This window comes from Candidatus Chloroploca asiatica, assembly GCF_002532075.1.
GTDB classification, from domain to species: domain Bacteria; phylum Chloroflexota; class Chloroflexia; order Chloroflexales; family Chloroflexaceae; genus Chloroploca; species Chloroploca asiatica.
This window is the reverse complement of record NZ_LYXE01000086.1, coordinates 1-57,671: the sequence shown is the minus strand read 5'-3', so window position 1 is coordinate 57,671 and position 57,671 is coordinate 1. Positions and strand designations below refer to the sequence as shown.

Annotated in this window: 43 protein-coding genes and 1 pseudogene (1 of these 44 running past the window's edge); 13 read left to right on the top strand and 31 right to left on the bottom strand. The window is 60.2% G+C overall.

The window, feature by feature from the left end; translation table 11 throughout:
• On the bottom strand, positions 1 to 479 hold the 5' portion of the coding sequence (locus A9Q02_RS10455) for a hypothetical protein (protein ID WP_097652859.1). It extends 322 nt beyond the left edge of the window; the window shows 479 of its 801 coding nt (coding positions 1-479); its start codon is at positions 477 to 479; its stop codon lies off the left edge, out of view.
• Between A9Q02_RS10455 and A9Q02_RS23705 the strand changes: the two genes are divergently transcribed.
• Complete coding sequence (locus tag A9Q02_RS23705; RefSeq protein WP_141508840.1) at positions 464 to 946, top strand: hypothetical protein; 483 nt, start codon at positions 464 to 466, stop codon at positions 944 to 946. The two genes, A9Q02_RS10455 and A9Q02_RS23705, sit on opposite strands and share 16 nt — an antisense overlap.
• 892 nt (positions 947 to 1,838) lie before the next feature.
• Here the strand turns inward: A9Q02_RS23705 and A9Q02_RS10445 are convergent.
• The gene (locus tag A9Q02_RS10445; protein ID WP_097652855.1) at positions 1,839 to 2,945 is read right to left on the bottom strand and encodes an RNA-guided endonuclease InsQ/TnpB family protein; all 1,107 of its coding nucleotides are present in this window, start codon (positions 2,943 to 2,945) and stop codon (positions 1,839 to 1,841) included.
• A gap of 332 nt (positions 2,946 to 3,277) precedes the next feature.
• Between A9Q02_RS10445 and A9Q02_RS10440 the strand changes: the two genes are divergently transcribed.
• The gene (locus A9Q02_RS10440) at positions 3,278 to 4,060 is read left to right on the top strand and encodes a hypothetical protein (protein ID WP_097652853.1); all 783 of its coding nucleotides are present in this window, start codon (positions 3,278 to 3,280) and stop codon (positions 4,058 to 4,060) included.
• A gap of 370 nt (positions 4,061 to 4,430) precedes the next feature.
• On the opposite strand, the gene A9Q02_RS10435 is transcribed toward A9Q02_RS10440, so the two are convergent.
• The 7 genes from A9Q02_RS10435 to A9Q02_RS10410 form a co-directional block, all read right to left on the bottom strand.
• The gene (locus A9Q02_RS10435) at positions 4,431 to 4,760 is read right to left on the bottom strand and encodes a DUF4326 domain-containing protein (protein WP_097652851.1); all 330 of its coding nucleotides are present in this window, start codon (positions 4,758 to 4,760) and stop codon (positions 4,431 to 4,433) included.
• 576 nt (positions 4,761 to 5,336) lie between these two features.
• On the bottom strand, positions 5,337 to 6,266 hold the full coding sequence (locus A9Q02_RS10430) for an ATP-binding protein (RefSeq protein ID WP_097652849.1): 930 nt from the start codon (positions 6,264 to 6,266) through the stop codon (positions 5,337 to 5,339).
• 243 nt (positions 6,267 to 6,509) lie between these two features.
• Complete coding sequence (locus A9Q02_RS10425; protein WP_097652847.1) at positions 6,510 to 7,943, bottom strand: ATP-binding protein; 1,434 nt, start codon at positions 7,941 to 7,943, stop codon at positions 6,510 to 6,512.
• A 468-nt stretch (positions 7,944 to 8,411) separates the two neighbouring features.
• Entirely contained in the window at positions 8,412 to 11,213 is a 2,802-nt protein-coding gene (locus A9Q02_RS10420; RefSeq protein WP_141508838.1) for a hypothetical protein, read from the bottom strand.
• A 207-nt stretch (positions 11,214 to 11,420) separates the two neighbouring features.
• Complete coding sequence (locus tag A9Q02_RS10415) at positions 11,421 to 11,837, bottom strand: hypothetical protein (protein WP_097652843.1); 417 nt, start codon at positions 11,835 to 11,837, stop codon at positions 11,421 to 11,423.
• Positions 11,838 to 11,862: 25 nt separating this feature from the next.
• Positions 11,863 to 12,123: a hypothetical protein gene (locus tag A9Q02_RS23700; RefSeq protein ID WP_141508836.1), complete on the bottom strand. Its 261-nt coding sequence runs from the start codon at positions 12,121 to 12,123 to the stop codon at positions 11,863 to 11,865.
• A 110-nt stretch (positions 12,124 to 12,233) separates the two neighbouring features.
• On the bottom strand, positions 12,234 to 13,370 hold the full coding sequence (locus A9Q02_RS10410; RefSeq protein ID WP_097652841.1) for a hypothetical protein: 1,137 nt from the start codon (positions 13,368 to 13,370) through the stop codon (positions 12,234 to 12,236).
• Positions 13,371 to 13,760: 390 nt separating this feature from the next.
• Between A9Q02_RS10410 and A9Q02_RS10405 the strand changes: the two genes are divergently transcribed.
• Positions 13,761 to 14,156 carry a hypothetical protein gene (locus tag A9Q02_RS10405; protein ID WP_141508834.1) on the top strand — a complete coding sequence of 132 codons (396 nt, stop codon included), beginning with the start codon at positions 13,761 to 13,763 and terminating at the stop codon, positions 14,154 to 14,156.
• Positions 14,157 to 14,336: 180 nt separating this feature from the next.
• On the opposite strand, the gene istB is transcribed toward A9Q02_RS10405, so the two are convergent.
• The 17 genes from istB to A9Q02_RS10320 all read right to left on the bottom strand — a co-directional run bounded on the left by istB (position 14,337) and on the right by A9Q02_RS10320 (position 36,691).
• Positions 14,337 to 15,113, bottom strand: coding sequence for an IS21-like element helper ATPase IstB (gene istB, locus A9Q02_RS10400; protein WP_097652835.1), 777 nt, complete (start codon positions 15,111 to 15,113; stop codon positions 14,337 to 14,339).
• Positions 15,104 to 16,633: an IS21 family transposase gene (gene istA / locus A9Q02_RS10395; protein WP_172450860.1), complete on the bottom strand. Its 1,530-nt coding sequence runs from the start codon at positions 16,631 to 16,633 to the stop codon at positions 15,104 to 15,106. The genes istB and istA overlap by 10 nt, the downstream gene beginning before the upstream one ends.
• A 245-nt stretch (positions 16,634 to 16,878) precedes the next feature.
• The gene (locus tag A9Q02_RS10390) at positions 16,879 to 17,082 is read right to left on the bottom strand and encodes a hypothetical protein (RefSeq protein ID WP_097652821.1); all 204 of its coding nucleotides are present in this window, start codon (positions 17,080 to 17,082) and stop codon (positions 16,879 to 16,881) included.
• A 671-nt stretch (positions 17,083 to 17,753) separates the two neighbouring features.
• The gene (locus A9Q02_RS10385) at positions 17,754 to 18,341 is read right to left on the bottom strand and encodes an ABC transporter substrate-binding protein (RefSeq protein ID WP_141508832.1); all 588 of its coding nucleotides are present in this window, start codon (positions 18,339 to 18,341) and stop codon (positions 17,754 to 17,756) included.
• A 40-nt stretch (positions 18,342 to 18,381) separates the two neighbouring features.
• Positions 18,382 to 20,163: an ABC transporter ATP-binding protein gene (locus tag A9Q02_RS10380; RefSeq protein ID WP_097652817.1), complete on the bottom strand. Its 1,782-nt coding sequence runs from the start codon at positions 20,161 to 20,163 to the stop codon at positions 18,382 to 18,384.
• Entirely contained in the window at positions 20,160 to 21,974 is a 1,815-nt protein-coding gene (locus A9Q02_RS10375; protein ID WP_216361497.1) for an ABC transporter ATP-binding protein, read from the bottom strand. The genes A9Q02_RS10380 and A9Q02_RS10375 overlap by 4 nt, the downstream gene beginning before the upstream one ends.
• A gap of 166 nt (positions 21,975 to 22,140) precedes the next feature.
• Positions 22,141 to 22,959, bottom strand: a complete 819-nt coding sequence (locus A9Q02_RS10370; protein WP_097652809.1) for an energy-coupling factor transporter transmembrane component T family protein — start codon at positions 22,957 to 22,959, stop codon at positions 22,141 to 22,143.
• A gap of 96 nt (positions 22,960 to 23,055) precedes the next feature.
• A complete protein-coding gene (locus tag A9Q02_RS10365) occupies positions 23,056 to 24,846 on the bottom strand; it encodes an ABC transporter ATP-binding protein (protein ID WP_172450858.1) in 1,791 nt (596 codons plus the stop codon).
• Positions 24,843 to 25,448, bottom strand: a complete 606-nt coding sequence (locus tag A9Q02_RS10360) for an ECF transporter S component (RefSeq protein WP_097652795.1) — start codon at positions 25,446 to 25,448, stop codon at positions 24,843 to 24,845. Before A9Q02_RS10360 ends, A9Q02_RS10365 begins: the two co-directional genes overlap by 4 nt.
• Before the next feature lie 21 nt (positions 25,449 to 25,469).
• On the bottom strand, positions 25,470 to 26,072 hold the full coding sequence (locus A9Q02_RS10355) for an ECF transporter S component (RefSeq protein WP_097652786.1): 603 nt from the start codon (positions 26,070 to 26,072) through the stop codon (positions 25,470 to 25,472).
• A gap of 14 nt (positions 26,073 to 26,086) precedes the next feature.
• Positions 26,087 to 29,914, bottom strand: a complete 3,828-nt coding sequence (locus tag A9Q02_RS10350; protein ID WP_097652780.1) for an ABC transporter ATP-binding protein — start codon at positions 29,912 to 29,914, stop codon at positions 26,087 to 26,089.
• A gap of 14 nt (positions 29,915 to 29,928) precedes the next feature.
• Positions 29,929 to 30,180, bottom strand: a complete 252-nt coding sequence (locus A9Q02_RS10345; RefSeq protein ID WP_216361496.1) for a hypothetical protein — start codon at positions 30,178 to 30,180, stop codon at positions 29,929 to 29,931.
• 112 nt (positions 30,181 to 30,292) lie between these two features.
• A complete protein-coding gene (locus tag A9Q02_RS10340) occupies positions 30,293 to 33,151 on the bottom strand; it encodes a winged helix-turn-helix domain-containing protein (RefSeq protein ID WP_097652731.1) in 2,859 nt (952 codons plus the stop codon).
• A 246-nt stretch (positions 33,152 to 33,397) separates the two neighbouring features.
• Positions 33,398 to 33,814: a hypothetical protein gene (locus A9Q02_RS10335; protein ID WP_097652714.1), complete on the bottom strand. Its 417-nt coding sequence runs from the start codon at positions 33,812 to 33,814 to the stop codon at positions 33,398 to 33,400.
• A gap of 146 nt (positions 33,815 to 33,960) precedes the next feature.
• Positions 33,961 to 34,791 (bottom strand): metal ABC transporter permease, encoded by an 831-nt coding sequence (locus A9Q02_RS10330; protein WP_097652711.1) that lies wholly within the window; start codon positions 34,789 to 34,791, stop codon positions 33,961 to 33,963.
• A 2-nt stretch (positions 34,792 to 34,793) separates the two neighbouring features.
• Complete coding sequence (locus A9Q02_RS10325; RefSeq protein WP_216361495.1) at positions 34,794 to 35,585, bottom strand: metal ABC transporter ATP-binding protein; 792 nt, start codon at positions 35,583 to 35,585, stop codon at positions 34,794 to 34,796.
• 239 nt (positions 35,586 to 35,824) lie between these two features.
• Positions 35,825 to 36,691: a metal ABC transporter solute-binding protein, Zn/Mn family gene (locus tag A9Q02_RS10320; protein WP_216361494.1), complete on the bottom strand. Its 867-nt coding sequence runs from the start codon at positions 36,689 to 36,691 to the stop codon at positions 35,825 to 35,827.
• A 141-nt stretch (positions 36,692 to 36,832) separates the two neighbouring features.
• Between A9Q02_RS10320 and A9Q02_RS10315 the strand changes: the two genes are divergently transcribed.
• The gene (locus A9Q02_RS10315) at positions 36,833 to 37,060 is read left to right on the top strand and encodes a hypothetical protein (protein ID WP_097652683.1); all 228 of its coding nucleotides are present in this window, start codon (positions 36,833 to 36,835) and stop codon (positions 37,058 to 37,060) included.
• 42 nt (positions 37,061 to 37,102) lie between these two features.
• Here A9Q02_RS10315 and A9Q02_RS10310 read toward each other — a convergent pair.
• The 3 genes and pseudogenes from A9Q02_RS10310 to A9Q02_RS10300 all read right to left on the bottom strand — a co-directional run.
• Positions 37,103 to 37,291, bottom strand: a pseudogene (locus A9Q02_RS10310) (transposase); the annotation flags it as partial.
• Positions 37,292 to 37,527: 236 nt separating this feature from the next.
• On the bottom strand, positions 37,528 to 37,923 hold the full coding sequence (locus A9Q02_RS10305) for a hypothetical protein (RefSeq protein ID WP_097652605.1): 396 nt from the start codon (positions 37,921 to 37,923) through the stop codon (positions 37,528 to 37,530).
• Between the two features lie 89 nt (positions 37,924 to 38,012).
• On the bottom strand, positions 38,013 to 38,894 hold the full coding sequence (locus tag A9Q02_RS10300) for a tyrosine-type recombinase/integrase (protein WP_097652603.1): 882 nt from the start codon (positions 38,892 to 38,894) through the stop codon (positions 38,013 to 38,015).
• A 143-nt stretch (positions 38,895 to 39,037) separates the two neighbouring features.
• On the opposite strand from A9Q02_RS10300, the gene A9Q02_RS10295 reads away from it, so the two are divergent.
• The gene (locus tag A9Q02_RS10295; protein WP_097652601.1) at positions 39,038 to 42,037 is read left to right on the top strand and encodes a Tn3 family transposase; all 3,000 of its coding nucleotides are present in this window, start codon (positions 39,038 to 39,040) and stop codon (positions 42,035 to 42,037) included.
• Here the strand turns inward: A9Q02_RS10295 and A9Q02_RS10290 are convergent.
• Positions 42,009 to 42,659, bottom strand: a complete 651-nt coding sequence (locus A9Q02_RS10290; RefSeq protein ID WP_216361492.1) for an IS5 family transposase — start codon at positions 42,657 to 42,659, stop codon at positions 42,009 to 42,011. The genes A9Q02_RS10295 and A9Q02_RS10290 overlap by 29 nt on opposite strands.
• A 503-nt stretch (positions 42,660 to 43,162) precedes the next feature.
• On the opposite strand from A9Q02_RS10290, the gene A9Q02_RS10285 reads away from it, so the two are divergent.
• On the top strand, positions 43,163 to 46,108 hold the full coding sequence (locus A9Q02_RS10285) for a TolB family protein (RefSeq protein WP_172450856.1): 2,946 nt from the start codon (positions 43,163 to 43,165) through the stop codon (positions 46,106 to 46,108).
• A gap of 1,588 nt (positions 46,109 to 47,696) precedes the next feature.
• Here A9Q02_RS10285 and A9Q02_RS10275 read toward each other — a convergent pair.
• A complete protein-coding gene (locus A9Q02_RS10275; protein WP_097652595.1) occupies positions 47,697 to 48,416 on the bottom strand; it encodes a hypothetical protein in 720 nt (239 codons plus the stop codon).
• A 537-nt stretch (positions 48,417 to 48,953) separates the two neighbouring features.
• Between A9Q02_RS10275 and A9Q02_RS10270 the strand changes: the two genes are divergently transcribed.
• The 7 genes from A9Q02_RS10270 to A9Q02_RS10240 all read left to right on the top strand — a co-directional run.
• Positions 48,954 to 49,181 carry a hypothetical protein gene (locus tag A9Q02_RS10270; RefSeq protein ID WP_097652593.1) on the top strand — a complete coding sequence of 76 codons (228 nt, stop codon included), beginning with the start codon at positions 48,954 to 48,956 and terminating at the stop codon, positions 49,179 to 49,181.
• A 197-nt stretch (positions 49,182 to 49,378) separates the two neighbouring features.
• Positions 49,379 to 50,032 carry a hypothetical protein gene (locus A9Q02_RS23690; RefSeq protein WP_141508827.1) on the top strand — a complete coding sequence of 218 codons (654 nt, stop codon included), beginning with the start codon at positions 49,379 to 49,381 and terminating at the stop codon, positions 50,030 to 50,032.
• 186 nt (positions 50,033 to 50,218) lie between these two features.
• On the top strand, positions 50,219 to 51,292 hold the full coding sequence (locus A9Q02_RS10260) for a tyrosine-type recombinase/integrase (RefSeq protein WP_172450854.1): 1,074 nt from the start codon (positions 50,219 to 50,221) through the stop codon (positions 51,290 to 51,292).
• A 995-nt stretch (positions 51,293 to 52,287) separates the two neighbouring features.
• Positions 52,288 to 53,259, top strand: coding sequence for an AAA family ATPase (locus A9Q02_RS10255; protein ID WP_342760472.1), 972 nt, complete (start codon positions 52,288 to 52,290; stop codon positions 53,257 to 53,259).
• Positions 53,252 to 55,141, top strand: coding sequence for a hypothetical protein (locus A9Q02_RS10250; protein ID WP_097652586.1), 1,890 nt, complete (start codon positions 53,252 to 53,254; stop codon positions 55,139 to 55,141). Before A9Q02_RS10255 ends, A9Q02_RS10250 begins: the two co-directional genes overlap by 8 nt.
• Positions 55,138 to 56,859 (top strand): hypothetical protein, encoded by a 1,722-nt coding sequence (locus A9Q02_RS10245; RefSeq protein WP_097652584.1) that lies wholly within the window; start codon positions 55,138 to 55,140, stop codon positions 56,857 to 56,859. The genes A9Q02_RS10250 and A9Q02_RS10245 overlap by 4 nt, the downstream gene beginning before the upstream one ends.
• Positions 56,856 to 57,671 (top strand): tetratricopeptide repeat protein (locus A9Q02_RS10240; protein WP_141508825.1); only part of this gene is annotated, 816 nt, incomplete at its 3' end. The genes A9Q02_RS10245 and A9Q02_RS10240, both read left to right, overlap by 4 nt.

Below are 57,671 nucleotides of genomic sequence, written 5' to 3'. Positions count from 1 at the left end.
TCAGCACGATGCACAAAGGCATCGTATGCCCAGCGGTCGGTGGGGTTGTCTGCCTCGGCGTCGTCGTCCCACCAGGGTCGCTGCGGACGCGCGGCCTGGGCCAGCCTGGCAAAGAAGCGGCGGGTGCCCGCCTGGTGTTGGATCGGTGGCGCCTGACGCAGCCCTTCCGCCGCGGTCTGCTGTGGGCTAAGCACGGCCGTCACGCCAAAGCCGCGCAAGGTCTGGTCAGCGGCCTGCACGGTGCGCTCACGGATGTGCGCGGCGGGGTGACAGTCGAGGTGTTGACGTTGGAGCACGGCATGGTAGCGGTGCGCCGGCTCACGGCCGGTAAAGAGCACGGTGACCAAACGACAGCGGGCGGTGAGCGCTCCGGGCGGCGGGGCGGTGAGGGGAACGGTGTGCCAGTGGATGCCAACACAGAAGCCAATCTCCTGGACGGCCACGGTCGCGAGGTGGTTCATGGTTGCACGAATCTTCATGGGGTCTCCGTAACAGCACAACGCTGACGCCCAGTGCGCCAGCAGGTGCCTGCGGCCCCCACCGCCGCGCTTCCCGAGCCGCCGGCGCGAGCGCAGCCAGGCGGGGCGGCCTCCCCCAGGCCTGGGGGCACAGCCGCCGCCCCGCCGCAGGTGTGCCGCTTCCGGCGAGCGAGGCGCAAGGTGGTATGCTGCGGAGCCCTGCTGCACGCACCTTCCACTCCTTCCGGGCGGGGCGTGGGGGCCTGGTCACCCGCCGCCTCGTGACCAGGCCCCCCACGCAACGATGGGGGCGGGCGGGGCCGCCTGCGGCCCGCCAGGCCCGGCCCGCCCCCCGCCATGCGCCCGGCCCGGCGGGGGTGGGTCCCGCATGGCGGGCGGGTGGCGGCAGCCCCCGTGACCATGCTGCCGCAGGCGCACAATGGATGGCGCGCGCAACGGCAGCGGTGGGGGATCGTGGCCTGGCCTGAGCGGTGCGTGGCCCTCCCTCGTGGGTGGGGTCGTGCGGCGTCGGGGCCTCGGCATCAGGTTGCGGGGTTCCTCGCCTAGCCCGGGCTTGAGCCTGCCAGGGCGCGGGCACCTCCGTTGGGGCAGGCCACGCGGCAGCGTCGTCCGCCGGATGGCGGCGACCACCCTGCGCAGGGGCGCAGGTGGGGCGGGCGGGCTCGATGCCTGCCCGCCGCACGGCAGGCCGCAACCATGTGCGGCCTGCGTATCAGCCTGCTAGCCCGGCAGCGGGTGAGGACGAAGGAGGCGCAGATCTTCCTTCAGCTACGCCATATGAGACAATACGCGCATGCGTTGTGATCAGCATGACCCAAGCAAGCTGCCATGAGGATCGAAATGATCTCCATAGGTGGTAACCGTGTTCCTTGCCCTGATCGGCTCCTGGATCACGAAACGCAATGAGTGAGCATTAGTGCGCAGAAAAGAGCGTTGAGAACTGATCAACCGCATGCTGAACGAATGTTATGGCCCCTTGTAGGTTGCATCGAAGGCAGGCGCGATGTTCCTCCAAGCACTGCGCGCGAAGCTTGACACAAACGATCTCTTCGCCCCAGATCAGACCCCTGATGCAGCAACCCTCGCCGCATGGCGCGTGTGGGTCATCCATGTTTTTGTTCCCCTCAATCAGATCAGCGAAGACCTGATTATCCACAAAGCGCAGCTCATTAAAGCGCAGCTCATTCGTGAAAAAGAGAGGCCGGCCTGTCTCCTGAGATGTATCGTCCATGCATCAGCCTACAAAGCCATGGTGGCAACCTGGGAACAAGGTGATCGAACAGAGTACCTTCCGATCCGTGACGGCTCCCAGGGATCAAGCACCTGGGCTTCAGAGTGTGCCGCCCCACACGCATACGACTACAAACGAAGTTGCTGGAGACCCCGATGCAGAATGTTGAGCGCCGCATTATGATCCCGATCCAATACCAGCCCGCAGTGCGGACAGGCGTGGGTGCGGTCGCTCAACGTCTTCTTCACGCGTTCGCCGCAGGACGAGCATCGTTGAGAGGTGTACGCGGGGTCTACCAACACCACCGTGCGTCCAGCTTCTTCCGCTTTGACGCACGTCATGCTGACAAACTGGCTCCACGCCACATCTCGAATGCTTTTGCGCATCCCACGGCTGCGCCCCATCTCCAGTGGGGCCAAATCCTCAAGGGCAATCACTTGATAGGTGTTTACCATCACGCGACTGAGCTTGTGAGCAAAATCGGTGCGCCGGTTTGCAATTCGCTCGTGAATGTGAGCGACTGCTCGCTTTCGTTTGCGGTACGCAACCCAGTCTTGTTGGTTCTTCGCATCACTCAATCGTTGCTGAACACGCGCCAGATCTGCCTCGTCCTTGCGGTAGAACCGAGGATTAGGAACCGTTCCGCCGCTGGATGTGGTGAGAAACGACGCCAGTCCCACGTCAATGCCGACGATCTTGTCTACCGGATGCAGTTTGTTCGCTTCCGTTTCGCACGAGAAGCAGGCGTACCACTTGCCGGTTGGCGACCGCTGGAGTGTGACCGTCTTGGGTGCGCCTTCCACCGGGCGATGCAACACGACATGCACCGCGCCGACTTTCGAGAGGATCAGCCGCTCGCCGTCCAGTCGCACACCGTTCCCGTACTGCGGATAGGTGATCGAGTCGTACCGACCGAAGCTTTTAAACCTGGGATAGCCCGGATTTTCGCCCGCTTTTACCCGACGAAAGAAGGCTTGGAATGCGAGATCCACCCTGATGTTTACGTTTTGAAGGACTTGACTATGCACCAACGTGAGCGACGGACGAGTCATCTTCCAGACCGGCAGCATCATTTGCGTGTCGTACAACCGAAGCGACTCGCCTCGTTCCTCGTACGCCCGCTTGCGTTCGGCAAGCGTCTCGTTATACACCCAACGACACTCCTCAAGCTGCTGCTCAAGGATGCGTCGTTGGCCGTTCGTGAGGTAGATGCGGTATTTGAAACTCTTTCGCATAGGTTAAGCATAGCACGTCCTTGTTTAAAACGCAAATTTGTGCTAGTCTGGGCTAAAGCCGCTCAAGCGGGTGAAGCCCTTCTCTCCCAGGGCTAAAGCTCCTGGGTTTTACGGGCTATTTCCATAAAATCCCAAGGGAGTTAGATGACTACGCGACCAAGTCGTACCAGGAACTCAAAGCACAGCAAGCCATGCTTATCGGATCTTCTTCCTAGGGAGCCTGGGTAGGTGGGCCGATCAGCCACGGTGCTTTAGACGTAGCTCAGCGCAGCCGCTCCTCAAGCACGGACAAACGATGGGCGCAGAATCGCCACAGAAAGGGAAGGTCGTCGATGTCGGATACGCTCCTCATTGCGTTGATCAGCCTGGCTAGTTCCGTGACGACAGCGATCATTACGGCCATTATTGGGCCACTGGTGGTCAAGTTTATCGAGCGTTCGTCGGCCCACTCCGCAACCTCCGCAACCGTTCCGGTTACGCGCCCATGGTGGCAATTCGCGTTGCTGGGAGCCGTCATCGGAGCCTTGGTGGCTGTGGTGCCATTGGTTCTGTATACCTACTTCAACCGTGATGCGGCAACCCAACCCATACGGACACAGACGGTTGCTTACTACACCTTCGAGCAACCAGTTGATCTGAAGCTCTGGGCATCGGGCGATGGAGCTTCGTCTAATCAACAGATTGAACTGCGTGACCCAGGATTTACTGGGCGCAGAGCGCTCAGTTTTTCAGCCCCAATTTCATCGACCGAAGAGTTTGATCTGCATGCCATTCATGTCCTGGACAATGTACCGCAACCGCCACGCTTTCAGGCCAATGCCATTGTGGCCCGGGTCTACTGGCCAGCATACACAGGGGTGCGCATAACGTATGCCGTACTCTGCGTGCGTCCTGATGGTGGTGAATATATCTGCGAAGGGCTTCCCCAAACACCGGGTCGTTGGCAGACCATTGCCTTCAATTTGCGTGAAAATGCCACCACCGATCTGTTAGGTCTGGCGGTGCTTGCTCGGTTTGAAAAAACGTCCAGTGAGGCCCCACTCACCATGCAATTCCTGATCGATGATCTTGAAATCTGGTCAGAACGTTCCCTCGTATCACGTCCGCAAGAATGAGGCGATGATGGCGCAGTCACGTTGAAACCAAAGAGGGCGGGCTACCTTCCACCTGTGCTAGCTGCTGTCGAGGCGATCACGTTGTTCCCAGAGACCTTGATGCGCCAAGGTTATCGCCAGGAAGTTTGGCTGAAACGTTTGCGCTTCACCAAGCGTAACTGCCGTCGATCACCGTCCGCCTGATGGCCCGCCCACGCGGGCCATGCCCTCCCGCCCCCAGGAGCGTGGGTTTGGGCGCGGCGGGGGCGGGCCAGGGTGGGGGCGGGCCGGGGTGGGGGCAGGCCAGGGTGGGCAAGGACGGGTTCAAAAGGACGGGTTCAAAAGGGATCTGGTTGCGGGCTGCAACAAGGGGGCGTCATATGACGCTCCCTCACTTCGAACCAGGCATCCCGTCGCGCAGCACCTCCGCAATGACATCGCCGTGGCATGGCAGCGGGGCGCACCAGCAAACGAGCCGCAGCGGGTGCTGGTGCGCCCGCGCACGGAGCCGTTGGAGTTCGTCGTATACGCGATTTCCCGGCCCGGCGGCCACGTGCGTCTGCAACCAGGTGCGGTAGCGCGCAATGACTTCTGCCCGCGTGCCGTCGCGTCCGATGACAAAGGGGTTGCCAAGCGGCGAGGGTCGCCCGATGTAATGATCGCCTGGCTGCGCCGTGATCGCCCGTTGATGGACAACCGTGATCCGTCGATGCTGTCCCATCTCAGTGTTCCTCCTGATCGCCAACCGCCCCTCTGGCGGCAGATCCAGCGTGCGGCCTCATCACCACCGCAAGGTGGTACCCGTTGGAGCACGTGCGCCTTGCGTGACGACACGTGTAACTGATGCGAGCGGGTGATCGCCCTTCCGCCCGTTGTTCCCTGTGCCCACCGCGGGATCTGATCGCGGCCCATGTGCCCTGCTCGCGCAGCGCACGGCCCTGCGCATCCGCCTGGCGTGCCTCGACGCGGCGGCGTTGCAGTACCCTGCGGTCTCCCTGGAAGCGCAGCGGGGGCTGAGCCTGAATAGGGCCTCTGCCCGCGATGTGTTGGCCCCACTGCTGCCCTGGGGATGGCCCTCAGAAGTTGGCTGAAGAGGGTGTGGATATGTCCTAGGAGCGCGAGCGGCTTGCCCACGCTCCCAGGATAGCGCACGACTCCTTCGCCCGATCAGGCCTTTTCAGCCAGCCTCTCCGGTCTCGAGGCTGACCTGGCCGGTCATGCCCAGGCTGACCGTGCGAGCGGATGAGCCACTTGCGCGGTCGTGGACACCATCAAGCCGCCTGCGGTGCGCGACCGATCAGGCAGCCCCAGTCCGTCGTGGCCTGTACTGGATGGCCTCGGCCACGTGTGCTGGTCTGATCGCCTCGGCCCCTGCGAGGTCGGCAATGGTACGGGCGAGCCGGAGCACGTTGTGGTAGGCGGCGGCAGAGAGGGCGAGTTGGCGCATCGCAGCTTTCAGCAAGCTCTGGCCTGCGCCGTCGAGGGTGCAGTGGGTACGGATATCGGCCGGACTCAACTGGGCGTTGACCCGCCAGCCATCGCTGCCCCCGGCGCGCTGGGCCTGGATGCGCCAGGCTGCGGTCACCCGCGCCCGCACCGCAGCCGAGGCCTCTGCCAGCCGCGAGGTGCTGAGGCGCTCATAGCTTATGCGAGGCACCTCAACGTGGATGGCCCAGTGCTCTCGGAGGTGCGCGGGGAGCTTGGCCTGCCAGCGGGCGATCAGGGCCGGTGAGCAGTGGCACACCTGCGCGGCATCGCCGTGCCAACCGCAGGGGCACGGGCGCGTGGTGGCGACCAGCATCGTGTTGGCAGGCACGTTCGTCGTGCCGGTCGCGGTTGCCAGGGTGACCACACCGGTGTCGAGCACCGACACCAACCGGGGCACATGCTTCGCGAAGGCGTGGATGTCATCGAGGATGAGAACGCCGCCGTCGGCCTGGCTGACCAGGCCCGGACGCACCACGCGACCGGCCCTGCTGCCGAAGAGGGTTCTGGCCGAGCAGGTCACGCTCGGGGCATACACGGGGCGGGACGATGCCTCGGGGCCTGGTGGGACAATGCCCCCGATCGTGCGGGCCAGCAAGCTCTTGCCAGCTCCAGGGGCACCGGTGAGCACGATCGCGTGCCCACCGGCGGCGGCGACTTCCAGTGCTCGCTTGACATGCTCCTGGCCGCAGACGTGCTGGAGATCAACCGGCGGGATCGAGGCGGACACACCATCATTCATAGGGGGCTCCTTTCAGGTCAGGCTTTCATGATCGCACGCCCCCCACACCGCGCCACGGGCGCGGTACGCTGCCGCTGCGGCTGAGGACGGTGTTCAGGAAGGCACGTTGGGCGCGGGGTAACCGAGGAACTGCCAATGCAGGCCTCGTTGGCGTCGTTGACGACGGGACGCGTGCGTATGATGCGAACCCATGCGGTGGAACCGCATGGTTCGGGCCTCCCATCGTTGCCCCATGCGCTCCTGCTACCTGGTCTCCGCACCGAGATCGGCATAAAGGGTTGGCAGATCCACCATGATCCCGCCCTGCGCACGTAGCAGGGCGTGGGCCTCAGGCGTTGCCCCAGCTCGGGCAAAGAGCGCCGGTATGACCCGCCACCCGGCACCTCCTTCCGGCAGTGCGGCAACGGTGTGGGGGATGGTGTGCTCCATGAGATGACGCACGAGTTGGCGATTGATCGCATCGGTGCTCCATTTGCATTCACCGATCAGGATCGTCCGTTCACGCCAACTCACCGCCACCACATCCGCCTGCACGCTGCGACTCCAGTGGCTCCCGATCACCTCAGGTGTCAACGGCAGTGCCCCACGCAGGCCTTGCGTGAACACCCAGGTGCGAGCCAGTTCTTCCCAGGCCGTCTGCCCCACAAAGGCCCGGAGCCCGGCTTGGATCTGGGTGAGCACCTGATCGGGTTGATAGGTAATCTCGGCCTGATGCGGCCGGAGGAAGCGAAAATAAAACCGGTGGAATGGATCGATCAGGTGATACCGCCCCTGCTTGGAGCGTGCCTGCAAGGCTGGCGGGACGGTCGCGGGGATGCGCCGCTCAACCAGCCGCAACTCTTGCAGCACACCCAGATACTTGGTGAGGTTGGTTGGAGCAATGATCGTGGCATTGGCGATCTCCTTCAAGGCATGAGCACCCTCGCCAAGCGCGTTCAAGACGGTCAGATAGGTACGGATATCACGCACCTCGTCGGCCAGTAACAGTTCAATTTCAGCCAGGGCCATGCTGATCGGTGCGAGAATCGCCTGACGGATGTTCGCACTCAGCCCGACCTGAGGGCGAAACCAAGCGAGATACTGAGGGACGCCACCGAGGATCGCATAAGCAGCCACCTGAGCCTCAGGACTCCAGTCAGGAAAGAAGTCGCGCAGGGCACCGAATGGCAAGGGTTGGAGATAATACTGAGCGGTGAGACGCCCAAAGAGGGGTGTTTGGCGACTGAGCAGCGTTTCCATGGTGCGGATGTGGGAGCCGCAGAGCACGAGGATCAGGTTGCGCTGCTGGAAATGCAGATCCCAGGCATACTGGAGTGCGGAGAGCATGGCACCATCAGCTTCGACGGCCCAAGGCAATTCATCGAGGATGAGGATGCGGCGATCATCACGGACAAGGGTCGCCACATCGTCCCACAGATCAGACCAACTGGCGAAGGCCGGGCCGGTGGCGGAGGGCGGTCGTCCGCGGAGGATCGCAGCCAGGCGGCGCCGCTGCAGTTCTGCCGACTCCTTCTGGGCCATCCAATAGCTCCAGGGGAGGCCGCTGCGGCTTGCCCATTCGCGTAACAACGCGGTCTTGCCAACGCGGCGGCGGCCGTAGAGCAGCAACAATTCACTCTGCTTGCGCTCAAGCAACGTCTGGAGCATGGCTAGTTCAGCGGTGCGATCAACAAACACTGGTCACCTCCCCGAAAAAGAGACATCGCTTCAGTATTATACTCGTGCAATGTCTCTTTTGCGAAGGGGCGCGTACCAGGGCCAGCCACCCGCGTACGGCGCGGCCTCGTGTCATACTGCGCACCCGTGGCGGCGGCGGTATGACCGCCTTCGTGAGGAGTGCTGCCTGATGCGACCTCTCGCGCTGCGTGCTTCCAGCGGGGCCTCAGGGCATCCGTTGCGGGCCTTGCCTATGCGGGCCGAGGCGGGTCCGGCCAGATCTGCGCATGCGGCGCGCGCCGTGCTGCGGCGGTCGCTGCGTTGGAGTCGTGATGGTACAAGGTTTTGCACTGATCCAGGGGTGGGGACGGGTCAAGCGCAACAAAGCAGACACGTCGTGGTCACGGCGTCCGGGGAAGCACGGGATGGGACGACCGCTATCTTCTCTGATTGCACGTACCTAGCACGCACGCAGATGATCACAGGCTCTCAGCTAGCTTCTTTGAGCCGCAAGCTTGGCAACATGAAAGGGAGATAGATCAGGCCAAGTGGATTTTTCAACTTTAGCAAAGCCAGACGCGCCCTGCGGAGGGCTTCTCCGGCTTCGACCCCAGCGAAGAAGTGATCGAAGAAATGTTCAGCGAAAGGGCGTGCCAGTGACTCAAAGCACGTTATCTCGGTACCAATGACCCCTGACGCAGCCGCATTTTCAATGAAGCCACTGATCAAATCAAGCGCCCGTTGCGGCTGAAGCGCAGCCGTATGACAGCCATTGATGAAAACGAGTGGATGTGACTGTGACCAGTTGATCTTATGGCCTCTTATATTAGATCTTGTAAAACCCCTTTCTGACTCTGAACCTACTCTGATGTAACAAACATTCCCGTCCTCTCCACCATGACAGAAAAAATACACTAATTCAGGAGGTGGTGTACCTCGAAGATATTTGATTAAATTGTCACGACTATCTCCAGTTTGAATGCGCAGGGGAGGAATTGGACGATCTTTGAACTGTTGATGATGTTGTTTATATTCAAGATCCGTCGCAACGCCTATGATAAGATTCAGTTGATGACGCCAGGTGATCACAACTGGCAGATTGGTTGCCTCTGGGATCGATATCGGTATGCCCAGGGGATGGCGAAAACCCCAGAAGCCACTTGGGCAAATCATGTTGTTTTCTCTATCCCTACTCGGGCAAGTGCCAGTGAAACAGCGTGTTTCCCACAGAGGCGTATTATCTTTAAGCGCGTCGCAAAAAGCGGGGCATAGGGTGTAGGCGTCAGGATCTAAAGCGTCATCTAGACGGTAATCATACATCAGCGCGATCGGAAGAATATGATTGGGTTCTTTTTTAATTACCAACTCCAACCTTCCGGAGGCACGCATAAGTTCTGCAAGCTGATCGGCGGCTTGATTCCCCCCTGCGAACGCATTGATAATAGCATCATAAATCCGGTAACCCGCTTTGGCTAGGATGACAAGATCTTTTTTGAGTTGTTCATGTGTAATAACCCTCTCCTGTGTATACCGATATGAGTGTTTTTTCTCATCCCATTCTTCTGTAGTTCCCCATGCTACTTTTCGTAATGCATCACGAGCGATGTCAATGAACGCTTGAAGCTTATGTGCATCCGGATGCGCACTGCTTGTGACCTTTGTCGAGCCAAAGAAGCGCAACTCATGCGTAGCATTACTGTTCGGATTAAACATAACACTGAGTTTTTGTTCCTCAACATCATTGAGTGTGTCGGAATGCAAGTCCATCCGTGTGTATTCAACAAATGAGCGCAGCATTGCTGCCTCTTGTTTACTTGGGTTATGGCTTACCTGCACCTGAATCAAACGTGATTGAAGCAGGATCTGTTTGTAATAGATGCTGCAGCGAAGTTGTGCCTCTCCATCGAGTGATGGGGTACGGACGGGGAAGAAAAGCCGCTGGGTACCTTTGCCTTTAATTGAGACCCGCCCCCCCGGTTGATGAGTTACGCGCCCTGATCCGTCTGGCTGTAGTGTTAGTTGACCAAAATCAGCTTCGCCAAGATCTATGTCAATGCCATTGGGAAAGGTATATAGCACCACATCGATCTCCGCATCGAGGGGCAATTCACCCTTTGGATCGAAGGGAACATTGTCTTCTTCGATTGCACCAGGGAGGGTGGGGTTTGGACTAAGCTCAAACCAGAACAGATAGGACTGTCCAGCTTTCAGGGGTATGGTGGGGTCAAGCTCACGCTCGTAAGCCTCATCTTCGCTGAAACCAGTATGCGCATAGCTTGGTTGACGCTTTGGCGTGGCAGCAAAGTCTACCGCTTCAGCTCTAGGTGTGTCCTCGTCCTGAGGTTCTGGAGTCTCATAATCCTCAGGCTCAGGTGTAAAGTCTGATCGAAGCGTTTCAGATCTTTGACGACCAACTAATCCTATGCCTCCCACTTTGCTTCGACCAAAAGCGTCTTTCTTCACGCTTTTTCTGGGATTGGGAGTGAGCGCGCCCGTCCATGGGGAGTCCTCCCAGAGCGGGCCGCTATTGCTCTTGTCTGTTAGCCCAAGTGTTAACAGATCCATAGCAACGTTATCTTGATGAAAACGGAAATCAGAACTTGTCTCGGTCTTTAATTTGCCACCCGTGCGATTGATTATTTCAGTTAGCAAGGATGATAGCGATTTTGGGCTAGTGGGAACTAACGGAACGTCTGGAAGATCGGGAAAGAGCAGAGGTGATGCTTGAGAGAACGGCCATGCGCTCTCATGAAAGAGAGGAGCGAGATTGTTAACCAGTGACCATTGACTAACCACAGCGGTGCTTACGACGGCAACGAGGGAATACCACACAGGATCCTCTGCGAAGCAGTGCTGCTGATAGATGTTGACAACACGTAAGATGCGTTCCCTATGAACGAGATCACGTTGGCGGAATATCTGGCTCAAGGCCTCACCACATTGTCGGGATAACGCGCTGACGATCTGTTGACCCGGTTCTGTGGTTTGCTTATGAACTATTTGCCAGGCGTCAAGGCCCTCGATGGTAGGACGCGCAGCCGCAGCTGCAGCCATAAAACCCTCAGGGGTCTTCCATGATCCTGCTGGATCGCGTGCAGCCAGTTGCTCCGCTGAGCGGAAAATGGTCGTAGCAGGATACTGCCGCTGATCAGTTTCGATGATTGGGATGACGATTGCTTGAAAGTTGACCGCGTCATCGCGAGGGTAATCTTCCAGGTAAAGCCATGTATCGCGTACCAGCACACTTATGGCAGCATACAACTGGAACAGGCTCACCACCTGAAGGTTCAAGGCTTCCCCAGGTTCGTGCCTCTGGGTTGCAAGTCGTCCTGTCGGATCAAACGTGACGAATGCCCGACCAACTACGTCTGCAAGTAGTCGCTCTTGCTTTTGCCTTGACATCGCCCCCTCCTTGCTATGCGGTACGGTCTTTGCTTATGTGGATATGATCAGGTTGGATCGCCAGTTCCACGATCTTCCATCCCTGCTCAGCACGCTTCAATTAATTGGTGTCGGTCCGCCGCCTGTCCCAGATGCCCCCCCTTCCATTGGACGATCGCGACGATCGGGGTCATCTGGATAGCCCTCCTTGCCATCTGGGAGGGTGCGCCGTCCATCAAGGAACCAGTCAACGGTAAAATTCTTTGAAGTGCCGACGAGAAAGATGAGCACAATGAAGTAGCCAAAGAATCCGATCGCTAACCCGATCCCGAAGGCTCCAAAGAGATCACTACGGGCTGGAAACAGAGCGAGGATGCTACCACCACCCAGGATGCCGATAAGCGTGACTAAATCACTGAGTTGCACATCGCCTTTCCGATAGCGATTGATGAAATAGATGTACCACCCGATAACGACCCCAAAAGCTCCAGCACCGACTAACTGAATCGTTGTAGCAGTCTCTGTGGTCTCCATACGTTTTCTCCTCAACAAAAAACCTTCACGGGGTCTCAGAAGTACGCCGACGCAACTCCTGGCGCCATCCGAGATGCAAGAGAACCGCACCACCCGCTGCAATGCCGGCAAAGATGACGGGAACCCAACCGTAGAGAACAACAAAGCTGCCTCCCAGGATCAGGCTCGCACCTGCGAGGAGGGGAACACTGAGGCTTGCCTTACGAAGATGGCCCTCGAAGCTACCGAGTAACCATCCCCAGACTAAGCCAATGCCGCAACTACCTAATGTTATGAGCATGCTCATGATGAACGCTCCGCATCATTCATCCCCACCGCGTATCGCATATGCTTGTACGGCTGGATATGGGCAGGTCACCGCCTTATCCCACGCAACGCTGTCTTGCTTGCTCATCGTCACTCACCTGGTAGCGGTGGAGGATAGTACGTTGCTTCAAACTCCTTTTCAAACGCTAGGCGCTTTGCATGCAGTTGGGCATCAATCATCTGCATATGTTCTTGCGCTTCTTGGTCGCTCATTGCGTGGAGCCTGGTGAATTGCAATGCCTGCTGTCGCACTTTCTGTGCTTCAGCATCAAACGAGAGTCGCCAGATAATCAACCGCGCTGCCACGGCGAGGCGTGCGCCACACACGCCACTATCGTAATGTTCCAGGATGGCGCGCGAACGCATGGAGATACCCATCAGATCATGCAATTGAGCATGATCGGGTCCCCAGGTTTGGTAGCGCTCCTGCTTGATATTTTGAATGCCCGCAACCGCCTTCCCGGCTTCCCATTGCTGCATGCCCAGAAAAGCATTCAACAAACGGTCAAGTGCCGCGAAGAATTCAGACTCACGTGCATCATCCATCAAGATTTCTTCGGCTTGAGCGATGTCAGACACGGCTTGGAATTGATAATCCCAAAAGGTGGCATTGCGCTCCTTGTAGGCAGTATACGCCCAGTTCTCAGTCTGGTGCAATCCACGCTCAAATTCGGCATGATGGATGAGTTCGTGCATGGCCTGCCCGAAAAACGAATTATAACGATCCGTACGCGAGTCCTGCATTTTGATGATATCAAAGGGCAACCGGATGATGTTTTTCCAAGTTCCTGGCAGCGGCCTGGTGCGCAGGGGGGCGATCCAGGTTTGAGTCTCTTTGCACAACCTCATCAATTCACCAACCAGAGCATGGGTATCGACCGGCATCCAATCCAGGCTCACGATCGGTGCGTTCTTATCGTAGAGGTAGAGGGTGTTGGGATTGAGCCACGTCCTAATTTTCTCCATATCGCCAAGCGTTACGACTGACTTGACGCCTTTCTCTGCCTGGAAAGCCTGGAGTTGTCGGTCGATCAGTCGTTCCAAGGCCCGAAAGCGTTTGACTTGCGCCGAGTCCTCCGTAAAGAATCGGCTAAGATCAACGGTGGCATTTGCAACGGCGGTTTCCGGGAGAGGCAGAAATTCTAGGGAGATGATATCGGGCGTGAGCAACTCTGGACGAAGGATGAACTGGTCGAGCGGATCATTGCCTGCGGGGGTGGCTGGCATGGGGCGGCCTCCTTGTCGCACAAGACCGACGGTGTAGAAGGGGATCTGAGCGCTTGAGACGGCTCACACCGGTGTCGTTGGGCGGATGCACGTTTACGCTGGTTTGATAGAAGGCCTCCCAGTGAGGCCTCGCAGTCAGATAACCGTCTCGTATCTCGTATGGTTTGGTTGCGCACCACCATCTGCTCGTGGGACGCCTCGTTGGAACGAGAAGTCCAGTTGATTTTTGGGATGTGTAACATAGAAAGTATACCTGATTTCAGTCGTTTTGTGCAAGCATCATTCGGTGCCGTATGGTTTGTACTGCCTGACCGGAGCGGGCACGGGTAACAACGCAAAGGCCCCAGGGCGTAGCGGCGCGGAGTTGCGGAGCTTTGCTTGTGTCTCGTGGTGTCAACCATCCCGTCGACAAGGCTCAAGATCGTTGCGCAGCAAGGCCCCAAAGCGTTGATCGCTGCATCGATCGTCTGGCAAAGCACATCGGTGTATGCAGTGCAAGCCATGCTGGCCCAGCGACCCGAAGCGACGCGCCTGATCCTGTACCTGCACGATGGGGTGCCGACGGACGAACCGGCGGCCATGGTGAGCGCGACGGTCGCGACGGTGCGGCGGCAGGGCACGCTCGTGGTGGGTGTCTATGTCGGCCCCCAGGAACATCTGGAGCGGCTGGAGGGCATCTTTGGCGCCGCGGACACGCTGCCGGTGGCGCGGCTGCGCGAGGTACCGCAGGCGTTGGGGCGGGTGCTCCAGCGGGCGGCGGCCACGCGCCGCCTTGGGCGGCGCTGAGCACGCACTGTGTGGGCAGGGTGTCAAGTTGTGGCCGGGAGTGTACCAGGTTTTGTGGCAGGAATGTACCAAGCGTTTGCGGCAATTGGGTACCAGCAGGCAGGCATCCTGTCCCACCCGCTGGGTGACTGGCGGCTCCGTAGCTCCCACGACCATGCCGCCTGTCACGCTTAACTGAGTCTACGCCACTGGATCGGCCTGACGCACCTCCTGTTCAAACCGCACCCGCCCCTGGGCGCGGTAGCTCTGCCCCGTAATAATCACCGTCTCGGCCCGATGCGCCAGCCGGTCTAACCCCGCTGACGCCAGCAGCGGACTGCCGAACAGATCCGGCCACTCCGATGGTGCCCGATTGCTCGTCAACAGGATGCTCCCCTGTTCGTAGCGCTCGGCAATCACGTCGTAGAGATCTTCCGCCATCACGGATGTCAGGGGTTTGAGCCCGAAGTCGTCCAGGATCAGCAGGTCAGGCCGCACCGCGCTCGCCAATCGCCGTTCCCAACTTCCATCCGCCCGTCCACCGTTGAGGTGCTGGAGCAGTTTGTGTGTGTTGGCAAACAGCACGTCATAGCCCTGTCGGCATGCCTCGTGCGCCAGCGCCTGCGCGAGGTGGCTTTTGCCTACCCCGCTCGGCCCGTAGATCAGCACGTTCCGCCGCTCGCGGAGGTACGTCCCGCTTGCCACCTGCAATATCTGCTGCCGGTTGATGCTCCCGTTGAACTGCCAGTCGAACCCCTCCAGGGTCTTGCTGCTCCCGATGGCCGCGCGCCGCAGCCGCAGCGCCAGTTGCTTCTGCGCCCGCCGCTCTACCTCGTCTTCCAGCAACTGTTCGAGAAACGCAAGGTACGACCACGTCCCGTCAATCGCCTGCCGCTCACGGACGGCCAGCGTGTCGAGCACGCCAGACAGGCGCAGTTGCTTGAGCTTGCCGGTCAACTGGCTGGCACTTACGTCCATTGCACACCTCCAAACAGATGGCCGAGCAATTCGTGCGCATTGCGGGCGAACGTGTTCGCCGGTGCCGCATGCGCTGGTTCCGGGAGCGGCGCGTGCTCGCTCCCGTCATCCAGGATGCCCTTAATGGTCTGGTAGCGCGGGTCGTCAAAGGCCAGCGCACGCACACACGCCGCTTCCAGTCGCTCGTCGCCAGCGGCTTCCCGCAGGCGGAGCAGGCGTCCCACCGTGGGGAGACGTTCCAGAGCCGGGTCGCTCAGCAGCGTCTCCACCACCTCGGCCGTGGCCGGGCCAATGTCCTGGGCTGCCGCCCGGCAGCCGTCACGCGTCTGCAGCAGCCCGGGAATCTTTTCGGGTGGCAAATGGTCAAGGTGCGTATGCCGTTCGCCGGGAGCCGTGGCCCGGGGATGGGTTGCAACCAGCGCGTAGTCGGTCGTGTAGATCTGCAGCCGCTGGCTGCCGCCCCGCACGCGCACCGTCTGACCGATGAGCCGGAATGGCACGGAATAGAAGCTTTTCTCAAACACGACGTAGCAGTCGCGGGCGACGGTGGCCTCCTTCCAGATCGCCAGGTCGTAGGCAGGTAACGGCAGGGGGCGCAGCGCGGCCCGCTCGATGGTCTCGAACTGGATGCGCGGCTGCGCGAAGGTCGTCCCGTGCGTCCGTTCACCGGCTGTCGTCATGCACCACTCGCGCACGGCCACGTTGGCATCCGGCAGGCGGGACGAGGCACGCCCGGCCAGGAAATTTCGCTTGACGTAGTGTACTCCGCTCTCGACCTTGCCTTTATGTTCGGGCGTGGCGACGCGGCACGGGTCGATGAGAAAGCCGTAGTGTTCGGCACACTCGCGGTAGGTCTGCTGCACGAGTGGGTCGTCACGCAGGGCAACGACGATGGCGGCCTTCAGGTTATCGCAGACCACGCGCTCGGGCACGCCACCGAAGGAGGCGAAGGCGTTGACATGCAGCCGGATCCAGGTCGCGATGGTCTGGTCAAAGACGAACTCCACATACTGGTGCCGACTGAACGCCAGGGTCATCACAAAGGCCCAGGCGGTGCGGAGCAGGCCGGTCACGGGGTCGATGAGTTTGCCCGCCGCGCCAAAGTCGACCTGCGCTTCCTCGCCTGGGGCGCGCTCGACCCGGACGGTGGCCTCGGGCGTACGGGGTTCAAGCTGGCGGACGAAGCGATAGACCGCATCGTAGCTGCCGGTGAAGCCCCGTTCGGTGAGGCGCTGATGGATAGCCGCCACTTCGACCTTGCGTGCGCGCAGGTCGACGACGAGGTCGCGATGCGGCTCGACCGAAGAGACGGTCTGTGGGGGTGGTGGACTAGTCAGCGTGCGCTGGACCAGATCCTGCAACTCGTCCAGCGCCGGCAGCGGGGTGTCGCTGAGCAAGTCCTGCTGACGTGCCCAGATGCGGTAGCGCAATACCGTCTTGCGATGGAGTCCCAGCGTGCGGGCGACTGCCCGGTCACTGGAGATACTCCGTAAGTGGCGAAGAAGTTCACGTACGTCCATGAGGTCTGTGCTCCGTCCGGCCATAGCTATCTCCCTGTAAGGATGAACCTTTGGGAGAGCATACGGCAATATCGGGAGCTACGGAAGCGATGGTACCCGTCTGCTGCAAGGATGCTGGTACCCCATTGCCACAAGTGGGTGGTACCCGTTCGCTGCAACCGATTGGTACAGTATAGGGCCTAAACTGACAGGCAGGGGCACGACCCTGCCGTGATCGTTCCCTGGTGTCCACGCACCCCCGCTGCTCACCGCGCTGCTTGGCGCGGTGGACGGCGGGGGTGTTCGGTTGTCAGGGGGGTATGTACGGGCAGGGTCGGCCCGCCACGCGGCGTGATCACCGTAGCCGACGCGGGGTTTGCGGTCACATTGACCGCAAAGCGCTGCGTATGAACGGGGTTCGCTGTCACATTGACCGCAAAGCGCTGCGTATGAACGGGGTTCGCTGTCACATTGACCGCATAGGGACAAGGATGACGGTGTCTCGGTCAAGCTGACTGCGCCGCCTGCGTTGGGGTGAGTGCGCCAGCGGGCGGCGGCCACCCCAACGCAGGCGGCGCTGAGCGAGCAGCGACCGTTGCCATGATCCCTTCATCGTGTCCCCGCATCCCCGCTTTGCACGAATCGTTGGCATTACGACCCCTTCGCGTACGATGTTCCCGGCATCATAAGGTGCCCCGTGGCAGCGTGAAGAGGTCGCCTGGTGCTGGCTCATCCCGCGTTTCGTCGAGCGCCTCGTTTACCGTCGCGATCTGTGCTAGGGGCCAATCAAAGCGACAGGCCGTCATTAAGTCCCTGTAATGGTTGGATGCAGCCTAGCGAGAGAAGGCGGGATGCGCTGCGGGGCAGCGGGTGTACGCAATCATGCCGTCACCATACAGCTCAGCTGTGATGAGCGCCAACGCCTGTGCTTGCCAGGGCACAGTAGCGGTGGCCCACTTCGGGGCTGCCAATTCACAGTTCTGCCGCCACAACTAAGTGCAACAGTCGCAACAATCATCAAAAAGACAAGCGCAAAACGACCCGAATCGGTACTAAGTAAATGAGAGCAGTGGATCCGTCCTGCGACGCAGCACCGCACCCAGCGTCATACTGTACCTCAGCCTTGCCCTCATCTCGTCGACTAGAGACCCAAAATGTAGCCCCAGGTACTATTCCTATCTAGGAGCTTTGTCTTAGAAAGGGCCATGAAAAAGGCCTCGAGATCCTCCTGGCAGTCTTTAACCTGGACAAAATCCCAGCGGGTGTTCTTGAGTGATTCGGCAATTGCCGGGGCCTCAAAGCCCAACTGTTCAATCGCTGCCCCTAATTGTCCGGCTTGATCCGGGTTGGCTTTGATCCATTCAACCGCCAGCCTGTATTCCTGCATAAAGCGCTCGATCGCTTCGGGGTTATCCTGGATCGCTGGCAGGGCAACGGTGCCAGCAATTGGGATGCGCTGCCCCAATCCCGAAGCCGCACTCCATTCGACTTGCATATCGATGGAGCGGTACAGCGAGGATTCGGTGGCCTTGGATTTGAGCAAAATTTGGGTCGAGAGTGGCTCGGTCAGGACAGCAATGGATTTTTCCCCCGACAGAAGCAACTGAGCCGCCTGTTGGGGCGAGTTGGCATAATACAGGGTCAGGTCTGTCGTGGGGTCAAGACCCTGTTTTTGGCACACGTAGTTGAATAACAGGTCAGGCATATTGCCTTTGAATGGCACGACCACAATCACGCCTCACGTCTGGGTGTCTACGATCATCCTCTCCCTAGCCTGGGATTGCGGCCAGTGACTCCTCCTGGGCAAACTTCCACGCGCGTACCTGCTGTTGCTCGTCCCACATGTGGCAATAGAGCCCGCCGACGCGCATCAGGTCGTCATGCTTGCCTTGCTCAACGATCCGCCCGCCTTCTAGGACGACGATGTTGTCGGCGTGGACGACGGTGTTGAGCCGGTGAGCGATCACGATCACGGTCTTGTCCCGCACCAGCGCGCCGATCGCCTCCTGGATGTACAACTCGTTCTCTGGATCGAGCGAGGCGGTGGCCTCGTCGAGCAGGATGATGGGCGCATCTTTGAGGATGGCACGGGCGATCGAGATGCGCTGCTTCTCGCCGCCCGAGAGGGTCGAGCCGCCCTCGCCAACCAGCGTTTCGTAGCCTTCGGGTAGCCTGCTGACGAAGTCGTGGCAGCGGGCGGCTTTCGCGGCGGCGATGACTTCATCCTGGGTCGCCTCGGTTCTGCCGACGCGGATGTTGTTTAGCACCGTGTCGTTGAACAGGTAGACATCCTGGAAGACCATTGAGATGGCGGCCAGTACCGTCGCCGGGTCGTATGCGCGCAGATCGTGACCACCCAGCGTAATCCGGCCCGCTGTCACGTCCCAGAAGCGGGCGATCAGGCGGGTCATCGTGGTCTTGCCCGAGCCAGATGGCCCGACGAGGGCAACCAGCGAACGGGCCGGGATGTTGACGCTGATATCGTTGAGCACGTCGTTGTCGAGGTAGTGGAAAGAGACGTTCTCGAAGGCGAGGTCGTAGCTGGTCGGCCGGAGCGTAGGCTGCGTGCCGCTAAGCGCCGGCGTCTTGTACACATCCTCGATGCGATCCACGCTGATTTTGAAATAGTTCAGCTCTGCCAGGAAGGTCAAGGCCTGCATCAGCGGTTCGTAGACGCGCACGCCTAGGATTAGGAACATGATGTAGACCGGCAGCGCAATGGTGTCGGCAAAAAGCAACGTCAGGCCCAACAAGATGATCAGGGTCTGCCCACTCTGCAACACGAAGCCGCTGAGCAGCACGGTTGGCCCGCTGCCGGCCTCGAGCTTGATGCTGAGCGCCTTGAGGCGGCGGAAGACAAGTTCGAGCCGCTCGAACTTGGCACCGGCCAGGTTGAAGGCTTTGATCAGGTGCATGCCCTGCACATACTCCAGCATGCGCGAGGCCGCCTCGACTTTAGCCTTCTGGTGTTGCTTGCCAAAGAAGCGGATGAAGGCGCGCGAGACGAAGGTGAAGGGGATGGCAAGTGGGATGACGAGCGCCGCCGCCAGGGCCAGTTGCCAACTCTGGGTCGCCAGCGCCAGCAGCAGGATGAGTGGCATCGCCAGCGCACCAATGGCCTGCGGCACCAGGTGGGTGAAGAGGTGTTCGATGTTGGCGTAGTCGTTGATCAAGTAGGCACCGATCGTCCCGGGGTCGCGGGCGTTGAAAAACCCCATCGGTAGCTTGCGCAGGTGGTCGCCCATCGCCAGGCGCCCATCGGTGCACAGCCCGTAGGCATCGTCGAACATTGCCAGATAGGAGCACCTGCTGACAAGATGCAAGAGCGTCAGCGAGACCAGCAGCGAGACACTCAACCAGACCAGGGCGGTGATATTGATCGGCGTTCCAGGGTTGGTAAGCGGATCAAAGAGCACCCAGGTGACCGCTAGCACGATGCCGTAGGGTGCGCCGCGCAGCATGTACTCCAGCACAGCCCACGCCACCATAGGCCACACCCGTCTGGGATCGCCCATGGTGGCGGCGCGAATGATAGCCATGATGTTCATCATTGTGAAGCTGCTCCTTGCGGCGCCAACGTCCATTGCCGCGCCCGTGCATAGGTATCCCACATTCTGCGATAGAGGCCCTGCGCCGCGACCAGCTCGGGGTGGGTGCCGCGTTCGACGATCTGGCCCTCATTCACCACCAGGATCTGGTCGGCCTGGGTGATTGTCGAGAGGCGATGGGCGATGATGAGCACGGTCTTGTTCTGGATCAGGCGGGCCAGCGCCGCCAGGATCTGGCCCTCATTTTCGGGATCGGCGTAGGCGGTGGCCTCATCAAGGACGACAATCGGCGCGCCCTTGAGGATGGCGCGGGCGATGCCGATGCGCTGTTGCTCGCCGCCCGAGAGGTAGGTGCCGCCCTCACCCACCAGGGTTTTGTAGCCATTGGGCAGGCGCTCGATGAACGCATGGCACTGGGCAGCTGTTGCGGCGGCGATGACCTCGTCCATTGTGGCGGTGCTGTTGCCCATGCGGATGTTCGCTTCGATCGTGTCGAAGAAGAGCAAGCCGTCCTGAAAAACAAAGGAGACGTGCTCCATTAGGGTTTCGAGCTTCAGCTCGCGGATGTCCACGCCGCCGATGCGAATGGCCCCGGACTGCACATCCCAGAAACGGGCGGTGAGCAGGCCAATGGTTGTTTTGCCGGCCCCCGATGGCCCCACTAGAGCGGTGACCGTACCGGGGCTGGCGCGAAACGAGACCCCCTGAAGAATGGAGCTTTGATCGTAGGCAAAGGCAACGTTCTCAAAGGTGATCGTGGCATCGCTGGGCTGGCGGCCGGAGTCGTGCTCGGGAACCTCGGCCTCGTCAAGGATGGCGTCAATCCGCTCGACGCCCATGCTGATCTGGCCCAGCAGCCCCGCCATAAACGTAAGCTTGAGCAGTGGGAAGAAGAAGCCCCCACCGATCAGGGTGAAGAAGAGCACCGTCGGGATGAGTGCGTTAGGATCATCTGCGCGATAGAGCAGCCATACTGCGACTGGCACGATGAACATGAGTGAAGAGGAGGCCGCCGTGAGCAGGGCGGGGTAGATCGTGCTGTAGCTCCGGCTCATCTGCTGCGCCCAGTCGCGATAGGCAATGACCGTCTCCTTGAAGCGGCGAAACGATTCTTTGTCTGTGCCAAAGACCTTGACCACGGGCATGCCGCGCACATACTCGACCACAGCGCTGTTCATCTTCTCGAGTGCGCTGTGGTACTCGTGGTAGAGCCGCTTGCTCTCGGCGCTCAGCATTACCTTGAACATCAGCGCGATGGCGATCGGGAACGGGATCAGCGCGGCCAGGGCCAGTCGCCAGTCGACTACGAACAGGTAGCCGATCACGAGTAGCGGGAAGACCACCGCGCTGGTGATGTCGGGGATGTGGTGGGCGACAAAGAGTTCGATCTGCTCCACGTCTTCGGACAGGACTTTCTTGATCTTGCCGCTGGCGGTATTGGTGAAGTAGCCCATCGAGAGCTGTGGCAGCTTCTCGGCCAACGTGATGCGGATTTCATACAGGATGTTGAAGGCGGCGATGTGCGAAAGCATTGAGGAGGTGTAGAGCAGCAGGCCAAAGACGCCCACTGCACCCAGGCTGATCCAGCCAAGACGCCAGAGCAGATCGCGATCAACCCCGCTCAGGTCAGTGGCGTGCGCGGCCAATTCACGGATAATCTGGTAGACAATGATCGTTGGCGCGAACTGGACCAGGGTGGCGACAACCGCCAGGGCCATCGAGGCGAACAGCCACCACTTTTTGGTGCCAGCGAGCTCGATCAGCCGGAGTAGCCCGGTCTTCCGCTTCGGAGCGGGCATCGAATCTTGTTGCATGCGACTACTCTTCCTTAATCATCACGCGGTTGGGCGTCCCTCCGACGAGGGCGCTGGTCAAGCCCAGACCAATGGGAAAGCCTGCTAGACGGATGTACGGCAAGATATGCATAGGGTTATTCCTCAAATATCTTCTGGCTTTGTGCTCATCAACGGCTCAGGGTTGTTAGAGTTGCTGCAGCCAGATGAGCGGCCCAAGGAGTCGCGCTTGCCAGAGGCCAGCGATGATCAGCAGGCTTGCCAACCAAAAGCCCCCGACAAAGAGGTAGTCACGTGAATGGAAGCAAAAGTGACGATACGAGGTGCGCGTTTCGTAAGCCCCAAAGGCGCGCCCGTCCATCGCCAGGGCGGTGCGCTCGGCCTGGCGGATGGCCGTCGCCAGCAGCGGCACGGCATAGCGCCGGGCCTGGGTGGAAGCCCCACGTACGCCGCCGCCGCCGGCGACGCCGCGCACACGGTGGGCAGCCTGGATCACCCGCAGTTCGCTCTGGAGCATAGGCACAAAGCGAAAGGCGGCCATCGCGCCATAGCCGATCTTGTACGGTAGACGCCACTGCTGCACCAGTGCGCGGATGAAGTCACTGGCGTCGGTGGTGAAGCTGAAGATCAGCGAGAGCAACACCAGCGCATAGACGCGTAGCCCTGTCGCCAAGCCGTAGATCGCCCCAGCCTGGTAGACGCGTAGCGGCCCGAGTTCGAAGAGCAACGGCGAATTGCGCACCAACTCTTCGCGGACCACAAAGGGGTAGATCAACAGAAAACCGACCATCAGCAGCATCAGCGGCAACGCAACGCGCAGAAAACGACCAAGCGGTATGCGCCCCAAGCCAAGGATGGTCACGACGATCAGGCCGATGAAGGCCAGCGGCGTCCACGGTTCTGTCGTGAGGGCAACAAAGACCAGTACCGGCAGAGTGGCGAGCACTTTGCTCAGCGGATTCAGGCGCTGCAAGGGCGCATCACGCTTGATATAGAAGGTCTGCATCGTGATATCCTCTGTCCAATGGGTCTTTGTTCTGGCTTGGTGCGGTCGGCTGACCGCGCATAGCCTGCCAGTCGATGGGCGCGTTGGGTTTGTTGGTCATCGGTACGTCACGCCTAACGGCCTGGCACCACATTGATGTATGGCGTCTTCCATGGTCAAGACACCGTGCCAGCCGAGGCGTACGGCAAGCTGGGCGAGCGGTGGCAGCTTCAGGCGGGCCTGCGAGAGCAGATCGGGCTGGGCGAAGGCGTCGTGGGTCGCGCCATGGAAGAGCAACCGCCCATGGTTCATCACCGCCACCGTGGTGGCGTGCTCGGCCACCAGCGCCATGTCGTGCGTAATGATGATGATCGTGTGCCCCTCGCGGTGCAGCGCCTGGAGCAGGGCCATCATTGCGTCGGCGTTGCGCTGATCCTGGCCAAAGGTCGGCTCATCAAGGATCAAGATATGCTGGCCGACCGCGAGCATCGTTGCAACACTCAGGCGCCGCTTTTCACCGTGGCTGAGCGTGAAGGGATTGGCTTTGGCGTAACGGGCCAATCCGAAGCGCTCGAGCATCGTGGTAGCGCGGATTGCCACCTCGTGTACGGGAATCGCTTGCACGCTCAGGCCGTAGGCCACCTCGTCAAAGACGCTGTCGGTGATGAACTGGTGCTCGGGGTTCTGAAACACATAGCCGATTTGCCGCGCCAGTTCGCGTGCGGCGACCTGGCTCACGTCATGTTCGTTGATCAAGACGGTATGACGGGGTGGCGTCAAAATGCCCATCAGGTGCTGGGCCAGTGTCGTCTTGCCCGCCCCGTTGGCCCCGACGATGGCCAGAAAGTCGCCGTGCGGTACCTGGAGCGATACGTCGTTGAGCACCGGGGTCGGACCATAGCTAAAGGTAAGGTTGCGAACCTCAACCGCCAGCGGGCGCAGCGCCAGCGGACGCGGATCGGGCCTCCAGCGTCGGGGTTCGCGAACGCTGCCCCCCGCCCTCTGCCCCTCGACTCCCGATCCCTGACCCCCGACCCCTGACCCCTGCTCCCCGCCCCCTAGCACATGCTCGGCCTCGTCAAGCGTGACCGGAAAGGGTTGCAGTGTCACCCCCCGTGTCGCCAGTTGCTGCGCGAGCAGGCAGACCTGCGGCATCCAGATCCCGTGCGTCGCCAGTGCGTCGGCATGATGGAAAAAGACGCTCCGCGGCGGGCCATCGGCCAGGATGACGCCCTGCTCGCCGAGCACGACCACCCGATCAACCAGATGCATCAGTGCGTCGAGCTTGTGTTCAATCAAGATGATCGTATGATTGTGCTGCGCCTTGTGCGCAGCGATCAGCGCAAAGACATCCTCGGTTCCCACCGGATCGAGGTTGGCCGTCGGCTCATCAAAGATCAGCACCTGCGGATCCATTGCCAGCAGCGCCGCCAGGGCAACGCGCTGCTTCTGCCCGCCCGAGAGCCGGTCAACCGGTCGGTGGCGATAGTCGGCCATCCCTACCTGGGTCAGCGCGGCCGTCACGCGAGCGTCCATTTGCTCTGGTGGCACGCACAGGTTCTCTAGGCCAAAGAGGATCTCATCTTCGACCTTCAGCGTGACAAACTGCGCCTCGGGATCTTGAAAAACGATGCCGACACGCTGGGTCAGATCGGCAATGGGTGTGGTCTGCGTCTCCAGGCCGTCAACCCGCACGCAGCCCGCCGTGATGCTGCCGAGCGCATGCGGGATCAGCCCGTTCAACGTGAGCGCCAGGGTACTCTTGCCACTGCCCGACGCGCCAAGCAACAGCACTGTTTCGCCGACGGAGATTGTGAGCGACGCATTAGCAACGGTCGGCAGTTTGCGCCCGGGATATGTGATGGTCAGGTGTGCCAGTTCGAGATACGGCGTTTCACGCATCGTCATACAACTGTACCTTGATCGTTCTCCATAGCCGTAGCGCGTAACACGCCAGTGCGCGAAAGAGCGTTGGCAAGCACGGTTGCCAACCAACCTCCGAGCGCACCGCTCACCAGGGCGACCAGCACAACCAGTACCCAGATGCCTGGCGCAAGATTGACGCCACCGGAAAGCGGAACGTGGATCAAGACGGTGGCGAGATTGGCCCATGCCCCGCCGAATACAAGCATCGGCAGGCCGTAACTGCGATACCGTGTGAACAGGAAGGGCAGTTCGTAGCACAGGCCGCCGATCAGCCCGCCAAAGACGACCCCGACGCCATAGGGGCTAAACGGCACCATCACCAGACTGTAGAGCAACGAGGTGAGCAATGCCGTGCCAGGGCGACGCAATACATAACTCGCCATAAAGGCCGGCAATAACCAGATTCCCCCAAACAAGCCATTGCTGAGCATCGGCGTGAGGAACACCATCGTCAGCACAAATGCATAGGTCATGCCTGTCAGAAGCAGTCCGAAAACGAGCGCGATAGCCATCAAGATCATGAGATCGCGCGTCGTCCAGGCCATCAGGCCACGCTTTGGCGTTGTCGAAGAATGAGCAGTCATCGTAATCCTCCCAAATAAGTGTTAGATATCCTGCTGGAGTTGCTGCCCAACTGCCGTACCACTCACGACGCCTGTGCGTGCGAGGGCCACCGCCAGATACGGGGTAAGCAGTGCGGCAACAATATGCGTACTTATGCTGGCCAGCGCAGCACTGATGGCAATCACTGGTGCTATGATCAGGCCACCGAAGAGCACGCCGGCAACCAGGATGCCAAACACGGCCAGCAAGATTGCCCAGAGCACCATTTGAGCGCGGCCATAGGTGCGGTAGCGCGTGGCGACCCACTGCGTGCTTTCGCTCATCAGGCCGCCAATCAGGCTTGCGATCAGGCCGAAGAGTCCAAAGGGCGAGGCCATGGCCCAGGCTGTTCCTGATACGAACGCGTAGAGCAACATCGTGCCGGGGCGGCGAATGACATAGCCAATGAAAAACTGTGGCAGGGCGAAGAATCCGCTCATTGCCCAGCCGGCAATCGGGTTCACTGCCGCAACAGCGGTGTAGATGTTGTTAAGCGGAATGAACGCAATGCCAATTGCCAGACTGATGGTCAACGTTACCATTAGGTCGCGCGTCTTCCAGGCCATCAAGCCACGAACGGGGTGGGGTGAGGTTTGGTTCTGCATACGGTTTTTCCTCGTTACTCGTCTATCGGCTGCGCCGCACCCAGCTTCCAATGTTTGGCCCGCTCGCGCTCGCGCCAAAAGCGCCGGTAGAGCCCTTCCTGGGCAAGCAGGTCAACGTGTTTGCCCTGCTGCACCAGCCTGCCCCCGTCGAGTACCAGGATCTGGTCGGCACGCTGGAGCGTGGCCAGACGGTGAGCGATCACGATCACGGTCTTCTCGGCGGCCAGCGCGTCGAAGGCCTGCTGGATCAGCCACTCATTCTCTGGATCGACGCTCGCCGTTGCTTCGTCGAGCATGACGATCGGCGCATCCTTCAGCAATGCACGGGCGATGCTGATGCGCTGCTTCTCGCCACCCGAGAGGGTTGACCCGCCCTCGCCAACCATCGTCTCGTAGCCGTCAGGCAAGGTTGTGATGAACGCGTGGCAATGCGCGGCCCGCGCTGCGGCTTCGATCGCGGCGTCGCTTGCGTCGGGCTTGCCGATGGCGATATTGGCGCGGATGGTATCGTTGAAAAGGTAGACATTCTGGAAGACCATCGTGAGTTGGGCCTGAAGCGTTGCGCTGCTCAACTCGCGCACATCTGCACCACCAACCTTGATGCTCCCGCTGTTGATGTCCCAGAATCGGGCGATCAGACTGGTGATCGTCGTTTTGCCGCTCCCACTCGGCCCGACCAGGGCGGTGATGCCACGCTCGGGGATGCGAAAGCTGACGTTGTCGAGTACGGGGATCGGGGGGCGGGGGGCGGGGATCGGGGGGCGGGGGACTCGGGGGGCGAGGATGTGGGATGTAGCATCGGCGCTCTGCCCCTTGCTTCCTGCTTCTTGCTTCTTGCTTCCTGCTCCCTCCTCATACCCAAAGCTCACCTGGTCGAACGTCACCTTTGCACTCATAGGCATCTGTCCGAACTCTGGCTCAGGTAACGTCGGCGTTTTGAGAAACTCGTTCAGGTTGCGCACGGCGTTTTCGATGATGCGCTGGAAGGCCTGGAGTTCGCCGAGCAGCATAAGCGGTTGGTAGAAGGCCAGCCCCAGAAAGAGGAAGAGCAGCAAGGTGACGCCGTCCAGACTGTTGCTGAGCAAGAGCCAGACACCCAGGACGATCAACGCGGCGAAGCCTGCTTCCAGCACGCTCATAAAGCCGATCATCGCGGGCGTGATCCGGGTGGTTGTGGCCGTACTCGCATCGCGATAAACCTCCATCGCGTGCGCAAACGGTTGCATCCGCGCCCCGGTCAGATTGAAGGCGCGGATCACGCCGATGCCCTGGATGTACTCGACCATGCGGCTGTTGGCGATGGTTCGGGCCGCACGTTGCTCGGCCCAGACCTTGGCGAAGACACGGGTGGTGGCGCGCAGGATGAGCAGCGCGATGGGCATGCCAAGGCCGACGGCTAGCGCGAGGCGCCAGTCGATCACAAGCATCGTGAGGAAAAGAATGCTCGGCGCTACGACGCCGCTGATGAACATATCGGTAGGGAACCGCACGTCGAGAAACGAGATGTTTGTCGTGAAGAGCGAATCAATCGTACCTGTGTCGCGACGCGTGAAGAAGCCAAGTGGCAAACGCCGCAGATAGTCGGCCAGAAAGATGCGCAGGTCGTAATGCATATCAGCGACAACGCGGAGCATCGCACGCTGGGCCAGCCAGTTGAAGAGCACCTGAGCCAAAAAGAGCGTCGCTAGCCCACCAACATAGGCCCAGATTCGTCCGGTGTTGATCGGCTCCTGGAACAACTCGACTAAGATGAGAAAGACGATCAGTGCGGGCCAGGCCGAAACGATGCCGTCGAGGATTTTCCAGCCGATCCCGCCGAGATACCGCTTGCGCTGTCCTGGCACCAGCTTCAGCATCGTACGCATCAGATGCTCGTCGGGGTTGAGGTCACGATACGGATTGGTAAACACCGGTGACGGTTCGCGCACGCTCAACGCGTGACTGCTGACCCCTGCGCTCTGACCCCTGACTCCTGACCCCTGAGCAAGTTGCCACTCCTCCGAGGCGATGTGGGCCTGCCATAATTCTTGATAGAGCGGGCTCTGCTGGAGCAGTTCGGTGTGGGTGCCGCGTGCGACGATCTGGCCACGATCGACCACCAGGATCTGATCGACTTCGGTGATCGTGCTGAGGCGATGAGCGATGATCACGACCGTTTTACCGGCGGTGACCAGGGCGGCAAGCGCTTCCTGTACCAGCGCTTCGTTTTCAGGATCGAGAAATGCCGTGGCTTCGTCGAGCACGATGATCGGGGCATCTTTGAGGATCGCCCGAGCGATGCTTAGGCGCTGGCGCTGCCCGCCCGACAGCCGGTTGCCATTCTCGCCCACCGAGGTCGCATAGCCCTGCGGCAATGCCATGACAAACTCGTGGCAGCGGGCGGCTTTCGCGGCGGCTTCCACCTCGCCGTCGGTGGCGGTTGGCTTGCCAATACGAATATTCGCCGCCACGGTATCGTTGAAGAGAAAGACATCCTGAAAAACAAAAGCGACATGCTGCATCAGGCGAGCCGTGCCGATCTGGCGCACATCAATGCCGCCAACCAGGATCTGCCCGGCACGCACGTCCCAGAAGCGCGGAATGAGCTTGGCAAGCGTGCTCTTGCCCGCGCCACTCGGCCCGACCAGCGCGGTGACGCTGCCAGCCGGGATCGCGAAGGAGACCGTGTTGAGCACCTGGGTCTGATCGGCACCGCCCTCTCCCTGCGCACCGGCCTCCGACCCCTGACCCCTGACCCCTGACCCCTGACCGCCATAGCTGAAGCTCACCTGATCAAAGGCGATGCTTGCATCACGCGGCGCGAGCGGCTGGATTGGTTCGCGAAGCGGTGACGTATCCAGTACGGCGCTGATGTTTTTGCTGGCCTGATTGACCTGCCAGGCCGCCGTACCATAGCTCGTGAAGAGCGTCCAGAGTGGGCGGTTGAAGCCCAGGCCTAACACCAGGAACAGGACGAAGGTGGCGATGTCCAGGCTTCCACCCAGGAAAAGCAGGATCCCGAGCGGCACAATCAGCAGCAGATTGGCCCGTACTACGGCAAAGATCACCGCCAGTGTCGGTGCTGAAGCAGCGTACGGGCCAGTATAATAGACCCGCATCTCTTCGGCCACATCACGGAGCTTTTCGAATGAGGCGTCGGCGCGTACAAAGGTTTTGAGCACCTTCATCCCATTGATATACTGGATAATAGCGGCATTGATCCGCCCATTGATCGCGTTGTACTTCGCGATACCCGAGTGCGCGGCAACCCAGCCATACAGCGCAATCGCAATTGGCAAGAGGGCAATGGTTGCCAGAGCCAGCCGCCAGTCCACGACAAAGAGTACTATCGCAGTCAGGATTGGCGTTGTCAACCCACCGACCAGGTCGGGGATCATATGGGCCAACCCTTCCTCCATCTGCTCGACATCCTCGTGAATGACTTTCTTGATCTGGCCGGTGGTGCGGGCGCTAAAGTAGCCCAGGGGCAGGCGGCCGAGATGCTCGGCCAGGGCGAGGCGCAGATCGTAGAGGATGCGGTAGGCGGCGATATGAGAGACATAGAGCGCCATACCAGTACCGGCAGCCTTGATCACCACCGCCCCAAGAGCGATGCCCGCCAGCATCCAGAGCCAGCCAGCATTGACGTCGGCCAACGGTTTGCCCAACACTTCAACCGCAATGAAGTAGATCACCAGGTAGGGCACAATGCCAGCCGCATTGCCGATGGCGCTGAGCAGACCAGATAGGGCGAGCTGCCAGCGGCGGCGGTTGATCGTAGACCGCACGCTGACCGTGTCTGGCCGCAGCGTTGCGTGATGGCCTCCGCTCTGGGCGGTTTCCGTTGCGGTTGCAGAAGACATCGGTTTGATCCTCTCTAGACTACAGAAGCCTCGATCAAGCACAGTTCAATGAGCGGGAGGCCCAGGTCACGTACTTTCGCCAGCAATCCGTGCAGCGCGGCCTGATCAGCCACCCGCCCACTCAGCACGGTCGTCTCGCCGTACACGGCCAATTCGAACCCATCGAACCATGCGGCCCGGGCTGGATCGAGGCGCGAATGCACCGTAATGCGATAGTATGCCGGTTGGCCCAGGTCGAGCCGATTGGTTGGACGTGGTTGCAGCATTGGCATCTCCACACCGCACAGGAGCGAAACGGGTCGGTGAAGGTAGTCTACCCAGATGAACAACGTACGGGATCACCCATTTGCGGTATTTATCCGCCGCCCAACAGCCTGCCTATACCAGCGCCAAGATCCGCGCTTGTTCGACAGCCTGCACCCGGTTTTGCACCTGGAGCTTGCCGTAGATGTTTTTGATGTGGGTGCGTGCAGTATCTGGCGCAATGGTGAGGTGGGCCGCAATCTCGCGGTGCGAACAGCCGTTGGCGAGCAAGGCCAGCACATTGATCTCACGCGGTGTGAGTGGTTCGGCGAGGGTGCGCGGTGTTGGAGCGGAGGGTGCAGCAGGGGGAAAGAGGTCGTGCAGGCGACGCAGCAAGCCGGTCAAAGGATCGCGCCGACCATTGCGGCGCGCTAATGCGGCTGCGCATAGGGTACGCATGGGCGCACCGCGACTGAGAAATGGGCGCACGAACCCTTCGGGGTTCGCCAGAACCAGCGCACGCTCAAGCGCCGCAAAGGCGTGATCCGGCTCGGCCATGTGCCAGTGCAAGACGGCAGCCAGGGTTTCGAGTTCAAGGACAACCGCACCCAACCCCCACGCGGTGAAGCGTTGACGACAACTGGCAATGAGTTGGCTGGCCAGCGTCGCCATTGGCCGTCCGGTCTGCTGCACCAGCGGTGCCAACTGCTCGGCGTGATCCAGGCACGCCACCAGCGCGGCAGCTAGGGCAAACTGGCGGATCAACGGCCCGACAGCGGCCTTGGGGTCGGGTGGCGTCCAGTGATCGCGCACCCAACCGATCAGCGCTGCTGTGTCGCCCAGGCTGATCCAGATCTCTACGTGCCGTAAGTTCAGCGTCTCAAACCAGACCGGCAGTTCACGCCCGCTTGTCCCGGCCAGGTGGTGCCGCCCCTGTTGCATCGCCAGCAAGGCCCGCCGGGCCGCCAGGGCATCGCCCTGCGCAGCGGCAATCCGGGCCAATTCGATCTGCGCAAATGGTTCATAGGCGCTCAATCCGCAGCGCGACGTCCAGACCAGGCCAAGCTCGGCGGCTGCGCGCGCTGCGGTGAGATCGTAGCGCTCGTAGAGCATGCCGGCGCGACTCAAGGCGAGCAGTTCACGGAACGGTTGGGCCGCCGAACCACGTTCGGCCAGTTGCTGGTCACCATAGGCGTAGGCGGCCTCGGCAGCGGTCAGCCGCCCCTGAAGTAACTCGAACTGCGCCAGGCTGTGGCAAGCATCCACCAGTTGCACCAGGTCACCACAACGACAGGCGTGGGCTAACGCACAACGGTGACATGCCAGCGCCCTGGTCGCATCCTCGGCAAACCAGGCCATGTCGCCCAGGCTCGCATAGAGAACGCCGTGCAACCAGGGGTCGTCACCCGATTGGGCAAGCGCGTGCTGTGCTAGGCAGAGCGCCACCGCCTGATCATCACGGCTGTAGGCCACAAAAGCTTCGAGCGCCAGTACTTCGGCGGCAAGTGCGCGTGCCAGGGGCTCAGTTCGCTTTGCGAGTTCGGCCAGCGCCGCCGCAACCGCTTCGGGTTGGTAGGCCCAGACCTGCGTCCATGCCTCCAGGAGCAGCAGGTGTGGCGCGGCGCGGCGTTGTTCGAGCGGCAACGCATCCAGCCAGGCACGCAGTGTCACGAGTTCGCCACGGATGAGCCGGTTGCGCCCTTCCGTTGCAACCAGCGTGGCCGCCAGCACAACATCGTCGGCGGCAAGGGCGTGATGAACGGCTTCGTCAATCAACCCCTGTGCCGCAAACCAGTGGGCCGCGCGACGATGCAAGGCTGGAATATGGTCAGGCAAGCGCTGCTGCAGATGATAGCGCAGCAGGTCGGCGAACAGGTGGTGGTAACGATACCAGCGTCGCTCATCGTCTAGCGCAATGAGGAACAGGTTGGCCTGTTCGAGCGTTGCGAGCAGGGCTGCGCCGCGAATGTTGGGGGCTGATGAGGGTTCCGTCGTGGATGCACGGCAGTTGTCAGTCATACATGGGTGCGCATCCAGCACTGCGTCACATAATTCGCCACACATGCGCCCGAGGATGGACGTCATCAAGAGGAACTGCGCGATCGCTGGCGACTGCTGGGCGAGCACCTCATCGGCGAGGTAGTCGAGCATGAAGCGATGCCGTCCGAACGAGGCGGTGCTGATGGCGTCAGTCTGCTGTCGGTAGGCCAGGGACGCCAGTTGCACGCCAGCAGGCCAGCCTTCGGTGCGTTCGGCCAGGTGCGCTGCCTGGGCATCGGTAAGCGTTATCTGCATCGTCGTGCGCAGAAACGCCGCGACTTCGGGCGCCGTAAAGCGTAGCTCAGCGGCACGTACCTCGTTGAGCACGCCACATGCCCGGAGCCGGGCCAGCGGAAGCGGTGGATCGGCGCGACCAGCGAGGATCAGGTGCAGCTGTGGTGGCTGGCGCTCGACGAAGTCGGCCAGCAGTGCGGTGGCACGCCGATCAGTCAGCAGGTGTGTATCGTCAAGCACTAGCAGCACTGGCTGATCGTGCGTCAACAGATCGCCACTGATGATCGCCAGCGCAGCCGCATAATCCAGCACTGGTGCGGCACCAAGCAACGGAAGAACCGCGGCACCAAGTTCAGGAATGACCGTCTGCAAGGCCGCAACAAGCCCGGCGAGCAGACGCGTCGGATCGTTATCGCCTGCATCGAGCGCGAGCCATGCTGAACGGAGCGTATCGGACGGAGCCTGGAGGGCAGGCTCGTTGACCTGCCTTGCGCGGCGCTCTGCGTTGGCGAGCCAGGTTGCCAGCAGGGTTGTTTTGCCGTACCCGGCCGGCGCGGCGATGATGGTAAGGGGCACCTCACGTGCGGCGTCGAGGCGGTGGTGCAGCTGGGGGCGCTCAATCGAACGCACGCGGACGAGCGGCGGCCGGAGTTTGTTGGGAGCAACGACCAGCGCAACTGGACGAGATGCGTCACCAGGGTTGGCAAACTGTTGTAGCACAAAGAGACTCCTCAAGGGCGTTGCTCATGGCCTCTGCCTGGCTCTCCTTTGATGGATTAGGTAGACTATACGTCATTAGTATATACTAATAAATAGAATTATTATATACTAATTGTTGTATTTCGGCAACTATAGCGGATCGGGCCGGGGCGTGAACAACTCAGAGCCTTGCGCGAACTGCTGAGCCAGATGCACCGTGTAGCTATGTCACTGGGAGCACTAGCATCCCACCCGCCTACGTGAGCTTCAGGGTGATCCTTCATCCACGGAGCCGCTTCCACGGAGCCGCTTCCACCCGGCAGTGACGTACATGGCACCACAGACCATCAAGAGCAGGCCACACAAGAAGAGCATGGTGCTGCGGGCGATGATTGATGTGATGCTGTCGGGGATCGGTTCCCCATGCAGCAGGGCGCGCAAAAGGGGGATGACGTGAAGGTTGATCAGGAGGCCCAGCAAGGCTAAGCCTGTTACCCCTCGCATCGAGGATTTGTGGTAGGTTGGTTCAGTCGCCAGAAAGCCCAGCAAGGCAATGGGCATCCCAAAGATAGCGGGAATCAAGGAACTGACCCCACGCAGGCCGATCAGATAGCGTCCGATCAGCCCGAGGATGATCAAGAAAATGCCTATCCAAAGCACGATCCGGGGCACGGTACGAAACATCAAGCGCCTGGAACTTTCCCGTATGCTGAAACCTCCCTGTATTATACCAATTGGAATTGAGCAATCCGGATAGGTATTGCTGCCAGAGCTCATTGGAACGCCATGCGCGGCAATCTAAAACCTAAAATCTAAAATCCAAAATGGTCTTATAGCTGCGGCCTCTGCGTTGCGCTGCGCCTGATCAAGGCGCGGATGAGCAAGCTGAGCGCGAAGGCCAGGGTGCTGACCAGAATGATGGTTGACCCCGAAGTGAGGTTTAAGCGATAGGAGAGCCACAAGCCGCTGGTGGTAAAGAGCATGCCGAACCCACTTGCCAGGATCATCATTGCTCGCATGTCACGCACAAATTGCCCGGCGATCGCCGCCGGGATGCTCAGCAAGGCAATGACCATAATCAGGCCAACGACACGCATCATCATCACGACGGTGAGGGCAATCAGCGCAATAAGGACGAACGAGAGCGCTCCGACGGGAACGTTCGCAACGGTGGCGTAGGTCTCATCGAACGAGAGCGCCAGCAATTCTTTGTAGAGCATACTCACCAGCGTGACAATCACCAGGTTCAAGATTACCATCAGCCAGAGATCGCTGGTTGGGACCGCCAGGATGCTGCCAAAGAGATAGCTGAGCAGATCGGCTTTGTAGCCGGGACTCAGATCAATCAGGATGATCCCGACCGCCATGCCAAAGGCCCAGAGCACACCGATCAGGGTATCCGCCCGTTGGCGGGTATGCCGCTGCACCAGGCCCATGCCCAGCGCCGCGACCAGGCCAAAGCCAGCCGCTCCGAGCACGGGGCTGAAGCCAAAAAAGTAGCCGAGCCCCACCCCACCATACGCGGCGTGGGCAATGCCGCCGCTGATAAAGACAATCCGATTCAGGACCACGAAGGTGCCAATGATGCCGCAGGCAATGCTGACGAGCAGGCCGGCCGCAAGCGCATTGCGCATAAATTCGTACTGGAGCGCCTCGATCATGGTTATGTCTCCTCACGGTGGGTTGGGTGGGTAGCAAGTACGCGGTGTGGTAGGCCATGGGCAATCAATTCAACCGGACATGGATAGCCCAGATCGATCATCTCAGCGGTTACCTCCTGCGTGCCATGGTAGATCAACCGTCGGTTGAGGCAGCCAACGGTTTTGACATAGCTCGAGATCGCGAGCATATCGTGCGTCACCAGGAGAATGGTGAGGTGGATATTGAGTTCACGGAGAATGGTATAGAGGTCGGCTCGTCCCTGGGGATCAACGCTCGCCGTTGGCTCATCAAGGATGAGCAGTTGCGGCTCAGCGGCGAGCGCACGTGCCACCAAGGCGCGTTGACGCTGACCGCCCGAGAGGTCACCGAAGGGGCGGTCGCGCAGATGCCAGGCGTCAACCTGTTCGAGCGCAACGCGCACGGCGGCATCATCGGCTGCATTGTAGCGCCGCCCCAGACCACGTCGGCTCAGCCGTCCCATGCGCACAACTTCGCGTACCCGAATCGGAAAGGCCCGATCAAACGCAAAGGCTTGCGGCACATAGCCAACCAGCCGCCGCCCTTGGGCGGGCGGCTCGCCAAACAGTCGTACCTCGCCACGCGTGGGTGGCATCAGGCCAAGCAATACCTTGAGCAGCGTACTCTTGCCGCCACCATTGGGGCCGATCAGCCCGATAAAATCACCTGGCCTGATCGTCAGTTGCACATCCTCCAACACCGGCTCACGCTCATAGCTAGCCCACAGCCCGCGCACGTCAACAACCGGCACGTGACTCTTGTCCTGTTCTATCACAATCCTGATCCATCTTCTATGCAACATTCCATCCAGCAGAACCCGCGCACATAGGCTTCGTTAGCACGAGGGTGCGGGTGGATTAGTGGTCTGGGAAGTAAATTTCCCCCTATTTCCCCCCTCCCCAGCCCTCCCCCCGCTGGGGGAGGGAGTCCGACTCCTGCCCCCAGCGGGGGGAGGTTGGGAGGGGGGCGGAAGGCCGGAAAACGTCGAAGCCACTACCGAGAGCAGAAGCGAGGTCACTCGAGCACACGGGCAAAGGTGTCGGCGACCATCTGCAGATTGCCGAGCCAGTCGGGATTGAGCGGACTGATCAGCATGACTTCGCCACCGATCTGGCTTGCGATCGTTTCGGCAGCGCGGGTGCTAAACTCGGGCTGGGCAAAAATCACGGTGATGCCCTCAGTCTGGGCACGATCAATCAGTGCGGCGAGTTCAGCCGCGCTCGGCTCTTGGCCGCCAACTTCAACTGGGATTTGCTCGAGGTCATAGTCACGGGCAAAATAGCCCCATGCTGGGTGAAAGACCATAAACTTGCGCTGGCTCACCCCGTCAAGGGTAGTGCGAATGGAGGTGTCAAGCGCATCAATGTCGGCGCTAAAGTCAGCAAGCCGACTCGCATACATTGGTGCGGCAGAAGGGTCGAGGTCGCTCAGCGTCGCGGCAATGATCTCGGCCTGAGTCTTGACCAGGGTCGGCGACAGCCAGACATGCGGATCAAGATTCTCGGAACTGGCCCCCATTGGCATGCGCTCGATTCCTGCCGTCGTATCAACGCGTTGCATCGTCGCGTTGGCGGCCTGGATGCGCTCGAGCCAGGCCTTCTCGAACGGGACACCAATGCTGAAATAGGCCTGCGCCTGACTCAACGCCGTCATCTGCGCTGGCGTCGGCTCATACGTGGCGGGCGAACTCCCGGGGGGAACCATCACGCTGACCTGAACGCGGTCGCCGCCAACCCGCTCGACAAAGTACTTCTGGGGAAGGATGCTGACCATTACTTGCATTGGTTCGGCGACCACTGCTTCAGCAGGCGCGTCAGGGGCTTCGACCATGGGCGCGGCGGCCTGTGGTTGCCCACACGCGGTCAATAGCAACAGAACCATCACGAAAGCACCCCATCGGTAGCGTTGGGTGGACAGGTGGAGAGCCATGTGGGTGAACATAGGAAACGCTTTCTCTCTTCTTCCAGGATATCGATACGTTACTGATATAAAGTATCATTAGCGTGGAGTTTTGTCAATGAAGTGGCGGCCAAGCTCAAGCTGAACTGGGACGAGTTCGCAGGGTTGCCCACAAGCAACCGTCCACGTTGGGTGCGGCAAGCTTTTATTCTCAGGCTGGCGACCCACGAAGCGATCAATGGCATACGGAACATCCAACCACGGACACAGCATCGCGAGCGTGCCAGTCGCGATCTGCGCATGGCCCCCGGCTCGTCCCACATCGTTGGCGATGCTGCGCAGTTCATCTAGCGTATGGGCGATACAGCCCCCTAAGAAGCTGTCTGAAAAGGGTCATGGGGCCAATCTCCGTAGCATCAGGCGGGTCATCGCAAGGTAAATCATCGCCTCGCTGCTGGCTGGCAGCACCTCGTAGTCCCTGCTCAAGCGGCGGCACTGGGTCAGCCAGGCGAAGGTACGTTCTACGACCCAGCGACGCGGGAGTACCGTAAAGCCCTTCTGGGAATCGGATCGCAGCACGGGCTGCAGGATGAACTGGCAATGCAGGATCACGGGCTCCCGGTAGAATCGGAACGGGAAATACGAATAAGCGAGAACGTGTAGGGGCTTGCTGCCCTAACGACCGGACTGAGCCGCGGGAGATCAGGTACGGTTCTCCCGTCGACTTCAGCCCATGGTTAGGCGATTCCTGGCCTTGTTCGCTTGAGCTTAAACCAAAGCTCTTTTTGTTCTCATGCCATTGATCCCGGCACTTTGTGCTACTGCGCGCTTAATGCGTACTTCTGCGCTTGACGACAAACCACTTCGGCAATTTCTTCTTGTGTGGGCCATTCTGTGCAGGGGATGGTTGCCTCATCCGCAAAACACTGAGCCGCCAAAAGTATACACGACGTAACATGTACGACTGGCCGGAGATGAAGAGCGGCGATATCAATCTCGGCCTTCGCCCGTACCAGCACATTCAATACCTCAAGCGCATCATCCCGATACTTGCCGCCAGTCATGGCGCCGACAGCAGCCAAAGCCATTCCGTAAGCGGCCGCTGCTGATCGCTGTGCGTCGCCGTGCGTTCTCTTGAGAGACTGGGCGACCTCGGCAACGGAGGTGTAACTTCCGACCTTTCCGAAGTCCAGATTATCAATCACAGGATGCATACGGACTCTCTCCCGTTTGTCTTTGCAATTATGCCAGCAGTACGGTCTACGACACGCATATCCTCATGAAAACAGCCTCCTCATGCCCGCTAGCTCTTGCGGCTCAGAACTCGCCGGCGCCGAGCACGAAGCTCTGTATCAGACGCTGCATCGCTCTGCTCAGCGTAGCGCAGTGTCGTCTGGATATGCTTGTGGCCTAGGCGCTTGCGGATCGTCGCCAAGCTCACCCCGTCCTGGACGAGGGCGGTCGCGTGGCTGTGGCGAAGCTGGTGCAGGGAGCACTCAACACCAGCTTTGCCGCAGTAGGAAGCCCAGCGCGCCTGAACCGTCTGGTAGCGCAGCGGCTGGCCGTCGCCGTTCTTCAGCGCCCGGAACAGCGGCCCGTGCCGCGCCTGCGTCTCCTTAAGGTAGCGCCGCAGCAGGGTCACCAGCTTCGGGTCGTCGAGCAGCACGGTACGTCGATGGCCACCCTTCCCGAGCACGTGCAGGTGTTCGTCGTCCCGGGTCAAGTCGAGATCGTCCACATCGAGCTGGAGTGCCTCACTGATGCGCAGCCCGGTCTCGGCGAGCAGCCGAAACAGGAGCAGGTCGCGCAGGTTGTCGCGAGGGATACCCTTCAGCACCGCGTCAATCTGGTCGCGCGGCACGCCACGTGGCCCTGGCTCCGGCACCTTCACCCGGTTCAGCTTGATGAGCGGGTTCGCGTCGAGCAGGTCGTGTTTGACCGCCCAGGTGAGGAAGCTATTCAGCGCGGCCATGGTTCGAGCACGGCTCGCGGGGCTCCGTCCGTCGCGGCGAGCCAGGGCCGCCCGCACCACGTCGACGGAAATTGCCCCAACGGGGCCGGTGTGGCAGGCGACGAGGTGATTCAGTTCTGTCCGGTAGGCGCGCGTGGTATGGGGCGAGCACGCGGCCCGCTGGAGGTCGGCGAGGAAGCGCGCGATGGCCTCGGGGAGCGGTAACGTCTCCATCAGCGTCTCATTCCTGTGATAATCCTGCTCTGGCGGCACATCTGGGGAAGGCGTTGAAGGCTTCCCAATCCGGGGCTCTGACCGCGTTTACTGTGAGAACGTTCATTCTCGCAGGAATTCGCGCCCACCCCTGAGGTTCCATCGTGCCCGTCACGTATCTCTCACCCGCTCAAGAGGCGCGCTATGCCGCCTTCCCTGAGCCCCTCTCCGCCGACGACCTTGCCCGCCACGCCTATCTTGACGCCACCGATCGGGCCGTCATCGCCGCGCTGCGTGCTGATCATACACGCCTCGGCTACGCCGTGCAACTTGCCACCGTCCGCTGCACCGGCACGTTTCGCCAGAACCCTGCCGATGTCCCACCCATTCTGGTGACGACCCTCGCGCAGCAACTCGCCATCACGCCCTCCGACCACCTGGCCCGCTACCAGGGCTCGGACATGCGGTGGCTCCACACCGTCGACATTCGCGCGCGTTACGGCTATGTCGACTACCCCGATCCGCAGCGCAAGCGACGCTTCCTGCGCTGGCTCTTTACGCGGGCCTGGCTGGGCACCGAACGTCCCAGTCTGCTCTTCGAGCGTGCGGTCATCTGGCTCCGCGCCGCGCAGGTGCTGCTCCCCGGCATCACCACGCTGGCGCGCGATGTGGCCCGGGTGCGCGATCGGGCTAGCGAACGCGTGTGGCGCATGCTGACCCGTGACCTCACCCCAGCCCAATGCCAGCAGCTTGATACGCTGCTCGTCGTCACCCCCGATGCCACGCTCACGCCGTTCGAGCAGATTCGGCGCCTCCCCAGCATGCCCAGTAGTCAGGGCCTTCTCGATGCCCTAAACCACCTGACCCACATCCGCACTCTGCCCCTCACCCCCGCGCTGCCGCCACGCATCCCCCACAGCCGGCTGCATGCCCTGGCGCGCGTGGCGCTGACCGCCAAGGCCCAGACGCTCGCGCGCATGTCCGCGCCACGCCGGGCCGCGACCCTGCGTGCCGCTCTGCATAGCCTCGTCGCGTTGGCGCACGACTCTATCCTTGATCTCCTCGACGAAGTGCTGAGCGCCCTGCTCGCCGAGGCAACCAAGGCCGGGACGCAGACCCGTTTGCGCACCCTGCACGATCTGGATACCGCCGCGCTGTGCTTGGCCGAGGTCGCCACGATCATCCTTGACCCCGCCATTGCGGCGGCGGATGTGCGTACGGCGGTATCCGCTCAGGTTGCGGCCACCACGCTGACCGATGTGGTGGCCCGCGTACGCGCCCTGGCCCGCCCTCCGGCCGATACGACGTACGACGCGCTGGTGGATCGCTACCGGCGGGTGAGCCGCTTTCGCCCACGCCTGTTTGCCACCATGCAGTTCGATGCCCTCCCCGCTGGGAAGCGCGTCCTGCACGCCTACCAGTACCTCCAACGGGTCGAAAAACGCCGCAGTACCACCTTCGCGGATGCCCCGCTCCAGGTGGTCACCTCCGCATGGCGTCCCTATGCGCTCATCACCGACAAACAGGCTGACCGCATTGGCTACACCTACTGCGTCCTGGATCAACTCGTCACCGCAATCCGTCGGCGTGAGGTGTTCGTGACGCCCAGCCTGCGCTACGCCGACCCACGCCTGGGCATGCTCCACGGCGACGCTTGGGAGGCGGCCCGCGCGCAGGTCTGTCGGGCCTTGAATCATCCCGCCGACGGCGAGCAGGCGATGGCCCACCTTACCGAGAAGCTCGCCCACGCCTATGCAACCACGGTTGCCGCCCTCCCGACCAATGCCGCCGTGACGATCACGACGGTGGATGGCAAACCGGATTTGGTGCTGAGCCCCCTCGAACGCTTGGAAGAGCCAGCCAGCCTCATTGCGCTGCGCGATCAGGTCGCCACGCTCCTTCCACGCGTTGACCTCCCCGAACTCCTGCTGGAAGTCCATCAGCGCACGGGCTTCCTCGACGCTTTCACCCACCTGAACGAACGTCCTCCCACCGTCGAGCGCTTGGCTGTCAGCCTTTGCGCAATCCTGGTAGGCGATGCCTGCAACATTGGCCTCGCCCCCCTGATCAGCCCAACCATCCCAGCGCTCCGGGAGGATCGGCTCCGCTGGGTGCAGCAGCACTTCGTGCGCAGCGAGACCCTCCAGCAGGCCAATGCCCAGCTCGTTGAGGCCCACCGTCAGCTCCCGCTCACCCAGCAGTGGGGGCATGGCGAGGTCGCTTCCGCCGATGGGGTGCGCTTTGTGGTGCCCTTGCGCACCGTGCATGCCGCCTCAAACCCGGAGTATTTCGGGAAGGAGCGTGGCATCACCTTCTACAACCTCACTGCCGATCAGTATAGCGGGCTGCACGGCATGGTCGTTACCGGCACCCTGCGTGACTCCCTGGTGTTACTCAGCGTCCTGCTCGGCCAGCAGACCCCACTGCATCCCCGCGAGATTATGACCGATACCGGAGCGTACACCGATATCATCTTTGGGCTGCTCTGGCTGCTTGGCTTCCAGTTCAGCCCCCGGCTGCGCGACATTGGCGGCGCGCGCTTCTGGCGCATCGACCGTAAAGCTGACTACGGCGTGCTGAACGACCTGGCGACCCATCGTATCCAGCCCCAGCGCATCGTCGAGCACTGGGACGACATGCTGCGCATTGCTGGTTCGCTGACGATGGGATCCTGTCACATCGAAACGCTGATGCGCACCCTCCAGCGCGGCAAGCAGCCCACGAAACTCGCGCGCGCATTTCAGGAACTCGGGCAGGTGATCAAGACCCTCTTCCTCCTGAACTACCTCAACGACGAAGCGTACCGCCGACGGATTTTGACCCAACTCAACCGCGGCGAGGGCCGTAATCGCTTGGCCCGGGTGGTCTTCCACGGGCAGCGGGGCGAATTGCGCCAACGTTACCGTGAAGGGCAAGAAGATCAGCTCACGGCGCTCGGTCTCGTGGTGAATGCGATCATTGTCTGGAACACCATGTACATGGAGCGAGTCCTGGATCATCTTCGCGCCACTGGCCAGCCGGTTCTCGCTGCCGACGTGGCGCGGCTCTCGCCGCTTGGCTACGCCCACATCAATGTCTTGGGCCGCTACACCTTCGCCCTCCAAGAGCCCATCGCTCAGGGCGCATGGCATCCGCTCAATACCACGACGACGAGTCAGAGTTGAGGTACACGATTTCGCTTATTGGGATTTTCCGTTCCGATTCTACCGGGAGCCCGATCACCCACGCTACCACCTTCCCGCGATACGTGCCATCCACCCAGATGCGCCGCAACTTCTTCCCTGCCCCGCCAAGTTTGGCAAACAGCAACCGCGCCCCAGCGGGATCAGAGACCGATGCTGCGGTGACGACCACCACCAGCAGCAACCCCATCGTATCAACGAGGATATGGCGTTTCCGTCCGGTGACTTTTTTCCCCGCATCATACCCCCGTTCGCCCGGAATCGCCGTGGTTTTGACGCTTTGACTATCGAGGCAGCCAGCCGTTGGGTGTTTGTGCCGCCCGGCTTTCCGGCGAACCTGCGCTCGCAACGTATCATGGATGCGTTGCCAGATGCCGTCATTACGCCACATCCGGAAATAATGGTAGACGGTCTTCCACTTCGGATACTCCTTCGGGAGCATCCGCCATTGAATTCCACTCACGACGACGTACAGGATGGCATTGATCACGTGGCGCATGTCCACACGACGCGGACGACCACCGGCTTTGGCGGCAGGGATGAGATCTTTGATACAATTCCACTGGCGGTCGGTCAGGTCTGTTGGGTAAGTTTGGTACTTCATATTCCAAGTGTACCCAACATGGCCCGGCGACCGCCACCCTTTTCAGACAGCTTCTTAGACAAAAATGAGACTAGTATTATATCTTTATTCATAGTACTCTAAGCTCAAACCGTCACTCCATCGGGAAAGAACGCTGCTGCGCTTTGCTCAACGCAGCGACGCAGGATGCGAGTTTGGAGCAGTTGTGCCCAAACCCACATGCTTGGCACCAGCGTAGCCTACCATCACATCAAGGGCGACAAGCAGTAACGCTGTCTACGCCCATAAGAACGAGGTCACCCATGTCCCGCACATACACTCTTTCCAGTCTTCTCCTCGTGCTCAGCCTCCTCCTTACCTCAATTACCGTAGTACGCGAGCCAAGCCACGTCCATGCAGCACCGGGTTCTACGACGCGGGTATCGGTGAGTTCAAGTGGGGAACAAGGGAATCGCTTGTCTGACAGTTCGATGATCTCGGCGGATGGGCGCTACGTTGCATTCTCATCTTGGGCAACCAATCTGGTGAGTAATGATACAAACCAAAGCATTGATATTTTCGTCCATGATCGAGAGGCACAGCAAACGACACGTGTTTCTCTTGCCTCCAATGCTACCCAAGCAAATGGAGATTCCTACCAACCAGCCATTTCAGCTGATGGACGCTTTGTGGCGTTTACCTCTGATGCTACAAATCTTGTCAGCGGAGACACAAATAATGAACGGGATGTTTTTGTTCATGATCGCCAAACAGGCACGACATCGCGTGTTTCCGTAAGTTCCAACGGCACTCAAGCTAGTGGATATTTTTCTCCAGGGCCAGGTGTAGGGCTTTCGAATACACCTGCAATTTCTGCTGATGGACGGTATGTAGTTTTCTCATCTTTTGCCTCAAACCTTGTTCGTAATGACACAAATGGTACTCTTGATATTTTTGTCCATGACCGTCAAACGAGCCAAACGACTCGTGTCTCCATTTCATCTGATGGCATACAGGCCAATAGCCATTCTTCGTCTTCGTCCTCTGCTATTTCTGCTGACGGAAGGTATGTTGTTTTTGATTCTAATGCTACAAATCTTGTGAGTGACGATACCAATGGTAAAGGTGACATCTTTGTGCATGATCGCCAAACAGGACAAACAATCCGAGTATCAGGAGGATTGAATGGTGTACAGGCAAATGATGGTTCCGGATCCGCCGCAATATCCGCTGATGGAAGCTCTGTGACATTCTCATCTTGGGCAACGAATCTCGTGAGTGGTGACACAAACAGTAAAGCCGATATTTTTGTCTATGACCGCCAAACCAATCAAACCAGCCGGGTTTCGGTTGGCTCTGATGGCACCGAATCAAATGGGTGGGCTTTTTCGTCTACGATGTCTGGCGATGGACGCTACGTTGTCTTCGAAACGCTTGCCAGTAATGTGTTGAGCGGTGATACAGATAATTCGCCAGACATCTTTGTGCATGATCGAACCACCGGCCAGACCAAACACATTGCAAGGTCGTCCGATAAGCTATGGCCTGGTGATGGGCCGATAGGGTTGCCGACAATCTCTAACGATGGGTCTCTGGTCGCTTTTACATCATTTGAGAGTAATCTTGTCAGTGATGATACAAACGTTACAGCGGATGTCTTTGTTCACGAGGTTGATTGGGGAACATCGCCTCCTACTCTAAACGATCTACGTGTCTCTCCAACATCTAATTTAGGGGAAATAAGCCTCAATTGGACGGCCCCAGGTGATTCTGACGGCAATTCTGTTGTTCAGTATGATATTCGCTATCTGGACAGTCCAATAAGTGAAGGTAACTGGACAAGTGCAACCCAGATTTCTGGCGAACCTACACCGGGAGCACCTGGAAGTTCTGAAACCATGACCTTTGGTACGCTAACAACAAACACGCGATGGTACTTCGCAATCAAATCTGTTGATACAAACGGTGATACTTCCGCACTCTCAAATATTCTATCTATTCAAGATGCCGGATTCCGCTCCAATCCTGACGGATATGGGTTTGAAAATTATGAAGGAAACTTCCCATTTGGAGACTATGATTACCGGTATGATTCTTTAGTTCAGATGTTTGGCCAGGATAACGTCTGTTGGATGGCGGGGAGTGTCTGCTTTGTTAAGCCATCAGCAGACTTGTGGCACTACCGCGCTAACCGTTCAATGAACGGCGGGCATTGCTATGGCATGGCGGCTACCAGTTCTCGCTTTTTCGATGGTACCGACAGGCCTTCCGATTTCCAGTCTGGAGCAAGTAACACATATGATTTGACACTTGCAAATAGTAGGCGAAATATTGCCTACTATTTTGTCCTACAATTGACTAACCCAGTGGGTACACAAATCCAGCAGATTAGACAAGCATCGCCAGCCACCATCGTCAATGATTTGTACACGATGTCAGATCCGCTTATCTTGTTTGTTTATCGACAGGACATGCGTTCTGGGCACGCCATAACGCCTTACGCTATTGAAGATCAGGGAAACGGGACGGTGCATATTTATGTTTATGACAATAATCACCCCAATGACAATAACCGATTTGTTGTGGTTGACACACAGGCTAATACTTGGAGTTACGCTCTCAGTGGCAGCATGACCTGGACTGGTAGTGCTTCTACAAACTCGTTGGGATATGTTCCGATCTCGCTGCATACTCAACAGCCAGACTGTCCTTGGTGTGGCAGTAGTAACCAGGCAACCAATGCTACTTCAGTTATTTCAGCCGAAGTGTGGACGACTGGTGGGCGTCTCTTGATAACCAATCAAGTTGGACAACGACTTGGTTATGATGGAAGCATCTTTGTTGACGGAATCGAGGATGCTCACGCTATGCCTATGCTACTAGGGCTGGACGAGGCAGAACCAACTTATTTCCTCCCTCTTAATGACACTTATACAATCACACTTGATGGACAAACCCTTACATCCACAGAAACAGTATCTGTGATGCAATTTGGGCCAAGTTATGCTACTGTAGTTAGTGATATTAACTTGAGGCCAACCTCTAGCGATGAAATTACAGTTGCCTCAGACGGTTCTTTGCTAACTTATAATGCCAGTGAGAGTAAAGAAGCAACAGTCACATTGGCATTAGATGGGGCAGATCAAAGCTACTCTTTCGCCGTAATTGGCTCTGATATTGCAGCAAACAAGACAGTGGGCTATTGGGCAAATATGTCAGAGGGATTGCTAGTTGTTGATCAATCTATGGCCGAAAATAGCACCTACTCTGTTAATATCTCTCGTGTTGGTACTTCTGGAGAAACCACCTTTCTTCATAAAAACATCCTTGTCAATGGTGGTGCCACACACTATTTTGATTTTGGTGCCTGGGACGGACAAGGTGATATTGAGTTATGTACAGATATTGGCAGTAATGGCACCATTGATCAATGTGCTCCTTTGAGCAATCAGTTCACGTGGACGATTTTTTTGCCTGCTATCCTCAGGTAATTAAATTCTGTATGGATTCGTCTGACTTGTAGGTGATTCCAAAGGGAAAGCTCTAATCACTTCTTTAAACAAGGTATTGCGCTATTTTGGCGCAATAGGCAACCAGCCCATTGCGCCAAAATCTCATCGGCAGGAATTAGATCATGGTTGATGCCAGCGCCATGAAAGCCAGGAACCATGTATTGTTGTTGCTTGCTTTCACGATCTTATTCTTGTACCCACAGAAAATAAATGCCGATATGGGAGCAAAATCCACAATGTCTTTCAGCTTCCAATACAGGCCAGATGTTAGAGACATAACCCTTGAAAAGGGACAATTACTTGAATGTGAGGATTCCGTGTATCCTCTCCAAAACCGCTGGATCAAGCCCGCCACCAGATGGGCCCGTTCCTCTGGCGTTGGAGCTTGCTGCTGAGCCTTGACCCAAACTTCGTGTCACCAGCCGCATAAAGTGCTCACGTGGCACAAGTTGGCATGTCGTGCCAGCATGTTCTTTCTGGCACGAGTTGACAACGACGGATGCTTGGGCTCCCGCTAGAATCGGAACGGAAACCATCAAAAAACGAGAACCTGTAGGAGTCCCTCCTCCTGAACCATGGTCTTGAGCAGTGAGCAGGGGCCACTCACCCTGGTCGATGGGCATTTGGAGGGAGAACTAGTGGTGCGGCGTTTCTGTGACGATGCTGAGCGAGATCGGGGCAATCGCCGCTGGCTAGGTCACGGTGCGGCGCGTGGGCAGGTTCCCGGCATGCTTCTCCTGCGCACGATCAGGGATAGAGCGAGCGTCAGATTTCCTTGCCCCATACCCGTATCGTTTGGCGACCGGCAGCGGTCTAGCCTGCATCTACGGGGGCGCGACGCATAGGCTGGGACGACCATGCCAGGGTTCACGCTGTCCACCTGGTGACCCGGTACCGCTTCAGGCGGCTGGTGACACGCAGCGCGGGTCAAGGCCGATCATCCGGCCCGGCTCTCTCTCGAAAGGAGGCTCTGTCGTTCAAAGCCGACTTTGCGGCTCTGACGCTTGGTCGTGCATGGCGTCGATGCCGACCCAGGGCTGCACTGATGCTGCGGGGGGCCGGTGACGATCACGACCGCACGCGAATCGAAGATCATCAGCTTTCCTTGCCCCATCCCCGTATCTTTTAACGACCGGCAGCGGTCTATCCTTTAGGCCTGTTAGGAGCGAACGTGCAATTTACAACGTTATCGAAATATTTCACAAAGTCAGCAGCATGAATCTAGCTCTTGGATCAACTCGTCTGAGAACACTCGGCTCAGTACGATCAAACTCGGACAAGTTAGCTGTGAAGCAGTTGCGTGAGAGACCAGAAGGTGTGGAAGCAGGGATAGTTTCCGGCTGAAACCTGTCGGAGAATCGCTTCAACCCCTGATTTGAGTTTTGTTTGCCGCCCAAAAAAAGCCAGTTTCTACACGGATACAGTTAGCGTTGTAAATTACATCTTCGCTCCTAACAGTCCTGGTACCCTGCACCAGCTTCGCCACCGCTACGCAACAGGGCCCTCACCCGAGATTCGTGTCACCAGCCGCATGAAGCGGTAACGTGTAATACGAGGAGCCTCGTCATCACTTGCAACTCGTCCCAGAAGGTTGTTGCTGAACCCGCCGTTCCACGCGTCGCCCGGCTGCACGCAGCACCCGCAGCACCCGTTGGCGCTGCGCAATGTCCTCGGTTGTGTTGTAGCGCACGGCCAACCGCTCGGCCAGGGCGATGGCTTCCTGGCCCAGGGCGGAGCCGGGGGCGACCGGTTCGGGCGGAGGCAGTTCCAGGACTTCCTGATCTTCAGGATAGTCGTCTGGCCGCTTGCGCCCAAGGTACTGGGTATGCTGGGTGCCTTCTTGGCGCCAATGCCGGTAGTAGTAGGGGCCGAAGGGGCGCAAGACAAGGGTGAGACTGAGGCGGTTGGTGGTGGGATCGACCGTGATCTGGAGCCGTAGCCGCCAGATGAGCCGCGCTTCCCACCAGCCTTCGCTGGCGCGTTTCCAACGTCCGAGTGCTGCCTGAAGCTCGTCAGGCAGGGGGCCCAGGTGCGCCGGGTGGTCTTCGGTGAGGACGATGTGCGCCAGGCGCAGCGCGGCGTGCGCGGCTTCCAGGCGGGCGAGGTGGGCATCGAGCCGCTCAGCGCGTGGTTCATCGCCAGGGCCAAAGGCGAACATGGCACAGTCGCGGGCGGTTCGCGCTAGGTCGGCCCGCACCTGCTCGGCCTGGGTCAGCAGATCCCTCCGCCGTTTCGCCCGCTCGTTGGCACGCCTGGCGCGTTCTTGACGATGAAGGGTGCGGCTCATGGTGGTGTGTCGTTCTATTTTAAGGACACACGACGAGCATCGATTGCCCAGCCTATCAGGATCCCTGGGTTATCTTTATAAGTTGTGTGTAGTCCTATACTTTTAACACACAACTATTGTATAGTAGCCAGCGGCTTGCGTCAACCCACCTGCGGCACCTAGCTTAAGAAGGCAAGCCGGGGGCGTGCAGTGCGACCTGGTGGAATGGTCGTGCGATCTACTGATTTGTTGTGTGTCTATATCTTCTTGCTACGCACAACAATTTTTTGTATGCACATCACGGTGACCGGTAGCGGTCTAGCCTGCTATCTACGGGGGCGCGGCGCATAGGCTGGGACGACCATGCCAGGGTTCACGCTGTCCACCCAGGGCTGCACTGATGCTGCGGCGTGCCGGTGACGATCACGCGCACGCGAATCGAAGATCATCAGCTTTCCTTGCCCCATCCCCGTATCTTTTGGCGACCGGCAGCGGTCTATCCTTTATAGAGAGAGGTACGCGAAGGGCGCGTGCCCACGCCCCCGAGCGGAGGGAAGCATGGAACCAACCCCACAGCGTTATGCCCGCTTTGTGCTCGCCCGCCTGACGATCGAAGCGCTGACGAGTCATTATCTGGCCCTCGTCGACGCGGAAGATCGCCAGTTCTTCGTCGCATTGTTGAGCCGCTGTTTTGGCTGCGAAGCTGTGCTGACGGCAGCGGAGCGCCAGGGCGCGGACGGCCTCTGCACGCGGTGTCGGCAGCGGCGGGCCTGGCAGCGGAACTGAGCCTGCGCTACGCCCCGACGCATTGTGCGCTGGCATCCTGCAAGGCCCACCGCCACCCGCGACCGCTTGGCGCTTGGCCGCTTCACCCCACTGGTCGTCGTGCGCTGCGGGGGCCACGGGCAGGCACGCGGGTGGTGGGGCAAGGATGGCCGCTGAGACCGTGCTGGTGGCGCAGAATATGCGCAACAAAGGCACATATGCGCCCTTGTGACACCAACAGGGAACCGCCGCAGCGGGCGACCCCCACCGGCTCAGCGCCTCGGCGTTCTCTTGCGCGGGGGCCGCCCGCGCTGATCGTGCAGCAGCCCCCGGTCGTGCGCCTCCGTCACGGTGGCGAGGTAGACCAGGTGACGGTCGCCGACATGGATGGTGGGCAGCCGATCCTCTGCGGCGGCCTTGGCAAGGGTGGGCAAGGGGTACCCGAGCTGGCGGGCGGCGTCCGCCAGGCGCAGCGGGGCGGCGGGACACCCGAGCAGGGTGCGCACATGGTGCGGAGCACGCGCCCAGGCCCGCCATGCCTGCTGGATCAGGTGGTTCCGCAGGGTCGCCTGCTCGACCAGGGTGAGGGTGGTCAGCGGGTGGAGCAGATCGACGGCCACGGGACGCTGCGCCGCATCGAGGTGCAGCGCCCCGCAGATCACGGCGGCGTAGGCAAGATCGTACGCGGCATCTTCCACGCTCACGAGGGTGACGAAGAGGCCGCGTGGGGCGTCGGGGGCATGCGGCGCGACGGCGAGCGTGCTAGGGACGGTGTCCTCGGCGGCGGCGAGGTGGCCGTTGATGACGGTCACGGTGGTGAGCTGCATGGGCGGCGTCTTTCACAGAAAACAGAGCTGCTCTATTTTACTTGATCTGCGGGGAGGATGGGGCAGGCTCGCCGGTAGCCGTCGGGGGGCGAACAACCCCTTGATAATACGGCCTTATCACGGTATAATGAACGCCAGCGCCCTGGCCCGCTGCGCGTCACGCCGGGGCCGGGCCGTCCGCCCACGGGTCTCGTGCCCGCCAACTGTATCGACGCCTTGATGAGGTCGCCCATGCTTGATGATCATGCCCTCAGTCTTCCCGCGCCCGACACGCTGGCGCGTGCGGCGGCGGCGGCTGACCAAGCTGCGGCGCACGGCGTTTTCGCCCGCTACCGCGCCGAGCTTGCCGCACAGACCCGCCGGGCGCAGGATGCTGACCTGGCCCGCTGGCAGCGCTATCTCACTGCCGTCGGCGTGGGGGAAGCCAAGGACGCGGCGTGGGCCACGGAACCCAGCGCCTGGACGCATGTGACCTGGGGCCTCGTCGAAGGGTTCCTGCGGTGGCAAGAGACCGCTGGTTATAGTTTGGCGAGCATCGCGCGGGCCTTGGCGACGATCCGGGTCTACTGCATCCAGGCCACCCGTGCGGGCACCCTCAGCCCGGAGGCGCTGGCGTTGATCCAGACGGTCAAAGCGCCGGCCCCACGCTCCAAGGCTGGCCGCAACCGTGATGCGCAGCGCACGACGACGCGCCGGGGGGCCAAAAAAGAGGCCCCGACGAAGCTCACGGCAACTCAGGTGCGCCGCCTCAAGCATGAGCACGCGGAGACGCCGCAGGGACGGCGCGATGCGGTGCTGATGTGCCTGCTGCTCGATCACGGGCTGCGCGTCTCCGAAGTCGCCGATCTCCAGGTACGCGATCTTGACCTGGAACGGGGCCTGCTGCGCTTCTATCGGCGCAAAGTGGATGCCACGCAGACCCACCGCCTGACGGGGGACACCCTCCGCGCCGTCCGGCGCTACGCCGCGGCGGGCGATCTGCGCACGGAAGGCCAGGTGCTTCGCGCCACCACGGGCCCGCGCGCGGTCAACCTCGGCGGCCCCATTTCCATCCAGGGTCTCCGCGACCGCGTGCGTCTCTTGGGCCAACGGGTCGGCGTGGCGGGGCTGAGCCCGCATGATTGTCGGCACGACTGGGCGACGCGGGCGGCGCGGGCCGGGACGGATCCGCTGGCGTTGCAAGAAGCGGGGGGGTGGAGCAGTCTGGCGATGCCGCGCCGCTACATTGAAGCGGCGGTGATTGCCAATGAGCGGGTGAAACTGGCCGCCGCGGACGAGGAAGAGCCGCCGGATGGCGGGGCCTGAGGGGTCGCGGGGGCGTGCGGCTGATGCAGCGGAAGCGCTGGAATGCGCTGGGAAACCTGGGGCTGTCGTTGATCACACCTGGGCTTGCGTCGCCGTTACGCCGTCCACGACCACGGTGCGTGTTTGGGCGGTTCTTAGGGTACCTTGAGTTTTATCCGTTCCATCATCGTTGGGATGTTCACTTGCCCAACATCTCTCTTCGCAGCGCTTCCCTTCCGTTTTTACACGTATCTCGACTGTTACCCCTGCAGTTTTAGCCTGCCGGAGGATCTTCAGCGCAGCGAGTGGCCTCTGCTACGGATTCTCGTGGCAAGAAAGGGGGCTCGTCCACGGCAACGATTATTGCGTTTTCTGTTCCTCTGTTGCACAGAGCCCAGGTATCATGGTGAGGTAGTACCTTTGAGCTATTGTATTGTATGTACTTGGTATCGGATAATGCATGTATGGCCCTGAACCCACGCTACAGAAAGCTAGAAAGAAACGGCAGATGTCGAAAACTCCTAAGACAGTCAATAAGAGCGCGGACACGGGACGGTTTGTGTCCAACGATCAGCTGAAGAAAAGCCCCAAGACGACGTACCAGCAGACAATCAAACCGAGTAAGAAGAACAAGTAGGCCTTGATCCGAGCTTCGTGTCACCAGCCGCATCAAACTGTAACGTGGAACAAGGTAGACATCGTGATCCCTTGCATGTCGTCGTCCCAGAATGTTCTTTCTGGTATCAGTTGAGTCAACCCCTCGTGAATTTATTCACGAGGGGTTGACTATGGGGTCGCGTTTCCTAGTAGAGGGCCTATAGCACCGGTATGTACGATGAGGCGCGGGCGTGCTCGGTGCTCCAAAGTTGGATGTGGGTGGGACTTCGCACTGACGCTGACTGCCGAGCCAATGCATAAGCAGATCCTAAAACGCAACGGCGTAAAGTGAAACCTGAACATGGGCAAGTGACCCTCCATTGACACCAGTGCTACACTATAGTTAGTCAATCCACCTAATGCAGCTGCTCACTTTGCCTATGTCAATGCCCACTATATCACCTATCATGCCCTACAGCATGATTGTCGGCCAAGACCAAATGAAGCTCGCGCTGGAGTTGAGCTTCATTGCGCCACGCATCGGTGGCGTGCTGATCAGCGGTCAGCGTGGCACCGGGAAATCTACTGTTGTGCGCGCCTTTGCCCAGATGCTGTACCTGCACCTCCCAGTGACATTGCCGATCAATGCGACTGAGGATCGCGTGGTCGGTGGCTGGCAGATCAAGCGGCTGATGGAGGGCTACGCCGAACGCCAGGAGGGGTTGCTGCAAGAGGCTGACGGTCGCATGCTTTACATTGACGAGGTCAATCTGCTCGATGACCATATCGTCAATATCATTCTCGATGTCGCTTCGACCGGGGTGCTTTCAATCCAGCGCGATGGCATCCGTGAAGAGGCGCGGGTGCGCTTTAGCCTGGTTGGCACGATGAATCCGGAAGAAGGGTTGCTGCGCCCGCAGTTGCTCGACCGCTTCGGGCTGATGGTCTATGCTGAGGCTGATCGCCAGACTGAGCAGCGGGCTAGTATTATCCATGCCGTGCTGACCTATGATGCGGCCCTGGCCGATGAACCGGAGGCAGTCAGGGTGGTGCTGGCCCACGCCGAACAGGATGCGGTGTATGCCCAGCGGTTGCTGGCCGCCAAGGATCGCCTGATCACCGTAGATGTGGCGGCGGCAGTCGATCCATGTATTGCAGCGGCGACGGCTTTTGAAATGCAGGGCCATCGTGGCGACCTAGTGATGCTCATCGCTGCACGGGCCCTAGCAGCCCTTGAAGAAGCGCCCCAGGTTACGACCGAGCACCTAGCTAAGGTGGCACGCCTGGCCCTCCAGCATCGCCGCGTCGAGGCCAGTCAGGGTGCCCAGGCTTTCTGGCGCGAACCCGAGGATGATCAGTTGATCCGCGAGCGGCTCAACACCCATGGCTGAGTTACCTGACAGCCTTGCCCGCAACTTCGCCGCCGCTGCGGTTAGTCCGGCGCTGCGCCGCATCTTGCTGGTTGACCTGCCGCCGGGCCAGTTGCGCACTGTTGCCGCTGCGTTTGCCGAGGCCCTCACGGCGGCCGAGGGGCGGCCGGTTGAACTGATCAACATGGCGCTGGCCCAGGACGAAGATACGCTCTGGGGTGGCCTTGCCTTCAACCCTGTGCCTGACGGGCCACCAATTACCTGGCTGCCCGGCCTGCTCACCCGCGAACTTACCAACGCCAACAACATTCCTCTGGTACTCATCCCCGACCTGGCCCAACTTGGACTGGTGGGCCAGCGTGCCTGTGTGAGCTTGCTCGATAACCCTGATGCACGCCTGGAACGTCACGGCCAGTCGCGGCGCTGGCGCTCCCAGATCTGCTGGCTGGCGGCCTGTCGCGCTGCTGAACTGCCTCAGGTTGCGCCGCATCTGCTCGACCGCTTTGCGCTGCGTGTCGAAGGCGAGGTTCTGCGTGAGCCAAATCGCGTCCAGGCGCTGCGTACGCAGGTCGTGACAGAGCAAGCGGAGCCACCGCCTTTTACGCTGCCGCCAGCGGTGCTGGCGCAGATTGGCGCGGCGATGCAACGCCCCCTGGCATGCCCTGAGTCCGACGTGGCCGCAAATGTGCTCCAACTTTTCCCCGATGCAGCGGACGCCGAGAGTTCACGGCGGGCTGTGGGCTTTGCGCGCCTGATCATGGCCCTAGCTCGGCTGGAAGGCAAGACGCCGACCGACCTGTTGCGTGAAGTCAGCCAGGGTCAAACACGGACTGAACGGTCACCTGAGCAAGTACAGCCAGGGGATGGTGCTCCGGGAACGCCTCCGAAACCAGACCAAACCGGCAGTGGTTCAGAAGGGTCTGGTATGGTGGAATCCACACCGCAGCCAGCGGACGCTGCAACAGAGGGTGGCCCTGGCTCCTACGAGCCCGTTGCTCCTGGCAGCGATCCCGGCCCCGAAACGCTGGTGGGCGGGATGGAAGCAACCTTTCCCGGCCTGAATATGCGGCTCTACCCAGAGGATAGTCCACGCCAACAGGCGAGTGAACCGTTGCGCATGCCGTCGCGACGCTTCCGGGCCAGTCCCTCGGCCTCCGGCCCGATCATCGGGGTGGAGCAGACCACGACGACCGAGGATCTGGCTCTGGTGGCGACCTTGATCGAGGCGGCGAAGTGGCAGCGCATGCGCCAGGGAGGGGCCGAGATGTGCCCTGGGCGCTTACGGCTGCACCCCGGCGATCTGCGACGCAACCGGCGTGCCCCGGTGATCGAGCAGCAACTAGTGCTGGTGGTGGATCATACCTGCCGGACAGGTTTTGCTTGGGTTGATGTGCTCATGCCGCACATTCTCTGGGCCTACCAGGCGCGGGCAGCGGTGACACTGGTGCAGGTAGGCGCACAGGATGCCGCACACCCGTTGCGCGCCACGCTGCTCAATGCGCCGAACGTACTGGTGCCGCAGCTCAACACTGCGTTGAACGCTGGCCCAGGCTATGGCACACCGCTGGCCCACGGCCTCGAACTGGCGTTGCAGCAACTGCGCCACCTGATCCAAGGTGGACGCAGCGCGGTACGCCAGGCACGCCTGGTCGTCCTGAGCGACGGACGCGGCAATCTGCCCCTGGTGGCCAGCCACAGCGGGGCGGTGCGTGGGCTGGTTGGGCGGCAGGGCTTTGATGATGCGCTCACCATTGCCCATCAACTCGCCAGCCTGTCCCACGTCGAACGCCTGCTGATCGTCCCCGAGCCACGGCTCTACCCGGAGTTGGCCCGACGGCTGGCCATGGCTATGCATGCCCCGCTGGCAGTCATGACCCCGCTTGACGCAGAGGTGACGCTGTGAGCGGTGAGCAGAACATTGCGATTGGCGCAGCCATCGCACGTGGGGCTGCAGGGGCGGTCATGCGCCAGCAGCGTGATGGCAGCGTGCAGGAAATGTCAGGCAGTGGGGGAGTGACAAGCAGCACCCAAATCTTGGCCGACACGGTGTATATGGGCAGCGGCAACGCCCTCTATGCCAGTCTGAGCGTGCAGGATGGGCATGGGCAAGTAGTCTATAGCCTGAGCCCTGGGCAGTCGTATCAGATCCAGGTGACCACCCAGACCGTAGGCCATGCTGGTCAGGCACTGGTGGCCAATCACAGCCTCACATACCGATTGGCCTTCTTGCGCGCCGCTGACGACGAACCGGTCACGCTGCTGTGCGCACCGACGCGAACCCTCACCAGTGCTGATCTGTCTGAGGCACGGCAACTACGCCACGATTGGCTCGTCAGCTTCGATGTTCCAGCTCAGGTTCCGGCGCAGGCGTTGCGCCTGGTGCTCTACGCCTGCGCCGGACTGAAAGTTGAGGATGGCAAGATCAAAGAGCTTGGCGAGCAGGACGTCACCACGCTGAAGCTGCAACTCAAGGGACAGGGGGTTGCCTCAGCTGATGGCTTTTCCAGCGAGGAGATCAAACTTCTTGGAGCTGAAGAACTCAAACTACTCGACCCAGCAGTCGCCCCCAGCAATGTGGCCTATATCTACGTGCAACGGCCCGCGCAGCAGCTTGAGATCCTGCCCTTCTGCAAGGGGAACGTGCCCACCCAAAAGATTGCGCTTTCGCTCGACATCGCGGCAACCTACCCGTATCTTACGCTAGATCAGGCCCAGGGCGCATCAAAACCAGGTTTTTTGACCCTCATCCGCGCCATCTCTAGTGGTCAACTTGAGGATTTCTGGGTTTGGCAGCAACGCTTTCAGCAGCGTGATAATCCGATCTATGCCCTTTTTGATCTTGCCAAGAGTGGCTTGCCCTGGGAATTACTTGAATACCAGGAGAGGTCCCTGGGGTGCCAGGGTTTGCTGGTGCGCTGGGAGCGTTTTGTAGACTTCACCACACGCCAACTCGTTGTTCAGGACGAGGAACGCAACGGGCGCGTGCTTGCGCTTAGCCTTGATAACCAGCCGCTCCCCGATGCGCTGCAGCGGCTCAACCCTGACCACGCTGCCGATATGGTTAATCTCTGGGAACGGCTCTTCGCAAAACCAGATGCATTCGCGCTGATTTACCTCAGCGGTGTGAATGTAAACCATTGCACGGCGCTCATCAACGGCCTGAAGAACAATTTCCTTGGTGATCGTCTCACCAGTCGGCGTCCGATCATCATGCTGGTTGGGACAGGGACGACCTGGACAACCACGATGCAGCACAGCTTTGACCAGTTGACCAACACGCTGATGCGCAATGTCGCCGATGGGCTAATAACCCTGGCTGCACCTCACTTGCCAGATCCGATCCGCACCCAGGTTGCGGGTGAACTGGTGGCGTTGATCGTCCAGGATGTTTCACCCTCAGAGGCGCTGCGGCAGCTGCGCAACAAGTATGTTCAGGCCCGCGCCGTGTTGCGTCAGGAGGCCAAGGTGGCTTTTACAGCGGCACATGAGGATGAACAAGAACAGGTGCGGCAAACCTATCGCCAACGACAACAAGATCTGGAGGTTGGCTTCCTTGCCAGTTCTGTCTACGTCTACTACGGCAACCCGCTCTTGCGGCTACGCCTGGAGCAAACACCATGAGTGAGGCAACCCTGCGCGTCGAGCCAAGCGTGAATTTCCCGCGGGAGGCGGTGGCCGGACAGAGTTACCTAATCACGGTCGATCTGCGCACCAGCGGAGCTTGGCCTTTCGTCGAAGAAGAGTACGCGGTCTATTGTATGCTCGAAGGTGGGCCAGACCTACGCAGCCAGGCTCTGGGCGCGGGCGCAGTGGTGCTGCACCGCTTCGGCGGAAGCTACGGCGCGGCCCAATTTCAGCTCTTTGTCGGCACGACAGAAGGCCTGCATCAACTCAACGTGATGCTCGTCACTGGCTGGGGTGCACCTTTGGGGCAACTGGCGTTGTCGATCACGATTGTGGCAGCAGGGGCGATGGAGGGGCATCTGGGCAACTATACGTCCGCCCAGGCCTACGCCGCCCGCGCCCTGGACATCCGCGAGCGCGTGCTCGGCCCCGAGCATCCCGCTACCGCCACCAGCCTGAACAATCTCGCCGAACTCTACCGGGCGCAGGGGCAGTACGCGGCGGCCCGTCCGCTCTACGAACGCGCCCTGGACATCCGCGAGCGCGTGCTCGGCCCCGAGCATCCCGATACCGCCACCAGCCTGAACAATCTCGCCGAACTCTACCGGGCGCAGGGGCAGTATGCGGCGGCCCGTCCGCTCTACGAACGCGCCCTGGACATCCGCGAGCGGGTGTTCGGCCCCGAGCATCCCGCTACCGCCCAAAGCCTCAACAATCTCGCGGGCCTGCACTATGCCCAAGGGAACTACGACGCGGCCCGTCCGCTCTATGAACGCGCCCTGGACATCCGCGAGCGCGTGCTCGGCCCC

Coding starts and splice junctions, on each gene's coding strand:
- A9Q02_RS10445 (WP_097652855.1), bottom strand. CDS start 2,945: ATGCGAAAGAGTTTCAAATACCGCATCTACCTCACGAACGGCCAACGA.
- A9Q02_RS10440 (WP_097652853.1), top strand. CDS start 3,278: ATGTCGGATACGCTCCTCATTGCGTTGATCAGCCTGGCTAGTTCCGTG.
- A9Q02_RS10435 (WP_097652851.1), bottom strand. CDS start 4,760: ATGGGACAGCATCGACGGATCACGGTTGTCCATCAACGGGCGATCACG.
- A9Q02_RS10430 (WP_097652849.1), bottom strand. CDS start 6,266: ATGAATGATGGTGTGTCCGCCTCGATCCCGCCGGTTGATCTCCAGCAC.
- A9Q02_RS10415 (WP_097652843.1), bottom strand. CDS start 11,837: ATGGAGACCACAGAGACTGCTACAACGATTCAGTTAGTCGGTGCTGGA.
- A9Q02_RS23700 (WP_141508836.1), bottom strand. CDS start 12,123: ATGAGCATGCTCATAACATTAGGTAGTTGCGGCATTGGCTTAGTCTGG.
- A9Q02_RS10410 (WP_097652841.1), bottom strand. CDS start 13,370: ATGCCAGCCACCCCCGCAGGCAATGATCCGCTCGACCAGTTCATCCTT.
- istB (WP_097652835.1), bottom strand. CDS start 15,113: ATGGACGTAAGTGCCAGCCAGTTGACCGGCAAGCTCAAGCAACTGCGC.
- istA (WP_172450860.1), bottom strand. CDS start 16,633: ATGGACGTACGTGAACTTCTTCGCCACTTACGGAGTATCTCCAGTGAC.
- A9Q02_RS10380 (WP_097652817.1), bottom strand. CDS start 20,163: ATGATGAACATCATGGCTATCATTCGCGCCGCCACCATGGGCGATCCC.
- A9Q02_RS10375 (WP_216361497.1), bottom strand. CDS start 21,974: ATGCAACAAGATTCGATGCCCGCTCCGAAGCGGAAGACCGGGCTACTC.
- A9Q02_RS10370 (WP_097652809.1), bottom strand. CDS start 22,959: ATGCAGACCTTCTATATCAAGCGTGATGCGCCCTTGCAGCGCCTGAAT.
- A9Q02_RS10365 (WP_172450858.1), bottom strand. CDS start 24,846: ATGACGATGCGTGAAACGCCGTATCTCGAACTGGCACACCTGACCATC.
- A9Q02_RS10360 (WP_097652795.1), bottom strand. CDS start 25,448: ATGACTGCTCATTCTTCGACAACGCCAAAGCGTGGCCTGATGGCCTGG.
- A9Q02_RS10355 (WP_097652786.1), bottom strand. CDS start 26,072: ATGCAGAACCAAACCTCACCCCACCCCGTTCGTGGCTTGATGGCCTGG.
- A9Q02_RS10350 (WP_097652780.1), bottom strand. CDS start 29,914: ATGTCTTCTGCAACCGCAACGGAAACCGCCCAGAGCGGAGGCCATCAC.
- A9Q02_RS10345 (WP_216361496.1), bottom strand. CDS start 30,180: ATGCTGCAACCACGTCCAACCAATCGGCTCGACCTGGGCCAACCGGCA.
- A9Q02_RS10335 (WP_097652714.1), bottom strand. CDS start 33,814: ATGTTTCGTACCGTGCCCCGGATCGTGCTTTGGATAGGCATTTTCTTG.
- A9Q02_RS10330 (WP_097652711.1), bottom strand. CDS start 34,791: ATGATCGAGGCGCTCCAGTACGAATTTATGCGCAATGCGCTTGCGGCC.
- A9Q02_RS10320 (WP_216361494.1), bottom strand. CDS start 36,691: ATGGTTCTGTTGCTATTGACCGCGTGTGGGCAACCACAGGCCGCCGCG.
- A9Q02_RS10305 (WP_097652605.1), bottom strand. CDS start 37,923: ATGCATCCTGTGATTGATAATCTGGACTTCGGAAAGGTCGGAAGTTAC.
- A9Q02_RS10300 (WP_097652603.1), bottom strand. CDS start 38,894: ATGGAGACGTTACCGCTCCCCGAGGCCATCGCGCGCTTCCTCGCCGAC.
- A9Q02_RS10290 (WP_216361492.1), bottom strand. CDS start 42,659: ATGAAGTACCAAACTTACCCAACAGACCTGACCGACCGCCAGTGGAAT.
- A9Q02_RS10275 (WP_097652595.1), bottom strand. CDS start 48,416: ATGAGCCGCACCCTTCATCGTCAAGAACGCGCCAGGCGTGCCAACGAG.
- A9Q02_RS10270 (WP_097652593.1), top strand. CDS start 48,954: ATGGAACCAACCCCACAGCGTTATGCCCGCTTTGTGCTCGCCCGCCTG.
- A9Q02_RS23690 (WP_141508827.1), top strand. CDS start 49,379: ATGCGCCCTTGTGACACCAACAGGGAACCGCCGCAGCGGGCGACCCCC.
- A9Q02_RS10260 (WP_172450854.1), top strand. CDS start 50,219: ATGCTTGATGATCATGCCCTCAGTCTTCCCGCGCCCGACACGCTGGCG.
- A9Q02_RS10255 (WP_342760472.1), top strand. CDS start 52,288: ATGCAGCTGCTCACTTTGCCTATGTCAATGCCCACTATATCACCTATC.
- A9Q02_RS10250 (WP_097652586.1), top strand. CDS start 53,252: ATGGCTGAGTTACCTGACAGCCTTGCCCGCAACTTCGCCGCCGCTGCG.